Genomic DNA, 57671 nt, shown 5'->3' with positions numbered 1-57671 from the left:
TGTTTATGGGGCTAATCGGTATTCTTCTCGCCTCTCTGGTTAACTTCTGGCTGAAAAGTGAAACGCTGATGTGGGTGGTGACCTATATCGGAGTGGTTATTTTTGTCGGCCTTACCGCCTATGACACGCAAAAGCTGAAAAACATCGGTACCCAGCTTGATGTGAATGATAAAGCGCACCTGCGGAAATATTCGATTTTAGGGGCGTTAACGCTCTATCTCGACTTTATCAACCTGTTCCTGATGTTGCTGCGTATTTTCGGTAACCGTCGTTAATGTTATCCCGGCCGGGGGACGTCAGATAGCCAGTGAAAAGTATAAGCCGCATCCGGACATAACCGGATGCGGCTTGTTCACCTCAGGGAGAAGAGATGAAACCATTTGGTTGGCTTTCGCCGCCGCAAATTAAGCCCACGGAACTCATCGTCAATATCTGCCTGTGGCTGGCTGCGGGCATGGTGCTGGGTATCGGTGTCGCCTGGCTTGCGCTGCGTCTTCCCGTTGTACGGGAGTGGTTTATTCCCGGTCCTGTCATCGTGATATTAATGGTGGCCTTATTTGTCAGCGGGCTTATTCTTCACTGCCTGTTTGCGCGCTTTAGTACGCCGGTAGCGCTTTTCTGGCTTATCTTGATGAACGTGCTGACCGGGCTACTTTTCGCCTGCATCTTCTCACTGGCGGGAACAGCCTTAGCGCTTGGCGTGACTGGCGCGATGTTCGCCATAAGCGCGGTAGTCGCCCATTACGCGGGCAGCAATATCAGTGGCGGCGGCTACTCTTTGTTGATGTTGCTGGTGGGACTTAGCCTGACGGCGCTGGTTAATCTCGGGCTGCACAATGGCCCATTGGAATGGATTGGCTGCCTGGTGATGGTATTGCTGTTCGGATTAACAACGGCGGGCAGCCGTTCGCGGATCCAGATATCTGCCCGCGAACTCTACATGAAAGAATTTACCACGGTACAGGCCTGCGCCATCCATGGCGCATTGCGGGTCTGGCTGAATATGGCAAACCTGGTGTTTGAATTGCTACGCCTGGCAACCTGGGTAATTGATGCCATACGTTCCCGTTAATCAGCCTTTTGCCATCGCTTTCTCATTTTTGGCGCGCAGCTTCTTCGCCCGACTTTCCAGTATCAGATAGGCAATCAGCGCCAGCAGAAGCGGGATAAAATAGTAGAGCACGCGGTAGGCCAGCAGGGCGGCGATAATGACGCCTTGTGACGTATGCTCCCCGGCCAGTAGCGCCAGAAATACGGCTTCCAGTACGCCAATGCCTGCTGGAATATGGACAATCACGCCAGCGATACTGCTGACCAGCAACACGCCCAGTACGAAGAAGAAATTGGTCTGATGGCCCATCAGAAGCCAGATAATCACGCCCATAGCTATCCAGTTGGCGCTGGAAATGGCCATCTGGGCAAGGGCAAATTTCCACGATGGGATCACTAACTTCTGCCCTCTAATCGTGAAATGGCGTCGTTTCGCAAAACCACATGCCCACAGATAGAAGGCGATAAAAAGCAGCAGCACAACGCCAATGATGCGCAGTGTCGTATCGGAAATGTACCAGTGGGCCGGGATGTCCACCACGCCGAACGTGAAGATGATGCCGCCGAGTAAAATATAACCCAGCCAGTTGGTCGTGATGCTAAGCGAAAAAATCCGCGTGATAGTACTGCTCGGTAACCCGAGGCGGGAGTAAAGCCGGTAACGCATACCGATTCCGCCTACCCAGGTGCTGAGCGTCAGGTTGAAGGCATAACAGATAAACGAGACCAGCATCACCTGGCGTTTAGCCAGTTTGTGCCCGCAATACGCGCGACCTAACAGGTCGTAGCAGCCATAGATCAAATAACTGACCACCACCAGCGCGGCAGCCCCCAACAACACGAGGCGGTTATAGTCGTGTATGACCTTCCATACATCATCCCAGTTCACCTTTTGCGCATACAGCACTAACAGAACGGCAACGGCAATAAAAAAGAGCCAGGTAAGGACTTTTTTAGCCAGCCGCCAGCGAGGATGTGATTTCGCCATCAGGATTTCCCCCCTGAATTTTCAGAAGCGATGCGATCCTGAGTCTCTATTTCCGGCTGGATTGGCGGCTTCACCTGAGCCAGCCTTGGCGTATGTGCGGGCAGCCAGCCAACAAGCGCAGGGAAATGGCGCAAGAAGTGGAACACCACCACACTCTTGGCGAGGTTCCACCAGGTACGTTTCGGAGCCATCGACTCGTCCACGCGCAGGCAATCCTTAGCGATAATCGCGTTGAGGTTGTCGCGCAGCGTCTGGTTGAATTCCCGGTCGTGAATGATCAGGTTGGCCTCCAGATTCAGCGACAGGCTTAATGGGTCAAGGTTGCTCGAGCCGACGGTAGCCCAGTGATCGTCCATTAACGCGACTTTGCCATGCAGCGGACGACGACGGTATTCGTAGACCTGCACGCCGCCTTTCAGGAGATAGTTATAGAGCAGCTCGGCACCGACTTTGACGATCGGCATATCCGGCTCGCCCTGTACGATAAGTTTCACACGTACTCCGCGACGGGCTGCGTTTTTCATTGCATGCAGCAGGCGATAGCCGGGAAAGAAGTAGGCGTTGGCGATAATGACTTCGCGCTTCGCATTGGCGAGCATTTTCAGATAGTGCCGTTCAATATCATCGCGGTGATCGTCGTTATCGCGCCAGACGAACAGCGCCTGGGCTTCACCGGGCGTACGGTTATCTTCCGCCTGATGGCGACGTCGTTGCCACCAGCGTCTGACCGGCGCATTTTCAGGCAGATTTTCCACTTCGAATTGCAAAATGTCGGCCACCACCGGGCCTTCAACCCGCACGGCATAGTCCTGTTTGGCTTCGGGGCCGTAGCTGGTGACATGTTCAGCGGAAAAATTAATGCCGCCGACAAACGCCACCGTATTATCGATCACCACGATTTTACGGTGCATGCGGCGAAAGACATTGGTTCGCATGCCCAACAGCCGCGGGCGTGGATCGTAGTAGCGAAAGACGACGCCTGCAGAAGTCAGTGCGTTGACGAACTCATCACTGAGATCCGGCGAACCATAGCCGTCGAGTAAAACTTCGATATTTACGCCGCGACGGGCGGCTTTGAGTAAAACCGCATGCAGCTCACACCCCACTTCATCTTCAAACCAGATAAAGGTTTCGAGAATAACTTTCTGCTGTGCCTGCTCTATAGCGGCATAGACCGCCGGGTAAAAGTTTTCGCCATTTTCGAGAAGCTGGATGCGATTACCCTCTTTCCATGTGCATTTCATAGGTGGATCTCCGCACTGAGAGGGGCATGGTCGGATAAATGGCGCCAGTTGCGCAGCGGTAGCGCGGTGGGCGAACTGGCTCCGGCATTTTTCACATAGATACGGTCCAGACGTAACAGCGGCAGGCTGACAGGAAACGTGCGGGCAGGGCGGCCGTGGGCGCGGGTAAAAATCTCTTCCAGTCCGGCCTGCACTTTTAACGGATGGTTCGCCCGCTGCCGCCAGTCGTTAAAATCGCCGGCCACCACCACCGGTTCGTTTTCCGGCAGCGAATTCACCCACTCCGCCAGCATCGTGAGCTGCGCCTGACGATGGGCTTCGCGCAAACCCAGATGCACACATATCACATGCACAGGCCGATCAATGTCAGGCGGCACGATACGACAATAAAGCAGTCCGCGTTTTTCACTGCCGTCAACCGACACGTCGCGGTTCTCATAGTGTTCGATAGGAAAACGAGAAAGTACGGCGTTACCGTGATGGCCTTCCGGATAGACAGCATTACGCCCATAGGCGTAATCGCTCCACATCGCATCGGCAAGAAATTCATAGTGGGTGGTATCCGGCCAGTTTTCCACGTGCAGTGGATGAACCTCGTGCGCGCCCATCACTTCTTGCAAACAAACGATATCGGCGCTGACGGTGCGCACCGCATCGCGAAGTTCCGGTAAAATGAAACGCCGGTTGAAGGCAGTAAAGCCTTTATGGGTATTAATGGTGAGTACTTTCAATGAAAATTGACGAGTTTGTTGGGTCATAATTCTCCTGCCAGCCTCACTATCCTGATGAAAATAAATTGTAGTCTCTGTCACAAAAAGATGCGGGGTTACGGAATTTTCTGTAAATATCAGTACTCTTTGTTAAGAGAAAAATTCTTCAGGAGAGATGCCATGAAGTGGCAACAACGTGTTCGTGTCGCAACCGGCCTGAGTTGCTGGCAGATTATGTTGCATATGCTGGTTGTGGCGGTATTAGTAACAGCCTGGATGAGCGGCGCGCTGGTGCGGGTCGGTCTGGGTCTGTGCGTCCTTTATAGCGTTACAGTGCTGCTGATGCTGTTTTTGCAGCGCCATCACGAAGAGCGCTGGCGCGGCATTGGCGATGTCCTGGAAGAGCTGACAACGACCTGGTATTTTGGTGTCGCAATGATCGTGCTGTGGCTGCTGTCACGCGTGATGCAAAACAACCTGTTACTGGCCCTGGTCGGGCTGGTTATCCTCGCCGGCCCCGCCGTCGTCTCCCTGCTGGCAAAAGAAAAACGCATCCAGCCTAAATCCTTCAAAGTGCATTAAGGTTTGAGCGGCGTAAGGTTACATGACCTTACGCCGGAACATCGCATAGGCCACTGAACCCGTGGTGACCGTTATTACCAGCAGCGGCCACACGCTTTGCCAGATAATCGCGAAACTCGCATCCTTCAGATAGATCTGTTTGGTGATGTCCGTAAAGTGGCGGATAGGGTTAATCCATGTCAGATCCTGCAGCCAAACCGGCATATTCTCGACAGGCGAGACATATCCCGAGAGCAAAATAGCGGGCATCATAAAGACAAACACTCCAATAAACGCCTGCTGCTGTGTCGAACACAGGGACGAGATCAGCAGGCCGAACCCCACCAGCGACAAGCCGTAGATCAGCATCGTGAAATAGAACAGCAGTAGCGATCCGGCAAAGGGAATTTTATAGGCGAGGATCCCGGCGAGCAGCACAATGGTGGCCTGGAAGGTGGCGACCACCAGCGCAGGTATCGCTTTACCGACAAAAATCTGCCATGTCGCCAGCGGTGAAACCAGCAGTTGATCCAGCGTGCCCTGTTCACGTTCACGGGCAACCGAGAGTGAGGTGACGATCATTACGCCGATGGTGGTGATCATGGCGATAAGCGATGGCACCACGAACCACTTATAGTCCAGGTTTGGGTTGTACCAGTTGCGGATCACCAGTTCGCTGTTGTTCGGCTTCGTTTTCCCCTCCATCAGCTCCTGTTGATACTCTTTAACGATCTCTTGCAGGTAATTGGCGGCAATCTGGGCGCTGTTAGAGTTTCGGCCATCGAGAATCAGCTGTAGCGGCGCCTGGGTGAAGGTATCGAGCTTGCGGGAAAAGTCAGCCGGAAAACGCACCAGCAGCAGCGCTTTTTGCTCGTCAATTGTCGGGCGAATCTCCTGCGGGCTTTTCAGCATGAGCACATGGGTAAAGGCTTTGGCCCGGGCAAAGCGTTGGGTCAGCTCCACCGCATGCTTGCCATTATCTTCGTTGTAGACGGCGATGGTGGCGTTAGTGACCTCCAGCGTCGCGGCAAACGGGAACAGCAGCACCTGGATGACAACCGGCAGAATCAGAATGGCCCGGGTCTGCGGTTCACGCAGCAGCGACTGCAGCTCTTTGCGAATCAGTGTCCATAAGCGATGAAACATGGTGCCTCCCTAATCCAGCCGCCGTTTGGTTTTTACCCACGTCAGGCCAATAAACATGATTGCCGAAGCCAGCAGAAACAGCACGTTGATGACCAGTACCACCGGAATATTGCCCGCCAGAAACAGGCTTTGCAGGGTGCTGACGAAGTAGCGCGCCGGGATGACGTAGGTCACTGCCCGAATCACCGCAGGCATACTGTCAATCTGGAAGATAAACCCGGACAGCATAATTGACGGCAAAAAGGCGGCGTTCAGCGCCACCTGCGCGGCGTTAAACTGATTGCGCGTAATCGTCGAAATCAGTAACCCCATCCCCAACGTACTCAGCAGAAACAGGCTGGTGATAAAAAACAGGATCACCAGCGAGCCGCGATACGGCACCCCAAGAATAAATACCGACACCAGCATGCACAGCAGCATGGCCAGCATACCAAGGAAGTAATAGGGAATAAGCTTGCACAGCAGGAGCTCCGTACGGGTCACTTCGGTCGAGAGCAACGCCTCCATGGTGCCGCGCTCCCATTCGCGCGCCACCACCAGCGAGGTGAGGATCGCGCCGATCACTGTCATGATAATCGTCACCGCGCCGGGGATAATAAAATGCTGGCTGATGGCCGCCGGGTTAAACCAGTAGCGCATCTGTACGTCAATCAGCGGTTCGAAGCTTTCGCCCCGATCTTCGGCCCGCTGCTGTTGCCAGATCTGCCAGATCCCCTGCACATAGCCCTGGACGAAGTTGGCAGTATTGGGCTCGCTGCCATCGGTTATCACCTGCAGCGGGGCATCTTCACCAGGGCGCGCCATCTGTTCCGCAAAATTTACCGGAATGACCACCAGCCCGCGAATGCGCCCGGCCTGCATCATCTGAATAAGCTGCTGGCGATTATCGCTGACCGTCGCGTCAAACCAAGGAGAGCCGGTCATGGTATGGGCGAAGTCCAGCGCCTCTTCGCTGTGCTGTTCCAGTAAAATGCCCACCCGCAGTTTGCTGGAATCCAGGTTAATGCCATAGCCGAAAATAAACAGCAGCATTAACGGGATCACCACGGCAATCAGCCAGCTACTGGGATCGCGCACAATCTGGCGCGTCTCTTTGACGCAGAGCGCGCGCACGCGGCGCAGGGAGAGGGGGCTATGCATCGTGATGCTCCTTATCCCAGTTGTGAATGAGCGTGATAAACGCATGCTCCATTGTCGGGTCGGTATGCTCTGCATCAGCCGTCTGGGCTTTCAGGGCATCCGGCGTCCCGCTGGCGATAAGCTTGCCGCGATAGACCAGCCCGATGCGGTCACAGTATTCGGCTTCGTCCATAAAGTGGGTGGTGACCATCACCGTCACCCCTTTCTCCACCATGCTGTTGATGTGCAGCCAAAACTCGCGGCGGGTCAGCGGGTCGACGCCGGATGTCGGCTCATCAAGAAACAGAATGTCCGGTTCATGCATTAGCGCGCAGGCCAGCGCCAGGCGCTGTTTAAAGCCCAGCGGCAGGGCGTCGGTCGCCTGGTCGGCAATAGCCTTAAGGCCAAAGGCGTCAACCATCCGCGTGATCTTATCCTGCTGCGCCCGTCCACGCAGGCCATAGACGCCGGAGAAAAAACGCAGGTTTTGCGCCACCGTGAGGTTGCCGTAAAGCGAGAATTTTTGCGCCATATAACCCAGATGCTGGCGCGCCTGGCCGGAGCTGGTTTTTAAATCCATATTCAGCACCAGCGCTTTGCCGGAGCTGGGAACCAGTAACCCGCACATCATCTTAAAAGTGGTGGATTTACCGGCGCCATTTGGCCCAAGCAGGCCGAAAATTTCGCCGCGCTTCACGGTAAAGTTGACATGATCGGTGGCGGCGAAATCGCCGAATTTCTTCGTCAGTTGCCGGGCTTCGATCACCGTCTCATCCGGTGTGCCGTCCACCGTATGTAAAATGGCCCCCAGCGGCGATTGGGTAAAAGCGGCGCCACCCAACAGGTCGATAAAGGCGTCTTCAAAGCGCGGTGCGGTTTCTTCAATATCGAGTTGCGTTAACGCTGAGGCGCTGCGCAGGTCATCAATGCTCGACCCTTTCGCCAGAATCATCCGCACGGAGCGCCCCTGGATCATCCCGTCGCTGACCTGCGGCAGTTTCAGCAGACGTTGCAATAGTTGACGGTTGTTTTCCTGTTCACTGTGGGCGAGAAAACTGCGCCCGGCCATGGTTTGTGTCAGGGCGCGTGGTTCCCCCTGATAGAGCAATTCCCCTTCGTTCATCAGCAGCACATCGCGACATTGTTCCGCTTCGTCCAGATAAGAGGTGCTCCATAATATCAACATGCCGTCCCCGGCAAGGGTGTGCACCATCTGCCACAATTCCCGGCGTGATATCGGGTCCACGCCGACGCCAGGTTCGTCCAGCAACAGCACTTTAGGCTGGCCTACCAGGGTGCAGGCAAGCCCCAGTTTCTGCTTCATGCCACCGGATAATTTACCTGCCAGCCGCCCGGTAAAGGGGGCGAGGGCGGTGAACTCCAGCAGTCGGGCAAAGGTCTCTTTGCGTGCCTCGCCGGTGACGCTGCGCAGATCGGCGTACAGATTGAGGTTTTCCAGCACCGTGAGGTCTTCATACAGGCCGAATTTTTGCGGCATATAACCAAGCGATGCATGCAGTTCGCTGTTGCTGGCGATGGGGTCGAGGCCAATAACCTCAGCGCTACCTTCATCGGGTTTCATTAGTCCGGCAAGCATGCGCATCAGGGTGGTTTTCCCGGCGCCATCCGGCCCAACGAGCCCCGTGACGTACCCGGCTTTCACGGTGCAGTCCAGGCGAGCGACGGCGGGTTTCTCCATCCCGGCGAAGCGCTTGACCAGGCCGTTCAGGCGGATCGTTGCCTCACTCATTCCGTGCTCCATTATCGAAGCTTACGGTGACCGGCATTCCCTGGCGCAATGCGTCATCGGCGTCGGTGACGATAATGCGCAGCCGATAGACTAAATCGGTACGCAAATCCGGCGTTTCCACGGTTTTCGGGGTGAATTCAGCCGTCGGGGAGACGAAGCCGATTTTGCCGTGATAGGGCTTATTGGGGCGACCATCAACGTAGAGCAATACGGTCTGACCTGGCTGGGCCTGATGCAAATTGACTTCGCTGATGTAGGCGCGAACCCAAACCGGGCGGGTCAGGGAGAGCGTCAGAACGGTGCTGCCAGCATTTAACATGCTACCTGGCTCCACGGCGCGGGTAAGCAGGGTACCGTTAGAGGGCGAAACCAGTTGTGTATCCTGCAAATCCAGCGCTGATTGCGCCAGTTGTGCCTGCGCCTGTTCGAGGCTGGCTTTTGCCTGCGCTATCTCCTGCGGGCGATTACCTGTACGGTACTGGCTCAGTTTATCCTGCGCCGATTTCAGCGTGGCGTACGCCTGGTCGCGAGAGGAACGTGCATTTTCCAGGTCATTGGCGGAAATGGTCCGGCTTTTCCATAGCCCCTGCTGGCGCTGATAAAAGTTTTGCGCGTAATCGTAGGCCGCCTGCGCCTGGTTAACCGCTGCTGCCGCCTGGGAAATTTCTTCATCGCGATAGCCTGCAGTGACCAGGTCGTATTTTGCCTTTGCCGTCAAGACATTAGCCTTCGCCTGCAAAAGGGCGTTCTCGTAAGGCGCTTTATCGATTTGGCCAAGCACCTGCCCGGCGGTAATCGTATCCCCTTCATCCACCGCCAGCGAGGCGAGTCGCCCCCCGACCCGGAAACTCAGATTAACGGTGCGAATATCGACATTTCCATACAACGTGAGGGATGCAGCCTGTCGGCTTTGATACCACATCCAGCCTCCGCCAAGCGCGGCGAGTATAAAAACGACAATCAACACGATGACGACAGGCTTTTTCATAACCCGGAACTCCTTGTTAATCCCTGCAGGATAAGATCGATATGACACGTGATGACCTGGCAAATCAGGTCGGTTTTCTCATCGTCGAATTGCGCCCATCCGGTGCGCAGCAAAATGGTTTCCCGACCCAGGCGGAAGGCAAGGATCTCGCCGATCAGCGCATGGGTATGCAAAATGGTTTGCGTATCATTGGCGTCTCTGCCGGTGTAAGCCGCAATCAGCCGGGTAAGGTGACTGTGCAACGGGGCGATCACCTGGTCATGTACTAACTGATAGGCGCGGGTAGGGGAGAGCTGTTCACGTGAAATAAATTTACTCAGATTAAGCGTGTCATCGTGGGTGAGCAGCACAATCATATTTTTGCAGGCCCGATGTATCAGTTCCCGTATTGCCGCTTTATCGGGTTGCGCATGAGTGAACAGCCGTTCGGCGGCTTCGGCGTGGGGACGAAAATTGGCGCCAATAAAATCGGCGATCCACTGGGCGCAGGCGAGGTAGAGATCCTCTTTTGATCCGAAGTAGTAAGGGATCGCGGCAATATTCTGTCCCGCCAGCGCAGCGATATCGCGCGTGGTGGCATGCAACCCATATTCGCCAAACTGCGCAAGGGCGGCAGCAATCAACTGGTTTCTGGCCTGTTCACCTTTACTGGTCGTCGAGTTCATATTCATCGGCAGAATAAAGTTAATCAATCGATTGATTAACTTTATGGCGATTTTTTCGCCGTGTCCAGTCGCAAAACATCCCATTTTAGGGCTTAAAACAGGGGGCGATTGCCCAGGCTCCCGGGCCATCCGGGCTGGGAGAATCGGAGAAATATTTCTTCAATGATTAGCAGAGCGATATTTTATGCGCTGTGTCACAAAAGCTGTTACACTCCGCCCCTTCATGACATTGTGGTTTTTGTCATCTGTCATATTATTATCTCCTCGAAAACTACACCTGTTATGGTCGGGGCGGTGCGGAGTTGTTATGTCTTTTGATTCCCTTGGCCTGAACCCGGAAATTCTGCGTGCTGTCGACGAGCAGGGCTACCGTGAGCCAACCCCTATTCAGCAGCAGGCGATCCCTGCGGTGCTGGAAGGCCGCGACCTGATGGCGAGCGCCCAGACTGGTACCGGCAAAACCGCGGGCTTTACGCTGCCGCTGCTGCAACGTCTGGTGCAAAAAGAGCCGCATGCGAAAGGCCGTCGTCCGGTGCGTGCGCTGATCCTGACGCCAACGCGCGAACTTGCCGCGCAAATCGGCGAAAACGTACGTGATTACAGCAAATATCTGAACCTGCGCTCGCTGGTGGTTTTCGGCGGCGTGAGCATTAACCCGCAGATGATGAAGCTGCGTAGCGGTGTCGATATCCTCGTCGCTACACCGGGTCGTCTGCTGGACCTCGAACACCAGAATGCCGTCAAACTGGACAGCGTTGAGATCCTGGTTCTGGACGAAGCCGACCGCATGCTGGACATGGGCTTTATCCATGATATTCGCCGCGTATTGGCTAAACTGCCTGCGCGTCGTCAGAATCTGCTGTTTTCCGCGACTTTCTCGGACGACATCAAAAGCCTGGCCGAAAAGCTGCTGCGTAACCCGCTGGAAATCGAAGTGGCGCGCCGTAACACCGCCTCCGAGCAGGTGACGCAACATGTTCATATGGTCGACAAGAAACGTAAGCGCGAGCTGCTCTCCCAGATGATTGGCGAAGGCAACTGGCAGCAGGTGCTGGTCTTCACCCGCACCAAACACGGTGCGAACCATCTGGCTGAACAACTTAACAAAGACGGTATTCGCAGCGCGGCTATCCACGGAAATAAAAGCCAGGGCGCGCGTACCCGTGCGCTGGCAGACTTTAAATCGGGCGATATCCGCGTACTGGTCGCCACTGACATTGCGGCCCGTGGTCTGGATATCGAAGAACTGCCGCACGTCGTCAACTACGAGCTGCCGAACGTGCCGGAAGATTATGTACACCGCATTGGCCGTACCGGCCGCGCTGCGGCAACCGGTGAAGCGCTGTCGCTGGTGTGTGTTGATGAACATAAATTGCTGCGCGATATCGAACGCCTGCTGAAAAAAGAGATCCCGCGTATTGCCCTGCCGGGTTACGAGCCCGATCCATCTATCAAGGCCGAGCCGATTGTGAATGGTCGTCAGAGCCAGGGTCGCGGTGGCCGTGGTCAGGGCGGTGGCGGTGGTCGCGGACAACAGCAGCCACGCCGTAACGACGGTGGCGCGCCGAAAGCGAAAGCACCTCGTACGCAGGAAGGCAGTAAACCAGCGGGGGAAAAACCGCGCCGTCGTCGCCCGCGTAAACCCGCAGCGAGCGCCTGACGCCTGATGTGATTAAAAAGCCCTGCCAGCGTGCAGGGCTTTTTTCTGGGGTTTTGTCCGGTGCCGTTTGTTACTCTCTTCCCTGAAGCTGAGGGATCCCCACAAAATAATACGAGCACGGAAAGTCCCCTCTCCATGAGGGAGAGGGCCAGGGTGAGGGGGAAACACGCGGCTCTGGTGGTCATTCCGTTCACCTTCTGTTCCTTGCTTTTCTGTAGCGACAAAACCTGTGAACGTGCCAGGGTGGCTCATCGCCACCACCCTGGCGACCCGGGCTCCCGGCCACGAAAATCGCCGCTGGCGCGGTCCATGAGACTTATGTCGTCTGACTGTCGGGTCGGGGACCAGCCTGCGTCCTTGCAGGCTATCCCCTCCGCCCGCTTCCCTGCGGGCGGCCCCGGTCAGCCGTCAACGCCTCATCGATTTTCAGCCGGACCCAGTCATCGCTGTAACGGTTTTATTCTCATTACGCGGAGTTATCGCTGTAAAACGTAATATTACCGGGAATTCCTCAGCCCTCAGGAAGAGTGCCGACGCAGGGGGAAAGCTTATCCCTGCGTCGGCTTAAACTGCGCTATCCATGCCTGCCGCTGTTCCCGCGCCCGTTGCGCTACACGCGCCTGCGGGTCGGAATTAAATCCGTGATACGCGCCAGGCCATACATTCATCTCAACCGCTACGCCCGCGCGAATCAACCCTTGCGCGAAACGAAGGTTTTCATCAAGAAACAGATCCAGCGTGCCCACGCCAAGCCAGGTCGGGGGCAAATGCGTCAGATCCGTTGCCCGTGCCGGCGCGGCATAAACCGACACCCCCTCCGAACCCGGCTCACAGCCCAGCAGGGACGTCCAGCCAAAGCGGTTATATTCACGCGTCCAGACGAACTCACCGGTTACCGGATTCGGATTTTCTTCGGTCACCGTACGATCGTCAAGCATTGGGAACATCAGGTTCTGAAAGGCAATTGAGGGACCATGGCGGTCGCGGGCCAGCAACGCCAGTGAGGCCGCGAGCCCGGCCCCTGCGCTGTCGCCCATTAACCCAATATGGTCAGGATGAATACCCAGCGCGGTAGCCCGTTCGGTCATCCACACCAGCGCGGCGTAACAATCCTCCAGCGATCCGGGAAATACCGTTTCGGGCGCCAGACGATAATCGACAGAGACAATCACGCAGTCATGTTGCAGGGCCGTGGCACCGGTAAGCGACAGGGACTGCTCCGGGCTCCCGAAAAGATGGCCGCCGCCGTGAATATGCAAAATGCCCATTCGGTTCTGCCCCGGCGCGGCGGGAGCGATGACGCAGACTCTGACGGCAGGTTGTGCGGACGCGGAGATAAGGTGTTCTTCCACCGATAACCCGGTCTCCCGGAAACGTTGCACGTTAGCCAGCGCTGCCTGCTGGCGCTGTTGACGAAGGGTGACGAGAGCGTCTTGTGTCAGGGAGAGGGGGCGGCTATCTGCCAGTGCTGGGCGTAACTCAGGGTCGACCAAATTCCATGTGTTCATCATGTAGCCTTGTCTGTCTCGGTAAGGTTTACAGAGCGGGAAATCTCCCGCTCCGTCATTACCTTACAGCGTTTCGCCATTGCTGGCGATAACCTGTTTATACCAGTCAAAGCTGCGCTTTTTGCTGCGTTTGAGCGTACCGTTGCCGTCGTTGTCCTTATCTACATAGATAAAGCCGTAGCGTTTTTTCATCTCGCCGGTCCCGGCGCTGACGATATCAATCGGCCCCCACCAGGTGTAGCCCATGATATCGCAGCCATCGGCCACCGCCTCTGCCATTTCGCGGATATGCTGGCGGCCATAATCGATACGTGCGGTATCGTTGATAACGCCGTTTTCATCTGGCTCATCTACACCGCCATAGCCGTTTTCGACGACAAACAGCGGCTTACGATAGCGGTCAGCCAGTTCATTGCAGACGATACGGAAACCTTTGGCATCAATCGGCCAGCCCCAGGCGGTCTTTTCGAGGTACGGATTGTCCTGACCGACGGTACCGCCGGTGTCGACGCGGAACTCACCGCCTGCCTGATGCAGCACGCTGCGATAGTAGCTAAAGCCCAGGTAATCGGACGAGTAACGGGCGATAAGATCCAGGTCGCCATCCTCCATCGCCAGCGTTATCTTCTGCTCGCGGAACAGGCGCGGCGCCCAGGCCGGATATTCACCCAGCATCATCACATCCGAATAGAACAGCGAACGGCGGCGCAGTTGCAGGGTCGAGAAGATATCTTCCGGGTTGCAGGTGGCCGGATAGACGGTACTCAGCGACAGCATACAACCTATCTTCGCATCCGGGATAATCTCGTGACACAGCTTGTTGGCCAGCGCGTTAGCGACAAACTGGTGATGGTTTGCCTGGTAAAGCTCTTGCGGCGTGGAGTTGGGGTCAACCGCGCCAGTCGCAAAGGGCATACGGTTCATATTGTTCAGCTCGTTGAAGGTCATCCAGTATTTGACTTTTTCGCGGTAACGGGTGAACACCACTTCACAATAGCGGGTGAAAAATGCCACCAGCTTGCGGTTCTTCCAGCCGCCATATTCCTGATACAGCGCCAGCGGCGTTTCGTAGTGGGACAGGGTAATCACCGGCTGAATACCGTATTTCAACAGTTCATCAAACAGGTCGTCGTAAAATTTCAGCCCGGCCTCGTTAGGCGTAGTTTCATCACCACGCGGGAAGATACGCGTCCAGGCGATGGAGGTGCGAAAGCAGGTGAAGCCCATCTCAGCGAACAGCGCCACATCTTGTTTGTAATGGTGATAGAAGTCGATGGCTTCGTGGCTGGCGTAGTATTTATGCGGGTCGACAACCGCATCGTGTCTGCCGGAGGCGATACCGCCGCGTACCACATCAGCAATGGAGGGGCCTTTGCCGTCCACATTCCATGCACCTTCCGCCTGGTTGGCGGCAATGGCGCCGCCCCATAAGAAACCTTTCGGGAAAACAGACATATCCACTCCTTAATCCGCCAAATCTTCGCCGTTGGAGGCGATCACTTTTTTGTACCAGTGGTAGCTCTTTTTCAGGGAGCGCTTCTGCGTCCCGTTACCCATGTCATCCTGATCGACATAGATAAAGCCATAGCGTTTGGAAATTTGCGCGGTGCCCGCGCTCACCACGTCGATTGGCCCCCACCAGGTGTAACCAAACAGATCCACGCCGTCGGCCAGCGCCTCGCGCATCTGCTCTATATGCAGGCGCAGATACTCAATGCGGTAATCATCGTTGACAGAGCCGTCCGGATTCACCGTGTCCACCGCGCCAAGGCCATTTTCGGCAATAAACAGCGGCTTCTGATAGCGGTCATAGAGCTGGTTCAGCGCCAGGCGCAGCCCTTTCGGGTCAATCTGCCAGCCCCACTGGCTGGTGGGCAGGTGCGGGTTACGAACACCACCGGTGATCAGATTACCTTCCGCCCCTTCCAGTTTTTCCGGGTGGGCGCTGACGGTACTGGACATGTAATAACTGAACGACACGAAGTCCACCGGGTGTTGACGCAGGATCTCATCGTCGCCGACCACTTTTTGCAGCGTGACGCCTTTCTCGGCCAACATGCGGTCGGTGTAAGCCGGGTAGTAGCCGCGTGCCTGCACATCGCTAAAGAACAATGACACACGCTGCATCTCTTCGCAGGCCTGTAAATCATCAGGGTGACAGGTGTGCGGGTAGAGCATCTGGTAGCTGATCATGCAGCCCACGCTGGAACCTGGAATGATCGCATGGCAGGCTTTGGTTGCCAGTGCACTGGCCACAAACTGGTGATGCGCGCCCTGGTATTTATCCTGTTCAAGGTGCGGGTTATCCTCTTCAATCACCCCGACGCTGACGTACGGGTGGTGCTTCACGCAGTTAATCTCGTTAAAGGTCATCCAGTACTTCACTTTTTTACGATAACGGGTAAAGCAGGTCGTGGCGAAGCGCACATAGAAATCCACTAACTGGCGGTTCGGCCAGCCACCGTAATCGGTTACCAGCGCAAGCGGCATTTCATAATGGGACAGGGAAACAATCGGCTCGATACCGTGAGAGAGCAGGGTGTCGAACACCTCGTCGTAGAACGTAAGCCCGGCTTCGTTGGGTTCGCTTTCATCACCACGCGGGAAGAGACGCGTCCAGGCAATCGACATGCGAAAGCATTTAAAGCCCATCCCGGCGAAGAGGGCGATGTCTTCTTTGAAGTGATGGTAAAAGTCATTGCCTTTACGTTTCGGGTAATACCTGGTGCTGTTCGGATCCTGCGCTTCACGCACCTGGGCGTGGGTCATTCCCAGCCACTGATCAAGCCAGCGCTCTTTGGGCGTAGCGATGTCAAACGTATACACATCAGACACGGACAGTCCTTTGCCGTCCACGTTCCACGCCCCTTCAAGCTGATTTGCCGCCGTCGCGCCACCCCATAAAAATCCTTCCGGAAATGATTTAGAAAATGTCATGTGCCTGCTCCTCATGCCGCTGATGCGGTCAGTGTCAGAAATTCGTCGCGGCTGGCGACGTCGCCATTCGCTTTAACCGGGCTGATATCGCCGTAGCGTTCACTGTTGGTCACCACCAGGATGACGCTCGGATCAATGCCTTCGGCCTGTAACGCGTCGAGATCAAAGGTGACCAGCAGGTCGCCCACTTCGATAAACTGTCCGGCTTCGATATGACTGGTGAAGTGCCTGCCGCCGAGTTTGACGGTGTCGATACCGATATGAATCAGGATTTCCGCTCCGGTATCGCTTTGCAGCGCCAGCGCATGATGGGTCTCAAAGACCGATACCACCTTGCCATTGACAGGGGAACGTAACTCACCGGTGGCGGGGTAAATTGCCAGTCCTTTGCCGAAAATCTCGTCGGCAAAAACCGGGTCGCTCAGGGTATTAAGCGCTTTGAGCTCACCGCTTACCGGCGCAAACAGCTTCTCTTCTGATTGGGCGATGGGCATGGGGCTTATGCCGGCCACGACCGGCTGGGTTGCCTCTTCAAAACCGAGAATCACTGTGAGGGTGGCGGCACAGACAAAGGAGATAGCGATACTGACCAACGCCCACAGGAAAGTTGGCCCCACCAGCGCCGGAAGACCGGGCAGGCCGCTTAAGGCGAAAGCGTAGGTTTTCACCCCCATCGCCATGGCGAATGCGCCGCCGCAAGCCCCGCCGGTCAGCGCTGCGGCAAACGGCCGTTTATAGCGAATGTTGACCCCGTACATCGCCGGTTCGGTGATCCCCATCATGGCGCTAAAGCTGGTGGTCAGCGCCAGTGATTTGAGCTTCTTGTCGCGAGCGCGCAAGAAGACGCCGAAGGCGGCACCGGCCTGCCCGAGGTTGGCAATGTAAAAGAGGATCTTAATGGGGTCGAAACCCATGGTACTGATGTTATTGATCATGATCGGCACGATCACATAGTGCATGCCGGTGATGATGATCAGTGACAATGTGCCGCCCACGACTACCCCCGCCACGATACCCATGTTCTCCACCAGCCAGATAATGCCGCCAGAGAGGGCATTCCCGGTATAGATCCCCACCGGGCCGATGACGATAAGGGTAACAGGCGTGACAATAAGCAGGCACAGCAGCGGTACAAACATGGTTTTCAGCGGGCCGGGCATAACGCGGTCAATGAGGCGTTCAACATGGCTGAGCAACCACACGGCAAGCAGAATAGGGATGACCGTTGAGGCATAATTCACGGTTGGAACCGGTAAACCGATAAAATTCACCGGCGCACCTGCTTTAAACAAGGTCTGGATAGCCGGGTGAAAGAGAACGGCGGCAAGCGCGACTGCAACGTAAGGGTTAGCGCCGAATTTTTTCGCCGCGCTAAAGGAGAGCGCTAATGGCATGAAGTAAAAGACGCCATCGCTGATTGCCAGCAGGATTTGATAGGTCTGGTTGGTGGTTTCCACCCACTGCATGGCCACCATCAGCGCGAGCAGCCCTTTCAGAATACCGGCCCCGGCGATGGCCGGAATAATCGGCGAAAAAATACTCGATAGACCCTCCAGTATGACCGAAACCGGGTTACGTCGTTTGATGGGCCGGGCGGCATTATCGAGTTCGGGAAGTTCAGCGAGAAGGGCTTTGCATAACGGTTCGACATCGTTGCCAATAATGAGCTGGAACTGGTCGCCGGAGATATTGACACCCATGATGCCCTCCAGGGCTTCGAGGGCAGCGCGATCGGCTTTGTCGTTGTCTTTAAGTAGAAAACGCAGACGGGTGATGCAGTGAAACAGCGAGAGTACGTTGTCTTTGCCGCCCGTCATGCTGATGATCTGGCGAGCCGTGTCCTGATAATTCATAAAATTCCTCCAGACTGAAGCCGAAAGCTGGCCTCATCCACAATGACCGGTGTTAGCCGGGACCTTGTTTCCTCTGGGGTTTGCCTGAATTTACCCGTCATACTGCGGGTATCAACAGTAACAAGCCTGGATGGAATAAATACGCTTGATACCTCAGGTGATATTTTTTTCCCTGACGTTATCTGCGTATTTTCGCCTGCGCACTAAACCTTTTCCGCGTTTGGCGATATGCGCTGCACAATATTCTCGATGTGCACCGCAAGATAGAGCTTTTCCGAGTTGCTCATGGTGTGGTGATAATTTTTGCTGACAAACTCATTCATTGCTTCGACACATTTTAACGTGGCCTGATAGCGACGTTGCACCAGAGCAAAAAATTCCTCGTCATCATTATTTAACACCACCCCATCAATCACCCGCTGGGCAAAGAACTTTAGATGGGTAATAAACCGCTGGTAATTCAGACTATGCTCATCAAGCGGAATATTAAAAAAATACTTCACAATATTTTGTAACTGATAAATAAGCCGCGTAATTTGCGTGGTATTTCCCAGCGTATCATTAAGACCAGCATTCACAATATGCAGAGCGATACTGCAGGCCTCGCTGTCGGGCAATAGCGTGCCGGTGCGTACGACGATCATTCCGAGCGCCTGGCGGCCAATAGCATACTCTGCGGTGTAAAAATGGCGGACTTCCCACTCCAGCGGATTGGGTAAAATTTCATTATTTTTTTGTCGTTGCAGTGCAAAATGCAGGTGATCGGCGAGGGTCACATAGAGCCCATCGCTGAGTTTGTGCGTCAACACACTGCGGGCGTGGGTGATGATATCAGCAGTTAACTGCAAAATATCCATCGGCACTTCACTGACCAGATCTTTAAATCGGGCAGAAACGTGTGAATCTTCCAGACGGAATATTTTATCGATGGCGTCGCGATTGATTCTGGCGCCGTTGTGAGTATTAAACCCCAGCCCACGGCCGGTTAAAATAACCTCCAGACCATCCTCATCCACTGCGCTGACAACATTATTATTTAATATTTGTTTGACCAGCATCGCCAACTCCTGAAAACAAAAACGGGCAAGACGTAAATACAGATATGTGCGGATTGGCCCCGCAGTCTGCATTTAGGTTTTGCCCGATAGTCGGTAACAAGCGTAATGCAGTTAAAACCTAGCACCGTGACGAAAAATATTCAATGTGACAAAAGGGCTTAAGGTTATTCGTATGCCAAATTGTGATCCGGTCTGCGAAAACGGGCGCGGCGACGGAAAACGTCCGTCAGGTTGTAACCCGGTACAACCATTGACCTGGTCTCAGTCACGTCATCGTGAAGTGTGCTTTTATCCCGGCGCATGTCAGTAAAGTAGCCGGTTACCTGTGGGCTCCTTTTTTCGAGCCACTTTCCAGAATACGAAAAAGCGTTACCCCTGAAACGTGAAAAATGCCACAATAGTGGCTGTTTATACAGTGTTTCAGGTTTGCCGATGGCCCTCACCACCGCGCTAAAAGCGCAAATTGCCGCCTGGTATAAGGCGTTGCAACAACAGATTCCGGACTTTATTCCTCGCGCGCCGCAGCGGCAGATGATCGCTGATGTGGCGAAAACGCTCGCCGGGGAAGAGGGACGGCATCTGGCAATAGAAGCGCCGACCGGGGTCGGTAAGACGCTGTCGTACCTTATTCCCGGCATTGCCATCGCTCGTGAAGAACAAAAAACGCTGGTGGTCAGCACCGCCAACGTCGCCTTGCAGGATCAGATTTTCAGCAAAGATTTGCCGCTACTGCGCAAAATTATCCCCGACTTACGCTTTACCGCCGCCTTTGGGCGCGGGCGTTACGTCTGCCCGCGTAATCTGACCGCGCTGGCGAGCACCGAGCCTTCACAACAGGATTTACTGGCCTTTCTGGATGACGAGTTAACCCCTAATAATCAGGAAGAGCAGAAGCGTTGCGCGAAGCTGAAAGCCGACCTCGATAGCTACAAGTGGGACGGCTTACGCGATCATACCGATCAGGCTATCGAAGACTCGCTCTGGCGGCGACTCAGTACCGACAAAGCCAGCTGTCTCAATCGTAATTGTCACTACTACCGTGAATGCCCCTTTTTTGTCGCCCGGCGTGAAATCCAGGAGGCCGAAGTGGTGGTGGCCAACCATGCGCTGGTGATGGCGGCAATGGAAAGCGAGGCGGTGCTGCCGGAGCCGAAAAACCTGCTGCTGGTGCTGGATGAAGGCCACCATTTGCCGGATGTGGCGCGTGATGCGCTGGAAATGAGCGCGGAGATCACTGCCCCCTGGTTTCGCCTGCAACTCGACCTTTTCTGCAAACTGGTGGCAACCTGCCTTGAGCAATTTCGTCCGAAAACCACACCGCCGCTGGCGACGCCCGAGCGTCTGAATGCCCACTGCGAAGAGCTTTACGAGCTGATTGCTTCGCTTAATAACATCCTCACTTTGTATATGCCTGCCGCTCAGGAGGCGGAGCATCGGTTTGCGATGGGTGAGTTGCCTGACGAAGTCATGGCTATATGCCAGCGGCTGGCAAAACTCACCGAAATGCTGCGCGGGCTGGCTGAGTTGTTTCTCAACGACCTGAGCGAAAAAACCGGAAGCCACGATATTGTGCGTCTGCACCGGGTGCTGCTGCAAATGAACCGGGCGCTGGGGATGTTTGAAGCGCAAAGCAAATTATGGCGGCTGGCGGCAATGGCGCAGGCCTCTGGCGCGCCGGTCACGAAATGGGCGACCCGTGAAATGCGCGACGGGCAACTGCATATGTACTTCCACTGTGTCGGCATTCGCGTTAGCGATCAGCTGGAAAAACTGCTCTGGCGTAGCGTACCGCATATTGTCGTGACTTCTGCCACTCTGCGTTCACTGAACAGTTTTTCACGCCTGCAGGAGATGAGCGGCCTGAAAGAGAAAGCAGGGGACCGCTTCGTCACCCTGGATTCGCCGTTTAATCATGTTGAGCAGGGTAAAATCGTCATTCCGCAAATGCGCTATGCGCCGCTGGTCGACAACGAAGCGGAACATCTCGCCGAAATGGCGGCCTATTTCCGCGAACAGGTAGAAAGCAAAACCCACAAAGGGATGCTGGTCTTGTTTGCCAGCCAGCGGGCAATGCTGCTTTTTTTGACGTTTGTTACCGACCTGCGTCTGTTATTACTGGTGCAGGGCGATCAGCCGCGCTACCGTCTGGTGGAGCTACACCGTAAACGTATCGACGGCGGTGAGCGCAGCGTGCTGGTAGGGCTGCAATCCTTTGCGGAAGGGCTTGATTTAAAAGGCGACTATCTGACTCAGGTGCATATCCATAAAATTGCCTTCCCGCCTGTCGACAGCCCCGTGGTGATTACCGAAGGTGAATGGCTTAAAAGTCTTAATCGCTATCCTTTCGAGGTGCAAAGCCTTCCCAGCGCCTCCTTTACGTTGATTCAACAGGTGGGGCGTTTAATCCGTAGCCATAGCTGCCACGGGGAAGTGGTGATTTATGACAACCGTCTGCTGAGCAAAAGTTACGGCAAACGTCTGCTGGACGCGCTGCCGGTTTTTCCTATTTCCCAACCTGATGTACCAGACGTTATAGTGAAGAAACCGAAACAAAGCCGCCGTAAGCGCCGCTGACATTGTGAGCCTTTGAGGAGTTCTGATGGATTACCGCAAAATCATTAAAGAGATTGGCCGGGGGAAAAATCATGCCCGCGATCTGGATTTTGATACCGCCCGGGGGCTTTACGCCCGGATGCTGGATGGCGATGTGCCCGATCTTGAACTGGGGGGCATTCTGATAGCGCTGCGTATTAAAGGCGAAGGCGAAGCGGAAATGCTCGGTTTTTACGAGGCAATGCAGCAACGTACAATGCGCCTTACGCCGCCGGTTGCGAAACCCATGCCGATTGTCATCCCGAGCTATAACGGCGCGCGCAAGCAGGCAAATTTGACACCATTACTGGCTATCTTATTACACAAACTGGGTTTCCCGGTGGTGGTCCACGGTGTGAGCGAGGATCCGACGCGGGTGGTCAGCGAAACCATTTTCACATTGCTTGGTATCGAAGCGACCCGCCATGCTGGTCAGGCCCAGGCACGGCTTGATGGACATCAGCCGGTTTATATTCCGGTAAGCGCGCTGTGCCCACCGCTGGAAAAACAGCTGGCGCTGCGCTGGATAATGGGCGTGCGTAACAGCGCGCATACGCTGGCGAAACTGGCCACGCCGTTTGAGAAAGACGCCGCGCTACGCCTCTCCAGCGTGTCACATCCCGAGTATGTCACGCGTGTGGGTAAATTCTTTAGTGACATCGGTGGGCGAGGTTTGCTGATGCACGGAACAGAAGGAGAGGTTTACGCCAACCCGCAACGCTGCCCGCAAATTAATCTGATTGATGCGCAGGGGGCTCGTGTTATCTATGAACGTCAGGAGGAACTGGCGGATGTGGTTCTGCCTGCGGCTAAAGATGCCGAAACCACCGCTAAATGGATTGAACGTTGCCTTGCCGGCAGCGAGCCTGTTCCCCGGTCGTTAAAAATCGAGATGGCGTGCTGTTTGGTGGCAACCGGAGAGGCGGAGACGCTTGAGAACGCATTAGCCCGTATTGAAGAGAGTTTTTAAACGCGTTTCAAACGAAAAAAAGCCCGTCTCATCACTGGACGGGCCAAAAAGGGTAACAACAACAGGGTCAATGAGGGTTGGAGCAGTGCCCGCCGGAGGGTCACCGACGGGGTAAGACATTCTTATTTGTAAATAACAGCAGTACCGCTCATTTTATTATTGCCGTTAGCGGAGGTGATGCTGTAACCCGTTGCACCAGCGGCAGCGGCTTTCTCAGCCAGCTGTGCTTCCAGGCCGTCCAGCGTGGTCGCGCCGTCTGCAGAAACCACACCGACTTTATTCATGCTTTGTGCCTGAGCAGGGCTGATAGCCTGTGCAGCGAAAGCACCGAAAGAAAGGGTGGAAAGAGCGATGGCGGCGACAGCATATTTGATGGTTTTCATGGTCATTATCTCGCAGGTTATTCTGTTAAGGTGACGTTGTTCCGTCGATGTGATAAGTATCACGGTTTTTTGCGAGAGAGAAAATCTAAGAGAATTGACGACCTTGTTCTAAAAAATTGAACAATCAGCAGGCTGTTGAAATCATTGTGATTTATTCATGTGGATTATGCGTTTTACCGTTTCGGTGGCTGTGGGAATATTTTTCGGCACAGAATGCTACTTTATCTGCCAAATTTTGTGCGCAATGAAGCAACCGCTTGCGCTGTCAGAAACGGTAAAGAACAGTCAGCGAAGCTGGCTATCCTTCGAACCTCTGCGATTATATCCTGCATGTGTCGAGTTTTGTAAATCTTTCTGTTGCTGGCATTGCAGGCAGAAACGCACGCCCGGAATTGCCTTGCGACGCGCTTCCGGAATGGGTTCACCGCACTCTGCACACTCTTTAAGGCTTTCGCCTTTCGGCAGGTCATGGCGCGCACGCGCCACCGCATCTTCAATGGTGCTGTCGATTTGGTCCTGTACCGCCCCGTCATTTGCCCAACCTGACGCCATGGTATTTTCTCCTCAGTAATTGCAGACGTAGTAATACACTATTTGCGCAAATATTCGCCATTTCAATGTGTGAGGAATAAAAATCTATACAGCGACTGATTTGTAACTGAATAACATCGGGCTAAACGCGACGGGGTTGAGTCCCCGCTGAAATCGGTGAGCCGGAAACCTGATGACAAGGTCAGTCCACCATGGAGGGTGGACTGAGGTTTGTCGAGACAGGACGTCGAGTCAAACCGACCGCAGTCAGAAGGTTGGGAGGCGAACGTTGTGCAACGCACCGATTTCCGGGCGGGGCCGCGGGGATTGTAAAGGGGGCCGCGGTGGCCCCCTTTACACGTTCACGTGCGCAAATGTTATATTTGACACAGGAAGTTTGGTGAACGGAACATTGTCCACCTGACACATATATAACTTAACGATCGTCCGGACGACGCATATCGAAACGCTGCGCATCGGTAATGGTGTAATAGGCGGTCGGGCCGCCCGCGCGCAGAATTGGCTGTGCTTTAGCCGTCTGGTAAATGCCATTTTCCAGTAAAGATTCATCGATATGAATGGCTACCGCCTCACCCAGTACCAGCCAGCTATCCAGCGCTTCACCGTTTGCTTTGGTTAGTTGAATACATTGGGATAAGCGACACTCAAAATGTACCGGGCTTTCTGCAACACGCGGCGCTTTAACGATGCGGCTGGCAAGCGGCGTCAGGCCGCTAAACGCGAACTCATCTTCATCATGCGCAAGTGAGGCGGATGTCTCGTTCATGCGTTCTGCCAGCGCACGGGTCGTCAGATTCCAGACGAATTCTTTGGTCTCACAAATATTGCGCACGCTGTCTTTCCAGCCGCTGCTGGCAAAGCCGATGATAGGCGGACGGTAATTGAAACAGTTAAAGAAGCTGTAGGGGGCGAGATTCTGTCGCCCTTCACCATCCAGCGAGGAAATCCAGCCGATAGGTCGCGGGCCGATAATCGCATTGAGCGGGTCGTGGGGCAGGCCATGGCCTTGAGACGGTTCGTAAAAATACATTGCGAGTCCCTGTGGAAAGCGAGTTTCTTTAGCCTCACTTATTTACCCTGCCGCCGTCAACGGGTATCTTACGCCGCTGCCAACAGGAGAATGCCATGAAAGCCCAGAAGCCGGGGTTGCACCCGCGTAACCGTCACCACAGCCGCTACGATCTTGACGCCCTTTGCGCCACGATGCCCCTATTACGTGAATTTATCATTACCAGCCCGGCGGGCGAACCGACGGTTAATTTTGCCGATCCCCTGGCAGTGAAGGCGTTGAATAAAGCGCTACTGGCGCACTTTTATGATGTAAAAGAGTGGGATATCCCGCCGGGCTTTCTTTGCCCACCTGTTCCAGGCCGCGCTGACTATATTCACCATCTTGCCGATTTGCTCGCCCAGGATACTGACGGGGTCGTCCCGTCGCAGGCCAGCGTGCTGGATATCGGCACCGGGGCAAATTGTATCTACCCGCTGATTGGCGCCCATGAATATGGCTGGCGCTTCACTGGCAGCGAAGTCGACAATGCCGCATTCGTCAGCGCACAGGCGATCATCAATGCCAATCCGGGCCTCAGTCGCTCAGTGCGTTTACGTCGGCAAAAAGATCCGTCGGCGATCCTGGCGGGCATTATTCATAAAAATGAGCAGTATGATGCCACGCTGTGTAACCCCCCTTTTCACGACAGCGCGCAGGCCGCACAGGCGGGCAGTGAGCGTAAGCGCCGCAATCTTGGGCTGGATAATGACGCGGCGCTTAACTTCGGCGGTCAGCAGCAGGAACTCTGGTGCGAGGGCGGGGAAGTGGCGTTTATCAGTAAAATGATTGATGAGAGCAAACAGTTCGCGCGTCAGGTGCTATGGTTTTCGTCGCTGGTTTCCCGTGGTGATAATTTACCGCTGCTTTATCGCGTACTGACGCAGGCCGGTGCCGTGAACGTGGTGAAAAAAGAGATGGCGCAGGGGCAGAAGCAGAGCCGCTTCATCGCCTGGACATTTCAGGATGAGGCCCAGCGCAAACGCTGGGCGCAAACCCGTTTTAAGGCGCAGGCTCAACGGGCGGCTGCGGCGCGTTAACCGCTTGTGGCGCAGGGGTACTGCCCGGCATGGGCAGTATCTGGTAAGTTTGTACCGGTGCGCGAACGTCGGCTAAATCGAAGTGTTTTTTCACCATGCTGTCCAGCGCAAAGCGTACCGTCCACTGTTTGAGCGGCAGTGTGGTACATGTCACCCGCAGTGTAAACGCGGTATTGGTTAACCCGACCAGCCCGGCAAACGTCGGTTCGCCAATAATCAGCCCACGAATGTCCTCCATCTCCATCATTTCCGCGACAGCATCTTTCAACGCCTGATTCGCTTTTTCCGTGTTCTCGTGGCGATCTACATCATAGTTGGCGACGACCGAACCAATCCCGCGCACGAAGTTGGCAAAGGTGGTTATCGATGACCACGGAATAATATGATACGCCCCGGTATCCTGGCGTACGCCAACGGAACGAATGGACATCCGTTCAACCGTGCCGGTGAGCGGGCCAATGGTGACGAGATCCCCGGTATTCATCCCATTTTCAAACTGAATAAAGATGCCGGTAATAATATCTTTCACCAGGGTTTGCGAACCGAACGAAATCGCCAGACCCAGCGCCCCGGCGCCGGCCAGCAGCGGCGCGATATTAACGCCTATCTCCGAGAGCACAATCATCACGGTGATCGTACTGATTACCACTGCCAGCGCGTTACGGAACAGGGTTAACAGGGTCCGGGTGCGCGCGCTGGGAAGCGGCCTGCCGTGGATATCCGAGGCAAGACGGTTTTCGATAATGCTTGCCAGCAGCGTCCAGCCCACGGCGGAGAAAAACAAAATCAGTGCAATGCGAATAATAATGTCGACTGCTTTTTCACCTGCGCCATAAGTCAGCCAGTACCAGAAATCGAACAGCCCCCACGCGTTGAGTAACAGCAGTACGGTGGCGCAAACAATGAGGATTCGAGCTGCTTTCATCGACGCAGAAAGCCAGCCGTTAAGCCGCTTTTGCAGTTCCGGGTAGTTACGCTGCACCTGCGGTGAGAGGGTGATGGTCTTATTTATCCAGCGCGAAAGCATACCGGAAAGGAAAGCCGCGATGCTTAAAATCGCCAGGCTGCTTAATGATGCTCCCATCATAAATTTCAGGCTATTGCCCGGATCGAAGAGCGAGAAGAAAAACAGCACGATAAAGTAAGCGCTGGCGAGCCAGTGCCAGATAAGCGCGAAGGCGCGAATAAACAGGCTAAAAAAAGCCAGTGAGTGATCCGCCAGATGGGTTAGGTTGTGCTGGATAATGCGTTTATTGCGAAAGATCAGATACAGCGCCCAGACGGTAATACAGAGCATGATGGTCACGTTAGCCAGCGCGCCCACCTGCACATTTACCTGATTGGAGATAATCGGGACGGCGACCAACAAACCGTAGCCAATCAGGCTGCTCAGCGCACTGAGGCGCAGATGCCAGTACCTGGCGGTGTCGTTCTCGATACGAAACGGGCGCAGTTCCGCGATACGCGGGCAGAAGATAAGCCGCAGGATGGCCTTAAAGAATTCAATCAGGGCAAACGCATTTAAAAACAGGCTTTGCTGGAAGGCGATGGTCCGGTTTCCGTTATTCAGATTAGCGCTAAGTATCTGGCCGACAAACAGCGTCAGCGCCAGCAACATCAGGTCGATAATAAACGCGCCGATAATCATCGCCGGAAGCTGTAGCCAGTTATTCCGCTCGCGGTTTTTATTGCGCCCCCAGTAGCCCATCTTGCGATACAGCGGCATTACGCTAAGGCGCACCAGTAGCCAGAAGGCGAATACCAGCACGGCGAGCAGTAAAAAATGCCCGGCGGCACTGGTAAAGGTTTCCGGATTAAACGCTTTGTGCGGGGAACTGGTAATGTTGCGATAGAGTTGAGCAAACCGTGACGCAAACTCTTCACCGTAGTGGCTGCTGACTTCCGTGACGTTCTCCAGTACCGTTTTCTGTTCAACGAGTTGGGGAGGCGTAATAACGGGAACAGGTTCCTGCGGCGGTGTCGCAGCGACTTTACGCAGTTGGTCGATAAGCTCCTGGCGCGATTGCTGGTTATCCAGCACATCTGCCAGTGCGGCATAGGCGGCTTTTTTTTGCTCGATATCCGGGGCTGGGGTTTCGGCAATGGGCGGTGTGCTCGTGGCCCCGGTTGTCACACCAGGAATGCCAGCCGCCTGAGCGGGTAGCCAAAACAGACTGATGAGTAACAGGATCCACGGCATGGGTGCCTCCGGCGAGAAAGTCCAGCAAAATGATAAGTATAGATGCCGGGCAACGCGTCGAAGGAAATGAGATAAATCCGGGGAGAAGGGGAGATTACCCTCTTCCCGACGGGAAGAGGGTAGAGATGACTCAGGAGACGTGCTGTAAGAATTCCTGCAAGCGCGGGCTTGGTGGATTCTCGATAAGCGTCTGTGGGTTGCCATCTTCGGCAATCCGGCCTTTATCAATAAAGATCAGACGAGAGGCCACTTTCTCAGCAAAGCCGATTTCGTGCGTCACGATAACCATCGTCATCCCTTCTTCAGCCAGATCCTGCATGACTTTCAGCACCTCATGGCGCAGTTCCGGGTCGAGTGCGGAAGTCGGCTCATCAAACAGCATCATCTTCGGTTTTACCGCCAGCGCGCGGGCGATAGCCACACGTTGTTGTTGGCCACCGGACAGCTCAGACGGATAGTGATGCGCACGTTCGGCAAGGCCTACTTTTGCCAGCAGTTCTTTTGCCAGTTTCTCGGCTTCGTCCTTTTTCGCACCGCGCACGCGTAGTGGGCCAAACATAACGTTTTCCAGCGCAGTCAGGTGTGGAAACAGATAAAACTGCTGGAACACCATGCCTGCTTCCTGGCGGATCAGACGTTCGTCAACTTTTGGATCGTTCACTTTCAGGCCATCAACAATCAACTCACCAGAGGTTATCTCTTCGAGTTTGTTGATGCAGCGCAGCAGGGTGGATTTCCCGGAACCCGATGGCCCGATAATCACCACCACTTCGCCCTGGGTAATGTTCAGGTCGATATTATGCAGCACCTGGGTTTGGCCGAAGTGCTTGGAGACGTTTTTAAATTCAATCACAGGATTTTCATCCTTCTTTCAAGACGACGCAAAATAAAGCTCAGCACCAGAGTGATGATCAGATAGACAACCGCAACGGCGCTCCAGATTTCCAGGGCGCGGAAGTTGCCGGCGATGATCTCCTGGCCCTGACGGGTCAGCTCGGCGACGCCAATAACAATAAACAGCGAGGTGTCTTTAATGCTGATGATCCATTGGTTACCTAACGGCGGCAGCATACGACGCAGCGCTAATGGCAGGATAACGTGGCGGATGGTTTCGCCCTTAGACAGCCCCAGTGCCAGGCCTGCTTCACGAAAACCTTTATGGATGGACAGTACCGCACCGCGCGTAATTTCCGCGATGTACGCGCCCGAGTTAATCATGATGGTGATAACGGCGGCGCTAAAGGGGTCGATACGCAAATCGTTGAATGCCATTGGCAGGGCGAAGTAGATAAACATCACCTGAACAACAATCGGGGTACCGCGAATAATCTCAATAAAAACGAGTGCGATGTGGTTGGCGATCCAGCCGCCAAAGGTGCGCGCAAAACCTGCCGCCAGTCCAATAATCAAGCCGCCAATTAAGCCGAGGACCGAGATCCAAAGCGTCATTTTTGCGCCTTCAATCAGAAGCGGAATGGCAGGCCAGATGGCACTCCAGTCAAACTGCATGATGAGTTCCTGTAAACCGTGGTGGAAATATACAAACACCCGTAGTACCGGTTTCCCGACCTACGGGTGATAAGTCTGTTTAAGTAGCCCCGGAAAGCTCAACGCTGCCGGGGAACACTACTGCACAGAACAAATTATTATTTAGGCTCGGTACCGAACCATTTTTTATAGATTTCGTTATAAGTACCGTTATCGCGCAGGGTTTTCAGTGCACCGTTAACTTTTTCACGCAGCTCGTCGCTACCTTTCGGGAACGCGATACCGTACTGCTGGGCTTCCAGTGAATCGCCTACCGCTTTGAACTGACCGTTACCTGCGGTTTTGATGAAATAGAGAATGTTCGGGGTATCGTGGATAACCGCATCAGCACGGTTGGTGCCCAGTTCCATATACGCGTTGTCGATGTTCGGGAACTGACGCAGGTCTTTGGTTTTGATGTTCGCTTTCGCGTAATCAACAGAACCGGTACCGCTCTTCACTGCGACCACTTTACCGTCGAGGTCTTTAACGCTTTTCACGTCGTTGTTGTTGGCTTTAACCATCACCATCAGGCCGCTTTTGTAGTAGCCATCAGAGAATTCAACCGCTTTTTTACGTTCTTCGGTAATGGTGATACCAGCCAGCGCCAGATCAACGTTTTTAGTTTGCAGAGCCGGGATGATGCCGCTGAAATCCATCGGCTTTAACTCGTAATCCAGTTTCAGTTCTTTCGCGATGGCGGCCCACAGATCAACGTCGAAGCCGACGTATTTGTCACCCTGCTTGAATTCGAAAGGAACGAATGCGGTATCGGTTGCGACAACCAGTTTATTTGCGGCCTGAGAAGAAACAGCAAAGGCGAGAGCGAGTGTAGCCAGGGAAAGTTTGAATACAGACTTCATAGTTTTTCCTTTTATATCCACGGGGCGATCCCCTGCGAGAACGTACGCAGTATGAAAAAATCATGCCAGGTTTACAACCCGTTGTTTTGTAAAGAGGCGATATTCTAAATCCGTGCTTATAACGAAGCGCGAACAGTGCCATGCACTATTTTGGGGCTTTATATTGGTGCGGAAAAGGATTTCGCACAGAAATCATCTTTATTTAGCGCAGGAATGCACCATTAAACAATCTTTTCTTAACAATTTTGTGAAGTGATGATAACAGTCTGGCGGAGTTTCAGGCGGGAAAGAACAAAATAACGCACCATAAAAGTGCAACCCCTTTGCCGGGCGGCAAAGGGGTCATCTGAAGTCCATATGTTAGCGATCGGGCTTATTCAATATTGGATTCGATAAACCACAGGAATTTGTCCAGGTCGCGTGAAGCGGCAGTAAAGATATCCGCAGTATCTTCATCTTTTGCTTCGTCGATGGCTTTACGCACATCATTCGCTACGATGGCATAACGGTCAGCCAGCTCTTTCAGGTGATCCTGTACGCTGTGGATGTCAAGTGGGTAACTTTTCAGTGCGGTTTTGCTATTGATAACCTGCGTAGTGCCCAGTGCGACGCCACCCAACTGCACGGCACGCTCTGCCATGGTATCCAGATGATCAACGAGCGCAGTACGGAAGCCGTCGAGCATTTCATGAACGGCGATGAAGTTAGCACCGCGCATATTCCAGTGGGCCTGTTTCGTGATCAGTGACAGGTCAATGAACTGGATCACCTGGCGATTAAGCAACTCGATAGTCGCTTTTTTATCGCTGTCTGATACATCGTTACGGGTATAAAGCAGATTAGACGCTTTCGTTTTAACCAGTTTAGCGGTACTCATAATCTCATATCCTCTTGATGTTTGTGTCCCAGGTAATTGTCGAAAGTAAGTATAGCACCAGATTTTTGATTGCTGTTTTTGAATATACCTATCGGTTCAATAGCAACGATAAAAAAGAAAATTCCTGGATCCTGCATCATTAAAATAATATCGCGTCAGTTTATCCGTAGCGGGCGGGTATTTAAGGTCAAGGAGGGGATGAGAATGTAAGTATATATATTGAAATGTGAGTTTTTATGGCATTCAGCGATGTACTATAAAAAAGAGATTAATTCAGCATGGCAGATCATCCATGCTGAATAATAATTATTATCCTATATCAACTTTTTCGACTTTGACTTCCCTGCGTAACGTCATTGTTGAGCCAATGGAGGCAATCACAATACATGTCAGTCCGCCAACTTGTTGAAGATTCAACGTTTCACTCAAAAAAATCATACCGGATATTGCAGCCAGGGCGGGTTCCATACTCATCAACGTTCCGAACGTACGTGTCGGTAAACGGGTGAGCGCAATCATTTCCAGGGAGTAAGGCAGGGCGGTGGATAATATGGCAACCGCAACGCCCAAAGGCAGCACTGACCATTGCCATAATGCTACGCTGGCCTGGAAAGTTCCTAAAGGTACAAAAACCAGTGCCGCTATTAATGAACCCAGGGCAACGGTCGCCGGGCCATGTTCTTCTCCGGCTTTATGGCCAGAAATAATATATACAGCCCAGCATGCGCCTGCGCCCAGTGCATATGCCGCACCGGCTAAATCCACATGGGAAACATTGTCACCAAGCGGTAATAAATACCACAGGCCCAGCACCGCCAGAATGACCCACAAAAAATCAATAGGGCGACGGGAGCCAAAAAGGGCAACGGAGAGGGGGCCGACGAATTCCAGCGCAACCGCAATACCCAGAGGTATTGTCTGAATAGAGAGATAAAACATATAGTTCATCGCACCCAGCGACAAACCATATGCCAGCAGCGGCATGCGCTGTTCTCGGGTAAAGCGCAGACGCCAGGGCTTAAAGACCACCACCAGAATCAACGTCCCCAACGCCAGACGTAGCGCCGTCATTCCCGGCGCGCCCACGACCGGAAACAGCGATTTAGCCAGGGATGCGCCTCCCTGTATCGAACACATCGCAACAAGTAACACCAATACTGATAACCACACCGGTATCTTACGAGACGACCCAGGCATCCTTTCTCCTGTCAAATTATGTCAATCATGGTAAAGCCTTGCAGTCTACTTGAAATAGCCCCGGCTGGTTGAGACTTTGTTGAAAAACAGCGGCTAAAAATACGTAAAATAGATGACATCTGATGGTTAATTAACCATGCCGATTAGGAATAATCTGGATGAACATGCCGGATAGTAAGCTTCATAATGGCACGTTCTGCGGAAAAACATCCGTTTAATGAAAGAGTTAGTAAGCATGTGAAATGTTCTGTTACATGAAATGGCTCTTTAGACATCGTTTATCCCAAAGAGTTTCTTAACAAATTTTGATATATTTAAAACTTAGGATTTACTTGAAGCACATTTGAGGTGGTTATGAAAAAAATTGCATGTCTTTCAGCACTGGCCGCTGTTCTGGCGGTATCCGCAGGTTCCGCTTTTGCAGCAACTTCCACTGTTACCGGTGGTTACGCACAGAGCGACGCTCAGGGTGTAGCAAACAAAGCAAACGGCTTCAACCTGAAATACCGCTACGAGCAGGACAACAACCCGCTGGGCGTTATTGGCTCCTTCACGTACACTGAAAAAGATCGCACTGAAGATGGCGTCTATAACAAAGGCCAGTACTACGGTATCACTGCAGGTCCGGCTTACCGTCTGAACGACTGGGCAAGCATCTACGGCGTTGTGGGTGTTGGCTACGGTAAATTCCAGCAGACCGTTGACACTGCTAAAGCATCAGACACCAGCGACTACGGTTTCTCCTATGGCGCGGGTCTGCAGTTCAACCCGATGGAAAACGTTGCACTGGACTTCTCCTACGAGCAGTCTCGTATTCGTAGCGTTGACGTAGGCACCTGGATCGCAGGCGTCGGCTACCGTTTCTAATACGGCTGGCAATAAAAAATCCGCCTCAAGGGGCGGATTTTTTTTGCCTGTTGTTCAGGAATAGCGCTTAGCGGTGCGTATCGAAAACATCTGTCGCCAGGCGGTTATAGTCAATTTTCTGTAACTTAAAGTTGGTAATGTAGACTGGCCCGGCCTTTTGCTCGGACATGAACGGGTAAGCATTTTTAATCTCCTGGGTGGTAATCCCCGTCCACTGTGAGAAGAAGCTCAGGAAATCGTTCGCGGAACGGCGCGCTTTTATCTCCCGATGCTTTGTGTCATCGCTCGACAGCACCATAAACGGCACCTGGAAGTTTTGTTGGAACAGGTCGTCATGTGCCAGATACTGTACGTCCGTCCCACGCTCTCTGAATGTCAGCCCGTGGTCAGAGAAATAGACCATAGAGAAACTGTCATTCGTGGCAACGAGTTGCGAGTAGAGTTTACCCAACAGTTCATCTGTCGCGGTGATGGAATAGAGATAGCAAGAGGTCTCTTTTGACTGCACGAACTCGCTGTATTTACCGCCGGAGCGCTCGCAGGTGGACGGGTGTGAACCCATCAGATGTAGCACAATCAACTGCGGCTGATTGCGTTTGGTGGCCAGAACCTGATTGGTCAGCTTAAGCAAATCTTCATCACGGGTATTTTTATCCGCTTCGAAATCACCGCTTTTCAGGAACTGCACTTCATCCGCGCGCTTCGCGATACTGGCAATGGCAGTGTCATACTCGCCAATCTGGCCCTGGTTAGAGAACCACCAGGTCTGGAAGCCTGCGCGGTTTGCGAGGGTGACAAAATTATCCTGATACTGCGGTTTATCATCAACCACACGGTTGAGCGTCAGGCCCAGCGATTTCTGCGTCGAGCCGCTGGCAGAGATGTAATCCATAAAGAAAGTGCCATTGGCCTGGCTTTCGAACGGTGTATTATTCCAGTGGCCGCCAAAGGCGCCCGCCGCGTCACGGCGTACGCTCTCGCCAATCACCACCACGTAGGTGTGATACTTCGGTTTGACGCCAAGGACAGTCCAGGTGTCCTTCATGCTGGCGAGCTGCGCCATGTTTTCCTGCTCTTTCACCACTTCATAGTTGTTCACCGCAACATCGCGGACGAAGCGCAGTACCGGAACACCGGTATCAATCAGTCTGAACTCAAAGCCGCGGAAGTGGTTTTGCACCGGGCCAATAAAATAGGACGCGACGCAGAATACCACCCCGAGCGTATCCCATTTGAGCCACGGGGTTGACGGCTGCGTTACCCGACGACGCAGCGACACAATGCCCAGCGCAAAAATAAACGCGCCGATAGCATAGTGATGCCATGGGAAAATCGTCAGAATTTCCGTCGACTCTTCCATATTGGTCGAGTGCAGGGCCAGCAAAGTATTAAAGTTCGGTGCGCCATAGGCCTGGCCAAACGGGAAATAGCAGGCGGCGACAAGCGAGGTAATTCCAATAACGATTTTTTGCGCCCGGGGGGCATGCCGCCACAGTACGCACAGAGCACAGGTAAAGACGACGGCGTACAGGACACTAAATTCATAACCAAGAGCAAAATTAATCAACATTGACTGGAGAAAATAGAAACCTGTCCACGGATTGATTGTCTGGCTGCGGAAGGCAACGGATTCTTTAAGGATTATGCTCATAGATTACTTCACGAAAACGCCATGTGCTCACCCTGGCGAAAGGGTCAAAACCTGCCGGACAGTGCGTGGAGAGGGGGAGAGGTCCGCTTCTGCGAGCCGCAATTTGTGCAGGGCTGCGCAAAGATAAAGTTAGCCGTGCAGAAGGTCAACACCTGCTACCGTGTCGTTTTGGGAGGGCGGTTGCAAATCAAACAAATAAGTGAAAATTATGGGCGGGCGATCCGAATATAGCGGGTGAATGTGACGGAAAAATGAAGCGGCGTACCGCGACGCCGCATTAATGAGAAGTTTTATCGTCTTTCTGTGGCTTGCCGTTGAACATATCACACAGCATATTCAGCAGCAGCAGACGAACTTTAAACGGGGAGTGAGTAAACACGCTCATGCACCTCTGAAATTCGTTCATATTGACCTCCTTACTGACTTGTTCGCTCCCGACCATCCATGTTGGGTTGAACGTATTACATACAGATATAGCACAGGCTATATTTTATAGCTATGGCTAAGACGTTAATTTTTTGTGCTGGTTCACCTATGGTTTACAATGTGCCTTCTCTTATATGATGCGGGTATCGCGTCACACCTCAGAGGAAGCACAATGAACCGTCGCGCAGGTAAGCACACAATAAAAAAAGTGACGCTGGTAAATGTTGAAGAGCATGTCGAAGGCTTTCGTCAGGTGCGCGAAGCGCATCGCCGCGAGCTGATCGACGATTATGTTGAATTGATTTCAGATTTAATCCACGAAGTGGGCGAAGCCCGCCAGGTGGATATGGCAGCGCGGCTGGGTGTTTCACAACCAACAGTGGCAAAGATGTTAAAACGACTGGCGACGGTAGGGCTGATCGAGCAAATTCCCTGGCGCGGGGTATTTTTGACGCCGGAAGGGGAGAGGCTCGCGCAGGCCAGCCGCGAACGTCATCAAATTGTGGAAAGTTTTTTACTGGTACTGGGCGTCAGCCCGGAAATTGCCCGCCGTGACGCGGAAGGAATGGAACACCACGTCAGTGAAGAAACGCTTGAGCGTTTTCGTCAGTTCACTTTGCAACAAGGGTTGCCGTCTGAATGAATCTTCCATTCTTTCGCGCGTTGCTGCGCGATCGCTTTTTGCACCTCCTGCTGATTATTGGTTTGGGTCTCTGTTTTGCCGTTCCTTTTGCGCCTGCCGCCTGGCCGGGTGCTATTGACTGGCACACCATTATTACCCTCAGCGGTTTGATGCTGCTGACCAAAGGCGTAGAACTGAGCGGCTATTTTGATGTGCTGGGGCGTCGCATGGTGCGGCGTTTTCGCACCGAGCGGCAACTGGCCATGTTTATGGTCCTTGCTGCAGCGCTGCTTTCAACCTTCCTGACCAACGACGTGGCACTGTTTATTGTGGTGCCGCTTACCATCACCTTAAAGAAATTGTGTGAAATCCCGGTCAATCGGCTGATCATTTTTGAGGCGCTGGCGGTGAACGCGGGTTCGTTGTTAACCCCCATTGGCAACCCGCAAAATATCCTGATTTGGGGACGTTCCGGGATGTCATTCCCGGCCTTTATCTGGCAGATGACGCCGCTGGCACTGGCAATGATGGCAACGCTTCTGGCGTTATGCTGGTTCTGTTTTTCCAGCAAGACGCTTAACTACCATAGCGGTGTTAAAAATCCGGACTGGCAGCCCAGGCTGGTCTGGAGCTGCCTGGGCTTTTACCTGGTTTTTATTACGGCGCTCGAGCTAAAACAGGAACTGTGGGGACTGGTCGTGGTGGCTGTGGGCTTCTTATTGCTCGCGCGACGTGTTGTGCTGAGCGTAGACTGGACATTGCTGTTGGTATTTATCGCCATGTTTATCGACGTGCATTTGCTGATCCAGTTGCCCGCGTTGCATCATCTTTTGACCGGCGCCAGCCAGCTTTCGCCGTCGGGTCTGTGGTTAACCGCCATTGGCCTGTCGCAGTTTATCAGTAATGTGCCCGCGACCATTTTGCTGCTCAATTATGTGCCGCCTGATACGCTGCTGGCCTGGGCGGTCAATGTCGGTGGATTTGGCCTGTTGCCCGGCTCGCTGGCCAATTTGATTGCGTTGCGAATGGCGAACGATCGTCGCATCTGGTGGCGCTTCCATGTTTATTCCCTCCCCATGCTGCTATGGGCCGCGCTGGTTGGCTACGGACTATTCCTGGTCAGATAGTGCTGATTTGTCAGTTTATCCTGGCAAATGTATAGCTACCGCCTAAGTTTAGTGAACGGCGTAATTGTGACGCCGTTCACTGACAGGACTGTTGCGTACTATGGCAGAACATTCAACCGCCCCTGAGAACGGGCAGGAAACTCAAACAGAAGAGACGCAAAACCGCAAACGCCCCGGTAAAAAGCCCCTCATTATCCTCGGCGTTGTGGTGATAGTAATGGTTGTTGTTGCGCTGGTGTGGTGGCTACTTACCCGCAATGAAGAGACGACAGACGATGCGTTTACCGACGGCGATGCGGTCACCATTGCGCCGAAAGTGGCGGGTTACGTCACTGAATTGCGGGTAAAGGATAACCAGCAGGTGAAAAAGGGCGATCTGCTGGTCGTCATCGATCCCCGTGATGCCACGGCGCAGCGCGATCAGGCGCAGGCGCAACTTGGGCTGGCGACGGCGCAGCTCCACCAGGCGCAGGCGCAACTGGATCTGTCGAAAGTACAATATCCGGCTCAGCGCGATGAAGCGCGGGCACAGGTGCTGAAAGCGCAGGCGGATTTAGCCAATGCGCAGGCGGCTTATAAACGCCAACGCGGTGTCGACCCTCGCGCCACCACGCAACAAAATATCGACAGCGCCAATGCCCAGTTACGCAGCGCGCAGGCACAACTGGCGAGCGCGCAGGCGCAACTGGAAGTGGCGGATCAGGTGCAGTTGCAGATTCGCCAGCAGGAGACCAATGTTGAGGCCCGTCAGCGCCAGGTGGATCAGGCGAAAGCACAGCTTGAAACTGCCGAGCTGAATCTCTCCTGGACCGAGGTTCGCGCGCCGTTCGACGGTTTTGTCACCAAGCGTAATGTGCAAACCGGCACGCTGGTCCAGGCGGGCACGGCGTTGTTTTCCCTGGTCTCACCGCAAATCTGGGTGACGGCGAATTTTAAAGAATCTCAGCTTGAACGCATGCGTCCGGGCAATAAAGTCACAGTGAAGGTCGATGCCTGGCCGGATCTGGAACTGGAAGGGCATGTTGACAGTATTCAACAGGGGAGCGGCTCGAAGTTTTCAGCCTTCCCGTCTGAGAATGCCACCGGTAACTTCGTCAAAATCGTTCAGCGCGTACCGGTGAAAATCGTCATTGATAAAGGGCTGGATACGAATCGTCCGTTGCCGCTTGGCCTGTCAGTTGAACCGAAGGTAACCGTTGAATGACTGACGTTAGCCATGAAAACTGGCGACCAGCCAGTAATCCATGGGCCGTTGCCTGGGTGGTGACGCTGGCGGTCTTTATGGAGATCCTCGATACCACCATCGTCAACGTTGCCCTGCCGCATGTTGCCGGTTCGCTTTCCGCCAGTTACGACGAATCCACCTGGGTGCTGACCAGTTATCTGGTGGCCAATGGTATCGTGCTGCCCATTTCGGCGTTTCTCAGCCGCGTGTTCGGTCGCAAGCAGTTTTTCCTGATTTGCATAGTGATGTTCACCGTTTGCTCCTTCTTGTGCGGCATCGCGACGGAGTTGTGGCAAATCATCCTGTTTCGCGTGTTGCAGGGCTTTTTTGGCGGCGGCTTACAGCCAACGCAGCAGTCGGTGTTGCTGGATTACTTCAAGCCTGAGGATCGTGGTAAGGCGTTTGGGCTCTCTTCGATTGCGATCATTGTTGCCCCCGTAATGGGGCCGACGCTGGGCGGCTGGATCACCGATAACTACTCCTGGCGCTGGGTCTTTTTTATCAATATTCCGGTCGGTATTGTTACGGTGCTCGCGATTTATCAGTTACTGGAAGACCCGCCGTGGGAGCGCAAGTCGGACAAAAAATTGACCATCGACTGGCCTGGGATCGGCCTTATCGCCCTCGGACTCGGTTGCCTTCAGGTGATGCTGGACCGTGGGGAGGACGAGGACTGGTTTGCCTCTGATTTTACGCGTATTTTTGCCGTGCTGACGGCAGTCGGCATTGTCGGGGCGATTTACTGGCTGCTGTACGCCAAAAAGCCGGTCGTTGATCTGCGCTGTATGGCAGATAAAAACTTTGCTGTCTCCAGTCTGCTGATGGCAGGTATGGCGATGATCCTGTATGGCAGTTCGGTGGTGATCCCACAACTGGCGCAGCAGGATCTGGGCTACACCGCCACCTGGTCAGGGCTGGTGCTGTCGCCGGGGGCGGTATTGATTGTGCTGACTATCCCGCTGGTGCTCAAATTGATGCCTGTCGTGCAGACGCGCTGGATTATCGCCTTTGGTTTTTTCTGCCTTGCGGCTTCGTTCTGGTGGTCGCGAACGCTGACGCCGGATATTGATTTCGAAACCCTGATGCTGTTTCGCAGCGCGCAGTCCATTGGTCTGGGTTTTCTGTTTGTGCCACTGACCACCATCGCGTTTATCACCATTCCGCGTCAGCTTAATGCCGATGCGGCCGCGTTGTTCACGATGTTCCGTAATGTCGCGGGATCGGTGGGTATTTCACTTTCCACGGCGGCGATAACCGAACGCTCGCAGGCGCACAGCGCGCATCTGGCATATAACATGTCGCCGCTTAATGAACCCTTCCAGCTGGCGGTGCGCGAATCGGCGCAAGCGATCCGCAATTTCACTGCCCTGGTGGGTGATCCGATGAATACAGCAATGGGGCAGATGTATAAAACGATGATCGCGCAGTCGCGTTTTCTGGCTTATATCGACGTGTTCACGCTGCTCAGCATTGTCGCACTGTTATTGATTCCTTTTTGTTTACTGCTTTCGCCCATTAAGAGCGAAGGCAGCGCAGGAGCACATTAATATGTCCAGGCGTGGTGTTTCATTGACATTTTTCTCTCTTTGGCTGGCAGGCTGCAGCGTGGGTCCGGATTACCAGCAGCCATCGCCGCAAACCCCAACGCACTGGAACGATCCGGGCGATAAAACCGTGGCTTCGCAAGCGGTGTCGCAGGCGGTTAATCCGCGCTGGTGGACCAGCTTTCAGTCACCGCAACTCAATAGTCTGATTGAGCGTGCGATCGCCGGGAATCTCTCATTGCAACAAACAGTGCTGCGTATCGCAGGCGCGCGCGAACAGATTAATCAGGCTGGCGGCGCATTTTTACCGGCGGTCAACGGCAGCGTAAAAGCCACGCGTCAGCAACTGGGGCTGGAAGGGGAGCTTAAATCTCATGATGTTTACGGCCAGCTGGACAATGTTGATCCGCAAATCGCCGGCGCGTTGGGGGCATTAACCCAGCCGGTGAACCTCTATCAGGGGAGTTTCGACGCGCAGTGGGAGTTGGATCTCTGGGGCAAAGTGCGCCGTCAGGTTGAAGGAGCGCAGGCACAGCAGCAACAGGCGATTGAGCAGCGCAACGATGCGCTGGTGTCACTGGAGGCGGAAGTGGCGCGCGCGTGGCTGCAACTGCGCGGCGCACAAAGCGTAATCTCCACGTTGCAGACGCAAATCGAGACCGCGCAGCAAACTTTTGCCCTGACGGATAACCGCCAGCGTAGCGGGCTGTCGCCGCAAATGGACGTGGAAAATGCCCGGGCTCAGGTGGGGAGCCTGGAGGCGCAACTGCCGCAGTATCAGGCCCAGGAGCGTCAGGCGATGAATGCGCTGGCGATTTTGTTGGGCAAACCGCCAGGTGCGCTGGACGGGGAGCTCAGGAATGTGCAGCCATTGCCGAAGCTGCCTGCGCTGGTTTCAACCGGCATTCCCTCGACGCTGGCCCGCAGACGCCCGGATATTCGTGAGGCGGAAGCCTCATTACATGCCGCCACGGCACAAATTGGCGTCTCCGTCGCGCAGCTTTTCCCAAGCCTGACGCTGAGTGGGCAGTTTGGTTTGCGTAACAGTGAGACCGACTGGCTCACCGACTGGAGCAGCCATTTCTACAGTTTCGGTCCGCAGATTTCTATTCCTATCTTTCAGGGCGGGCGGCTGGTCTCCAGCGTGAAACTGGCCCGCGCGCAGCAGGGCGCGGCGGTGCTCAATTATCGCCAGACGGTGCTGGAAGCGTTGGGTGATGTGGAAAATGCGCTGGTTAGCTATCGCGCCGATCAGCAGCGCGAGGCCGGGCTGGATAAAACCCTCGATGCGCTGCATAACGCGTTTACCCTGGCCAGCGACAGTTACCGGCAAGGTATTGCCAGTTTTATCGATGTGCTTGATGCCCAACGTCAACTTGCGCAGGCGGAGCAGCAGCGTGCACAGGCGCGTGTACAGAGCAGTCTGGACTTAGTGGCGTTGTATAAAGCCCTTGGCGGCGGCTGGGAGCCTTATCAGCAGGTGCGTTTGCCGGAGTATTCGGTGTTTGGCGACGCCCCGCGCGGATAAGGTTTAGAGGATTGGGCAAGAAACAGACAGGATCGCCACATTCCACAGCACGCCGTATTGCGTATAACTATCTGCGTCAACCAACAGTGTGAGGAGACGCCAAATGCGTTATCAAAAACTCGGCAATACCGGTCTGTTTGTTTCTGAACTGTGCCTCGGGACCATGACGTTCGGCGGTGAGGGCGGCATGTGGGGCAAAATTGGGCAACTGGACCAGGCGCAGGCGGACAAGCTGGTCGGCAGCGCGCTGGACGCAGGCATCAATTTTATTGATACCGCCAACGTCTATTCCGAAGGCCGCTCCGAGCAAATTACCGGCCAGGCACTGAAAAATCTTAAAGTGCCGCGTGAAAATGTGGTGGTGGCGACTAAAGTGTTCGGCGAAACCGGCACGGCGGGCGTGAACTCGCGCGGCAGCTCCCGCTATCACATTATTGGCAGCGTAAAAGAGAGCCTGCGACGAATGCAACTGGATCATATCGATCTCTATCAGTTGCATGGCTTTGACCCGGCGACCCCCATGGAAGAGATGCTCTACGCGTTGGATAATCTCGTACAGCATGGGCATGTTCGTTATATCGGTGTTTCTAACTGGGCGGCATGGCAAATCGCCAAAGCGCTGGGTATCTCTGAACGCCTGGGGCTGGCACGTTTCGCCTCGTTGCAGGCTTATTACACTATCGCCGGGCGTGACCTGGAGCGTGAACTGGCGCCGATGCTGCAAAGCGAAAACGTTGGCCTGATGGTCTGGAGCCCGCTGGCGGGCGGCCTGCTGAGCGGTAAATACAGCCGCGATGGCAAAGGCGAAGAGGGCAGTCGTCGCCTGGAGTTTGACTTCCCGCCGGTAAACAAAGACCGTGCATTTGACTGCATCGACGTGATGCGCGTTATCGCCGAAGCAAAAGGCGTCTCTGTCGCACAGATAGCGCTGGCCTGGCTGCTGCATCAGCCGGTGGTGAGCAGCGTGATCATTGGCGCTAAACGCCCCGATCAGCTTGATGACAATATCGCCGCCACCCATATTCGCTTCACCGACGACGAACTCCGCCAGCTTGATGCGGTGAGTGCGTTGCCGCGCGAATATCCCGGCTGGATGCTGGAACGCCAGGGGGAATACCGCCGTAACCAGCTAGCCCACAAGTAAACCCGCTTTTGATCTTCCCCGGCGGCATCTCGCTGACCGGGGATTTTTCTTCCCGTCTAATTTCTCAAGCTTGCTCACAAAAACGATCCTTTCGTTTTGCCTGACTTTTCACCTTTGGCTATATGACTAGTCATATAAATTAAATGACTAGTCATATGATGAAGGAGATGTCCAGATGAGTAAAACGCTGCCGTCAGGCTTTTTATGGGGAAATTCCGTTTCCAGTATGCAGACCGAAGGGGCGTGGAATGAGGGCGGAAAAGGGCCCTCGGTTTACGATATCCGCGAAGCCAGCGAGTTTGCTTCCGACTGGAAAGTGGCGACCGATTCCTACCATCGTTATCAGGAAGACTTTGATTACATGCGCGATTTAGGCATGAACTGCTACCGCTTTCAGATAGCCTGGAGTCGCGTCTGCCCGGACGGCGACGGCGCGTTCAATGAGGAGGGCATCGCCTTCTATGACCGTTTTATCAACGATCTGATCGCCCGCGGCATTGCGCCGATGATCTGCCTGTACCATTTCGACATGCCGCTGGCGCTGGCGGAAAAATATAACGGTTTTACCGATCGTCGTGTGCTGGAGGCGTTTGTCCGTTACGGACAGAAGATGATCGACTGTTTTGGCGATCGCGTCACCTGGTGGCTGACCTTTAACGAGCAGAATATCTACCATATGCCGGAAGCGTTTCGGGTTAGCGGCTATCTGCGTGGCGACAAAACATTGCGCGAACTGTATCAAATCCAGCATCACGTGATGATGGCTCATGTACAGCTCACTCACTACCTGCATGAGACTAAACCCGGCAAGCTGATGGGCGGTATGCTGGCGCATCAACTTGTCTATCCCGCGACCTGTAAACCGCGCGATGTTTTTTGCGCCCAGCAATATGATGAGTTCCTCAATCAAAATCTCCTTCGCGTGTTTGCCGGCCAGGGCTATAGCCCGGCGGTAATGGCGGTCGTTGAGCGTGAATGCTTTAACGATATCTATCGTGCTGATGACCTGGCGCTGATTGCGCGGGTGAAAAGCGACTATATGGCCTTTAGCTATTACGCCAGTAAGACGCTTAACAGCGATGCGATCGCAGCAGACACGCCGGTTAACGACTTCCTGCAAGAGGGCGATGTGCCCAACCCGTATCTGCAGGCCACCGAGTGGAGCTGGCAAATTGATCCTCTCGGTTTTCGCGCCATTATCACCCGCTACTATAACGACTGGCGTTTACCTGTTTTCCCCATTGAAAACGGTATCGGCGTGATTGAAACGTGGGATGGGGTGAATCCGATTAATGACGATTACCGCATTGCCTATCACCGGGATCACCTGCAGGCGATGAAAGACGCCATTTTTGAAGATGGCGCGCAGGTCGTGGGCTATCTCGGCTGGGGGCTTATCGACATTCTGAGCTCACAGGGCGATATGCGTAAGCGTTATGGCGTGGTCTACGTCAATCGCGAAAACCATGACCTTAAAGATCTCAAACGCGTGCCAAAACGTAGCTATGCCTGGTTAAAACAGGTGATTCACAGCAATGGCCGCGAACTGTAAAGAGCCGCGTACCGTTTGATGCCGAACGAAGGGAGACCATGATGCCTGAAACAAATACAACAGCGAACATGCAGTCTTTTGTGGATAAGTTCGTCGATTTTTCCGCTCGCCTGGCTAACCAGGTCCATCTGCGTTCCTTAAGGGACGCGTTTGCCGCCGTCATGCCGATTTTTATCCTTGCCGGTCTGGCGGTTCTGGTCAATAACGTGGTGTTCCCGTGGGTACTGGAGGGCGAGACGTTAGTGCGCTTTAAGGTCTGGGGGGAAGCGGTCATCAACGGTACGTTGAATATTGCTGCTCTATTGATTGCGCCCATGACCGCCTGGTCTCTGGCGCGCAATCGCAATTTTGATAACCCGGTCTCGGCGGTGGTTATCGCGCTCTCCAGCTACATAATGATGATGCCGATGCATCTGGAAGTGGTGCCGGACGGGGCGAAAACGACGGTTACCGTCAGCCAGCTGCTCTCTTTTGCCAATATCGGCTCCACCGGCATTTTCGCCGGGGTGATTATTGGCTTGTTGTCGACAGAGCTGTTTATTCGCATCGCAGGCATCGAAAAGCTGAATATTTCGCTGGGTGAAAATGTACCGCCAGCGGTGGGTAAATCCTTTTCCGCGCTGATTCCGACCATTATCACCCTGTCGACATTCGCGGTGATCGCCGCCGTACTGGCGAATGTGCTGCATACCGATTTAATTCATCTGATCACCACACTTATCCAGCAACCGCTGCGGCTGATTAACACCAGCCTGCCAGGGACGATTTTTATTTATAGTTTCGGCAACTTCTTGTTTACGCTGGGTATTCATCAGTCGGTGGTGAATGGGGTGATTCTGGAACCGTTCCTGCTTATCAACACCAATGAAAATATGCTGGCCTTTGCCAATGGTCAGCCGATTCCACATATCATTAATAATATCTTTGTGCCGACCTTCGGCATGATTGGCGGGACGGGGAGTACGATTTCCCTGTTGCTGGCGATATTCATTTTCTCCCGGCAGAAATCGGCGAAACAGGTGGCACGGCTGTCGATTTCACCGGGGCTGTTTAACATTAACGAACCGGTTATCTTCGGCCTGCCGATCGTCTTTAACCTGCCGCTGATGATCCCCTTTGTTCTGCTACCGGCCATCGGTATTTACTTTGCCTGGCTGTGTACCACGCTGGGGTGGATGTCGCGTTGCGTGGTAATGATCCCGTGGACGACACCGCCTATTCTAAGCGCCTGGCTGGCGACAGCGGGAGACTGGCGAGCGGTAGTGGTTCAGTTGATAATCATCGTCTTTGGTGTATTCTTCTACCTGCCTTTCCTCAAAATAGCCGAGAGAGTGGCCTTAAGAAACAATGGGATAGCTGAATAATAAGAAGGAAAGGCAATGGCGTCGAAATACATTTCTATTGCGCGCGAAATTAAACATCGGATCCTGAGTCAGCAGTATTCGGCCAGTGAGCCATTGCCCGATCAGTTTGCCCTTGCGGCGGAATTCAGGACCAGCCGCATGACCATCCAGCAGGCGATGCGTCAGCTGATTGTCGAAGGGCTGGTCTATACCCGCAAAGGATTGGGCACCTTTGTGCGCAAGAATTTTATGCAACTCTCCCGCTGGGATTTACCGGGCAGTGACTATTACGGCGCAACCAAGACCTGGGAAAATGTGGGGCAGGTCACCAGCAAAATCATCAAATTTGAACTGCGTTTCCCGACGGAGAAAGAACAGGACTCGTTACTGCTAGGCCCTGACGAGCCGGTCTATGACTTTAATCGCTTACGCCTGCTGGAAGGGGAGCCGGTGTCGCTGGAATTTACCCTGATGCCGGTAAATCTGGTGCCGGGTCTTAACCGTGGACATCTGGAAAGTTCGGTGTTTCGTTATGTGCAGGACGATCTGGCGCTTAAAATCATGGGTTCTTACCGCATCGTGCGCGCACTGAAACCTGGCGTTGAGGACAGGGAATACCTGAACTGTGACGAGACGGATCCGGTGCTGGAAGTAGAGCAGGTGATTTATCTGGAGGACGGCACACCGCTGGAGTACGCCCATTGCCGCTACCGCTACGATCATGGCGGCATCATTGTGGTGAATAACGGATAAAAAAAAGCGGGTTTTAAACCCGCTTTTTTCATGCCTGCATAGGGATCAGTTTATACGAACCGGCATACCGGAACGGTTCTGCACTGCCTGGTCGACGATATTCTGGTCAACGTCAGACTGGCTGGTCACGCTCTGGACACTTTTCGTCAGCGCGATCGGTACGATTTCGCCGCCATTGAACTGCGCTTCGGTGGTGGACAGCGGGTTGTGTACTTCGATGTAACGGCTGCCATCCGGCTCGGTGGTGGCTTTTACCGGCTCATCGATAAACTGTACGCGCGTGCCGACTGGTACGTTCTGGAACAGGAATTTGATGTCGTCGTTACGCAGACGCACACAGCCGTGGCTTACGCGCAGGCCGATACCGAAGTTGGCGTTGGTGCCGTGGATAGCGTACAGACGGCCAATGTACAGTGCGTACAGACCCATCGGGTTATCCGGGCCTGCCGGAACCACTGGCGGCAGCGGTTGACCTGCGGCAGCATATTCAGCGTGCATTTTCGCCGTCGGGGTCCAGGTCGGACCGGCTTTCTTACGTTCTACTTTGGTGGTCCAGGCAATCGGGGTGTCTTTACCCAACTGGCCGATACCGATCGGCAGAACGATAACGGTTTTGGTGCCTGCCGGGTAATAGTACAAACGCATTTCGGCGCTGTTGATAACGATACCTTCATGGACGGTATCCGGCAGAATCAGCTGCTGAGGTACGTTCATCACCGTACCGCCTTTCGGCAGGTAGGCATCAATACCCGGGTTCGCTTCCAGCATGTTGGAAAGACCCATCTGATATTGCGCGGCAAAGTACTCCAGCGGCTGGCTGTTGTTCTCTGGAATGGTTACGACCTGGTTTTGACCGATCACTCGGCTGCCATCGGTCGGAAGCGGATAAGTTACAGCAGACGCGGTTTTGCAAAAGCCCACGACGGCAAACGCCGCCGCTAAAAGCGTTGTTAATTTCATATTCATGGTGTGCGAGATTCGTGCCACAGGCCGTTAGGTTAATGGTTCTTTCTAATAGATGGGAGCGCATTATATGTGCATTCCCGCGCACAGGGAATTGAGATGTGTACGAAATCACACTTTTTTCCCTTTGGTTTCATTTTAGCCCTTCGTTTCCGGGCAGGAATCTAATTCGGAATTGTGGCATAATAGGGTGTTTGTCACACATTTCAGGATAATTCCGTGTTAGTCACCAGCAACGTCACCATGCAGTTCGGCAGCAAGCCGCTGTTTGAAAACATTTCCGTCAAATTTGGCGGCGGCAACCGTTACGGCCTGATCGGCGCCAACGGGAGCGGTAAATCCACCTTTATGAAAATCCTCGGCGGCGATTTAGAGCCGACGCTGGGGAATGTCTCGCTCGATCCCAATGAACGCATCGGTAAGCTGCGCCAGGATCAGTTCGCCTTTGAAGAGTTCACCGTCCTCGACACCGTGATCATGGGCCACGGTGAATTGTGGGAAGTGAAGCAGGAGCGTGACCGTATCTACGGTCTGGCCGAAATGAGCGAAGAGGACGGCTATAAAGTCGCCGATCTCGAAACACAGTATGGCGAGATGGACGGTTACTCCGCCGAAGCGCGCGCAGGCGAACTGCTGCTCGGCGTCGGGATCCCGGTTGAGCAACATTACGGTCCGATGAGCGAAGTGGCGCCAGGCTGGAAACTGCGTGTACTGTTGGCACAGGCGCTGTTTTCCAATCCTGACATCCTGCTGCTCGACGAACCGACGAACAACCTGGACATCGATACCATTCGCTGGCTGGAGCAGGTGCTCAACGAGCGTAACAGCACCATGATCATCATTTCGCACGACCGTCACTTCCTGAATATGGTCTGTACCCACATGGCTGACCTGGATTACGGCGAGCTGCGCGTTTATCCGGGCAACTACGACGAATATATGACGGCGGCAACCCAGGCGCGCGAACGTCTGCTGGCGGATAACGCCAAGAAGAAAGCGCAGATTGCCGATCTGCAGTCGTTTGTTAGCCGCTTTAGCGCTAACGCGTCTAAATCTCGTCAGGCGACATCCCGTGCGCGCCAGATTGATAAAATCAAACTGGAAGAAGTTAAAGCCTCCAGCCGTCAGAACCCGTTCATCCGGTTTGAGCAGGATAAGAAACTGTTCCGTAACGCGCTGGAAGTGGAAGCCCTCGCCAAAGGGTTTGATGAAGGTCCGCTGTTTAAAGGCGTTAATCTGCTGCTGGAAGTGGGTGAGAAGCTCGCTATCCTCGGTGCGAACGGCGTGGGTAAATCTACCATGCTGAAAACGCTGGTGGGTGAACTGGAAGCGGACAAAGGGAGCGTGAAATGGTCAGAAAATGCGCAGATTGGTTATTATGCGCAGGACCATGAGTACGAGTTTGAAAACGACCTCACCGTGTTTGACTGGATGAGCCAGTGGAAACAAGAGGGGGATGACGAGCAGGCGGTGCGCAGCATTCTGGGGCGTCTGCTGTTCAGCCAGGACGATATTAAAAAGCCCGCGAAGGTGCTGTCCGGTGGCGAGAAAGGCCGCATGTTGTTCGGCAAGCTGATGATGGAAAAACCCAATATTCTGGTGATGGACGAACCGACCAACCACCTGGATATGGAATCGATCGAATCGCTGAACATGGCACTGGAGATGTATCAGGGCACCCTGATTTTCGTCTCTCACGACCGTGAATTTGTGAGCTCGCTGGCGACCCGTGTGATTGAGATTACGCCGGAGAAAGTCATCGACTTTACGGGTAATTACGAAGATTACCTGCGCAGTAAAGGTATCGAGTAAGGCGATAACCCCTTCCCCCATAGGGTGAGGAATCCCCACAAAAATGCGAGCACGAACGATCCCCTCTCCCTGAGGGAGAGGGTCAGGGTGAGGGGGAAATGCGGCTCTGATGGTCGTTCCGTTCACCTTATGTTCCTTGCTTTTCTGTCGCGACAGAACCCGTGAACGTGCCAGGGTGGCTCACCGCCGCCACCCTGGCGACCCGGGCTCCCGGCCAGGAAAATCGCCGCTTCGCGTTCCATGAGGCTTATGTCGTCTGACTGTCGGGTCGGGGACCGGCCTGTGTCCTTGTAGGCTATCCCCTCCGCCCGCTTCCCTGCGGGCGGCCCCGGTCAGCCGCCAGCGCCTCATCGATTTTCAGCCGGACCCTGTCATCGCTGTCACTGTTTTATTCTTATTACGCAGTGTTATCGCTGTAAAACGTAAGATTACCGGGGATTCCTCAGCCCTTTTGGGAGAGGGCCGGGGCGAGGGGACTACCGCACCCACTCGCTCCGCTCTTCGCCGTTGATCAAAAGCTTACGTCCTTCGCCCGCCGGTAACGACACCTTCAGCGCCTTCCACGCCGGACGATAATCCCCGCGCGCGCTGATCTTCAGGTTGACGGTTGTCGCGTCGCACACCATTTCCCATTCCAGCCACAGGGCATTCCCGTTCTGATAACCCCAGCTCTCACCGTCATCCTCAAACAGCAACCCGGCTGAGCGCCCCGTCCCTTTCACCGGGAACAGTTTCAGCTCACGGGTATCATCCGCCGTCGCGCTAACGTGTCTGATTCGCTCGCTGAGCGGCAACCCCGCCCCCGCGCGGACCAGCAATGGCAGTTTTTCCAGCGGCGCGTCGCGCACAATCCACTGCCCGGCGCAGAACCATTCATGGGTATAAAAATCATACCAGCCGGTCTCATTCGCAGGCAGCCAGACACGGCGTTGGCGCTGGCCTTCTTCGACCACGCTGGCCACCAGAATATCGCGGCCGAGCAGGAAGTCGTCGCACTCTTCAAATGTCTGTGTGTCATTCTCATGATCGAGAAAGGTCGGTCGCAGCATCGGTTCGTCATCCGCATGCGCCTGCCACAGCAGGGTATAAAAATAGGGCAACAGGCGATAACGCAGTTCAATCGCGCTGCGAATGGCAGGCGTCACACCCGGATACATCCACGGCTCGTTCACCGTGTGATCGTCATTCCACGAATGGATGGTGAAACGCGGGTGCATCACGCCGTTTTGTACCCAGCGAACAAACAGCTCAGCATCCGGTTTATCACCGGAGAAGCCGCCCACATCGTGCCCCACGTTATACAGCCCGGACAAGCTCATCCCCAGCCCCATTCGGGTGTTGAAACGCAATGTTTCCCAACTGGTCCGGTTATCGCCGCTCCAGGTTTGTACATAACGTTGCATCCCGGCGCAGCCGGAACGGGAAATCAGGTACGGACGTTTATCCGGGGCAAACCGTTGCTGTGCTTCCAGCGAGGCTCGCATCATCAGCAGCGGCATCACCGGGCGAATATGTTTGATGGCAATCTCGCGGCCAAAACCGTAGCAGCGTGCTTCACCGTCCCACACTTCAAACTCGTTGTTGTCATTCCACGTTGAGTCGATACCCATCTCCAGCAGTTGCGTGGTGACGCCTTCTTGCCACCATTTGACGGTCTGTGGATTGGTAAAGTCGAGGTGAGAACCTTCATCGTCCCAGAAGCTTGAACGTTCAGGCACATCGGTTTCTGAATCGCGAATAAACAGACCTTTCTCTGCCACTTCCGGATAGCGCGGATGGTCCTGCAACAGGCACGGCTTAATATTGGCCGCCAGTTTCAGGCCCGCATCGTGGAAGGCCTGACTCATGACGTTGGGTTGCGGCACTTTGTCGTAGTTCCAGTTAAAGACATAGCGCTTGCCATTAATCGAGGTATAGCCCGAAGAGAGCTGGAACGAATCGCAGGGAATCGCGTGTTCTTCACACAGACGGATAAAGTTCATCAGCTGGTTTTGCGCATCCGGCGCATCGGTGTAATGCATGGTGGAACCGCTGTAGCCCAGACTCCACTTCGGCCCGAACAGGGTCTTTCCGGTCAGGCGGACAAACGCTTTGGTGACATCCAGCGCCCGCGCGCCGGTAAACAGGTAATAATCGATATCGCCCGCTTCGGCCTGCCAGCGGCGATAGGCGGTATGGTAATTATCGATTTCATTACCTAAATCCAGCCAGCAACTGCTCAGGTTGTCATAAAACAGACCGTAGCTGATGTCGTCCCGGCGGGTGAGGGTAAACGGAATATGTTTATAAAGTGGATCGGTACTGGCCGCGTTATAGCCCATCGCATCCAGATTGCGCATCTCAAAACGCTTGCCGTTACGCTGCAAATTGCCAGCCTTCTCGCCCAGACCGTAAAACCGCTCATCTTTTTTACGGCTGAGGTAATGCGCGACGCCGTCGCCATGCGCATTAAGTTGATAGGCGCTGGTGGGGCGATCGCCTGCCAGCCATTGCCACTCTCCGGCCTCATTACGGTAGTGCCATTCCAGCCACAAAGGCTGGTGTACGGTGACTCGTAGCGCTTCGGTGGCGATAACCAATTGCTGATCCTGTTGCTCAAGCGTCCAGTCCGGGCAACTGAAACCGCTGATATCTTCACGGTTACGGCCTTCCCATGGTACATCCTGCCCGGGCGCAATGCTCCAGGTCCTGTCCAGCGCCAGTTCACCTTTACGTTTTAACAGCACGCGAAACAGCGTCGGTTCCAGCACATACAGGCATAGCGTATGTTGCCCATCCACCAACAGTTCAATATGGTGAGCCGCCTGTTTTTGTAAGGTCCAGTTTTTCAAAATTTTCATATCAGACATCCATAATCAGACGCGTTTTGCGCGACGTTCAGCAATAAATGACACCAGGAAAATGGCCCCAATCAGGTCAAAAAAGCCCATGGCGATAAACAGCGGATTGAAACCTATTTTGTCAGCGGTAACGCCAATGAGCAGAGAGAAGAGGAAGCTGGCTATCCATGCCGCGGAACCGCGCATGCCGTTAACGGTTGCCATCTGGCCTTTATCAAAGGACTCCACGACCAGCGCGCTCAGCATGCAGGAGATGATTTGGTGGCCGAAGCCGCCGATAGAGATCAGCACGATAGTGATATAGGGATCGCGGGTTATCGCGACGATGCCCAGCGAGATCATCAGAAATGCGCCGGTGACGGAGCTTGCCACTACCGAGTTTACCCGTGAGCAGCCGAACCAGCGGGTATACAGTTTGGTGAGATAACCGCTCGCCACGCTGCCCAGATCGGCGGCAAGGAAGGGGAGCCAGGCAAACATGGCGATTTGCTTAAGGTCCATTCCGTGTTCTTTCGCCAGATACAGGGGGACCCAAAAGCTCAGCACGGCCCAGGCCGGTTCAGCCATAAACGCCGGGATGGCGATACCGTAAAAACGTCTGTTTTTGGCGACGGTTTTCAGCGCCGTAAAGAAAGGAAGTTTGACCGCAGGCGCTTCGTTGTCCTGCTTAATGTAGGCCAGTTCTTCCTTGCTCAGGTTCGGGTGTTTTTCCGGGTTAGAGTAAAACGCCCACCACAGCAGCACCCACACCAGCGCCAGAACACCGGTAAACATAAAGGCGCCCTGCCAGCCAAAAGAGGCGTGGGCGAAATAGATAATTGGCGGCGCCAGCATGGCGCCAATCGAGAAACCGACGCCAGCCCAGCCTGCAGCAACCGGGCGCTCTGATTTCGGGAACCATTCACCCAGCGTTTTGGCGTTCGCCGGCGTAGCGGCCGCTTCGGATGCCCCCATCGTGAAGCGCAAAATAGCCAGTTGCAACCAGCTTCCGGCTCCGGCATGGGCGATACAGGCGATGGCCCAGATAATGGCGCAGATCATAAAGCCCACTTTCAGGCCAATGACGTCAATCAGCCAACCGCATAGCGGCTGAAAAAGGGTATAGGCCAGTTGAAAAGCACCCACAATCCAGGAGTACTGTTCGGTCGTGATCCCCATACTGGTTTTCAGTTCGGGGGCAAGAATACCGAGTGAGTTACGGGTGATGTAGTTTACCGTGACGCCCAGTAAAAACAGGACCAGCACCCACCAGCGTAACTTTTTAACTATCCGGCGGCTTTTGCTTGCCACCACTTCATTATTGTTGATTCCCTGGCTCATTTTTTTCTCCACGCACCGTTCTGTAGGGAAGTCGTTGCGGGCCATTCGAAATTTGTTATACCGATCTGGACCGCATGGGGATTTTTTTCTGCTTTAGCCTGAAATACACCGACAACTAGTATGGAAGTTGTACGACATCTTTACGTTAGGGGAGAAAAAGGGGCAGCCAAAGTGGATTTTGTGCAAGGATTCTCATCAATTCGCCAAAGAAAAGGGCACTATGCTTCCCGGACCAGTATTCATGAGACTTATGTTTCATGAAAATTTTCCCATCGCGGAAACGGAGCAAGATCACAGAATGGATAAAAAGCTAAAAATCACTGAAATCGCCCGGCGCACCAACCTGTCGACCAGCACCGTTTCCCGGGTGCTGGCAGGGAAGGCCAATACCAGCGAAACGGCCCGACGCCTGGTACTGGAATGTGCGCGTGAATTAGGGGTAATGGACGGGATTGCCGCCGGGCGGTTGCTGCTCAATAACCTGGTGATCTTCGCGCCACAGAGGGCATTCGATGAGCGCTCCGATATCTTTTATTACCGGGTAATTCAGAGCATTAGCAAGGCACTGGATTCCCACGAGGTGCGGTTGCGTTATTGCCCGCTGGAAGAGCTGGACAGCGATGCGAATGCCTTTATTGCACGAATGAATGAGCCGGAAACCCAGGCGGCAATTTTATTGGGGATTGACGATCCGCACATTCACGAACTGGCAGCAGACTTTGCCAAACCTTGCGTACTGATTAACTGCCGCGATAAGCGGATGCGTTTGCCGACGGTCGCTCCGGATCACCGGGCGATTGGTGAGTTTGCCGCTGACTATCTGTTCGATTCCGGCCATCGCGATATGGTGGTCGTTATGTGCCTGCGCCGCTATACCATGGATCTGCGTCTGGCGGGCATTAAAGACGCCTGGCAGCAGCGAAATTTGCGCTTTCAAAGCAAGCGCGATCTGATAACGGTGCCGAGTTTTAGCGCAAGAGAAGCGCAGTCGCGGGTTGCGGAGTGGCTCGATGGCGCCGCACATAAAAATCCGCCGACCGCCTTTTTAGTCGGGGGAGATTTTATGGCAGAAGGGACCGTACGGGCGTTGCAGCAGCGCGGTTTACGCGTTCCGCAGGATGTCTCGGTGATGAGCATTGACGCCTTCAACCTGGCGGCGATTCAGGACGTGCCGCTGACGGCGGTTCATGTGCCGCGTGATGAACTCGGCACTGAGGCGGTTTATATGCTGCAGCAACGGCTGATTCGCCCGCAGGCGGCAATTGGCTCACTGTTGATTAATGGCATGCTGGTGGTGAGAGAGTCGGTTCGGCGGATACGTCCGGGGCAACGACGTACCGCCGTGGAGCGGGAAGGGCTTTATGACGTTTAGTTCATCCCCAGCGCCCGTTTTCCATACTCGTTCAAATCAGCCAGCGTGAAGCGCCCTTCCCAGTTCGCTTCATAATCTTCGCGCGGAAAATCACCTGGCGAAGCGCCATTTTCCAGCGCGACTTTTGCTTTACGCGCCCAGGCGAGGTTTTTCTCGCACAGGGGGGCGGCGGGAATATACATCACGTTACCCCAGCCCTTTTGATCGTTTACCGGAGCGACGGAGTGAATCACATCGCAATGCCACCAGACGGAGTCTCCCGCTTCCAGCGCCGGGATAGAGGTTAACGCCTCTATCAGCAGCGGATGCCATTTCTCAGAGATGGGTAGCACCTTGCCCGGTGCCACACCGCACAATTCATCTTCCGGCACATCGTCAAGCAGTGGGCGAAGCAGTACATACGCCATCGCTTCCGGGATCGGCACGACATGCAACAACCCCTGGCCGGGGATCATATCGGACAGCGCCGTCCAGCCCTGGAAGGTGCGAAATACCGAACATTTGGTGGTGTTCTCGACGGTGTACTCTTCCACCTCGGTACGATGCGCGGCATCCCACGGATCGTATTCGTCCAGCCGACCGTTAAAGACGTTAGCAAATACCCGTTGATATGCCGGCAGCAGCCAGCGTTCCAGTGCGCCTGAATCGGTATGAGCGCCTAAACCTTTTGATGTCGTTCCCGGTGGACGGCGCCGAATACGGTCCGGATAAATCACGCTGACATCAGGGTCAAACCATGTTGTCCCTTCGCTTTCAAAGCGCCACAGGCGGTTGAGGAATGACTGCACGGCGGCCATTTCGTCGCTCTGGCGCGCCTGCATTTGTGACTGTGACCAATAGATAGGGTAAATTTCCGGCCGGGAAGCATCGAGAGAGCCGAAGAAGTTATCACCCGGCCCTTTGTAAACATCGTCAAAATGGTTTTGCTCAAGATAGGCCATCATATCGCGGTCCCAGCCGAGCGCTCGCTCGCGAGGGAAATGCCCTTTGATCACCGCACAGCCGCGTTGTTTAATCAGCGCGCGCTGTTGCTCGCTTACCCGTCCCTGTTTCACATCTTCAAAGGGAATGACCGGCCAGACATCCTCGCCCTGTGCCTTTAACGCGTTGATCTCTGCGACACGCTGGCTAATCCGCGCGTGGAGTTGATTGAATACGGCTTTCACGTCCCCCATTTGCTGGCGCAATTCCTGCTTCATTTGCCGGATAGCCGCTTTATGGTCGACGGGTAAAGTTTCGCTGGTGAACGTCATAACGACCTCGCAATCTTTCATTCGAAAGTAATTAAGCTTACAATTGATAATTTAAGTTAAAAATAAGTTAATGCAAGTTTAAAAACTTGATGCAGAGCACAAAGCTGAAAGAAGGGCAGGAAAGCGAGAAGGGAAGGGGCCGGAGCGATTGCTCCGGCAGACAATATCACTGGAACGGCGGGGTGCCGTCCAGAACCGCCTGAATCACATTCAGTGCGCCCTGGTGGTTGTTGTCATCGGTGCGATGACGGGCAATGGCTTTAATGGCATCGCTGGCATTCCCCATCGCGAAGGAAAAATCGGTCATGCGCAGCATTTCGGCGTCGTTGCCGCTGTCACCTATCGTCACGCACGCCTGCGGGGAGACGTGCCAGCGTTTGAGCAAACGGGTAATGCCGTTGGCTTTGTGCAAACCGGGGATAATCAGGTCGACAAAACCAAAGCCGCTGGTCACAGGTTTCATGATGCCATCGAGCGAAACATGTAACTTATCAATTAATTGCGGAATATCGCTGTCTGGTAAATTGAGCGAGAATTTAAACAGGGTATCGTTAATCTGGTGGTAGTCGCTGATGCGTTGCAGGCGGTGATAGTGCTTTGCCATCAGGTCGATAAAGCTATCCGGCGCGTTTTCGCTGACCCACGCGCTTTCCAGCCCACAGGCGACAAAATTCAGCGCTTTGTCTTTGAGTAATTCGCCGATAACCACCTGTGCTTCGTGACGGGTAAGCTCACCGTGAAAGAGTTGCTGGCCGTGTTCGAAGACCAGCGCGCCGTTTTCGGCGACAAACGAGATCTGATCTTTCAGCTCCGGGAAAAAGGAAATGAGCTGGTAATACTGGTTGCCGCTGGCGACGACAAATTCAATATCACGCTGCCTGAGTTGGGCAAACTGCGCCATAAAACGATCGCGGTCGTATTGTTTGGCGTCGTCAAGAAAAGTTCCGTCCATATCAGTGACGATAACTTTTACAGTCATACATAAGCTCCTGGTCTGGGTACCACTCGTAACATTGTAATAACAGTGTGACCTGAAGCACAAATTTATTTCATTCGAAAGTCAAAGCAAAACGGCAACCTCCTGGTTGCCGTTTTTGCTGTTTGCGCCCTCTCCCTTGAGGGAGAGGTGATCGATCGAGCGCAGTAGGAAGTGAGGTAGCCCGGCTAAGCGCAGCGCCAGCCGGGAGGGAACGTTAAAGCGTATGCTCGGTACGCGCGATAATGTCATCCTGGGCATCCGGCGACAGGGCGGTGAAGAAGGCGGAATACCCTGCAACACGTACCACCAAATCGCGATACTGATCCGGGTGTTTTTTCGCCTCCAGCAGTGTCTCACGCGACACAATGTTGTACTGAATATGCCAGCCTTTATGATCCTCAAAGAAGGTCCGCAGCAGCATCATCAGTTTCTGCCTGTCGCTGTCGTTCTCCAGCGTCGCCGGGTTCAGCTTCTGGTTAAGCAGCACGCCGCCGAGGATCGCCGCCGTCGGCAGTTTGCCCACGGAACCAATCACCGCCGTTGGGCCGAGGTGGTCAGTACCCGATGCCGGGCTTGCCCCTTCGGCGAGCGGCGTTCTGGCTTTACGCCCGTCCGGTGTCGCCATGGTGGCCGCGCCAAAGGGCACATTCGCGGAGATAGAGGAGGTCCCGGCGTAATAATTGCCGCCAATCGGGCCGCGCCCATAACGCGGGTTGTGGTAATTTTTCAGCTCGTCAATATAGGTCTGATAAGCGCGTACCAGCAACGCATCCACGCTGTCATCATCATTGCCATACTTAGGTGCGCTGTTAATCAAACGCTGGCGTAACTGCTCATGCGTCAGACCGTCAAAATCGGCGGCCA

The 57671-nt window shown here is 54.1% G+C and carries 49 protein-coding genes (2 of these 49 cut by a window edge); 19 read left to right on the top strand and 30 right to left on the bottom strand.

The features are described 5' to 3' along the window. Positions 1–275 carry the 3' portion of a Bax inhibitor-1/YccA family protein gene (locus L2097_RS11565; protein ID WP_047371186.1) on the top strand. 433 nt of this gene lie to the left of the window's left edge, so only the last 275 of its 708 coding nucleotides appear in the window; the start codon falls outside the window, past its left edge; its stop codon occupies positions 273–275. Positions 276–370: 95 nt separating this feature from the next. Next, positions 371–1072, top strand: coding sequence for a Bax inhibitor-1/YccA family protein (locus L2097_RS11560; RefSeq protein ID WP_047371185.1), 702 nt, complete (start codon positions 371–373; stop codon positions 1070–1072). Here L2097_RS11560 and L2097_RS11555 read toward each other — a convergent pair whose 3' ends face one another. Genes L2097_RS11555 through L2097_RS11545 form a run of 3 tightly spaced genes read right to left on the bottom strand, consistent with a single transcriptional unit; the run spans position 1073 to position 4040 of the window. Further along, positions 1073–2038, bottom strand: a complete 966-nt coding sequence (locus tag L2097_RS11555; RefSeq protein WP_047371184.1) for a lysylphosphatidylglycerol synthase domain-containing protein — start codon at positions 2036–2038, stop codon at positions 1073–1075. Beyond that, entirely contained in the window at positions 2038–3282 is a 1245-nt protein-coding gene (gene clsB / locus L2097_RS11550; RefSeq protein WP_047371183.1) for a cardiolipin synthase ClsB, read from the bottom strand. Before clsB ends, L2097_RS11555 begins: the two co-directional genes overlap by 1 nt. After that, entirely contained in the window at positions 3279–4040 is a 762-nt protein-coding gene (locus L2097_RS11545) for an endonuclease/exonuclease/phosphatase family protein (protein WP_047371182.1), read from the bottom strand. Before L2097_RS11545 ends, clsB begins: the two co-directional genes overlap by 4 nt. Positions 4041–4172: 132 nt before the next feature. Here L2097_RS11545 and L2097_RS11540 point away from each other — a divergent pair, with 132 nt between their 5' ends. Continuing rightward, complete coding sequence (locus tag L2097_RS11540; RefSeq protein ID WP_103279899.1) at positions 4173–4574, top strand: YbhQ family protein; 402 nt, start codon at positions 4173–4175, stop codon at positions 4572–4574. A gap of 18 nt (positions 4575–4592) precedes the next feature. Here the strand turns inward: L2097_RS11540 and L2097_RS11535 are convergent, their stop codons facing one another. The 5 genes from L2097_RS11535 to cecR are packed head-to-tail and all read right to left on the bottom strand — an operon-like array spanning position 4593 to position 10227. Then, the gene (locus L2097_RS11535) at positions 4593–5699 is read right to left on the bottom strand and encodes an ABC transporter permease (protein WP_047371180.1); all 1107 of its coding nucleotides are present in this window, start codon (positions 5697–5699) and stop codon (positions 4593–4595) included. 9 nt (positions 5700–5708) lie between these two features. Next, positions 5709–6839 (bottom strand): ABC transporter permease, encoded by a 1131-nt coding sequence (locus tag L2097_RS11530; RefSeq protein WP_047371179.1) that lies wholly within the window; start codon positions 6837–6839, stop codon positions 5709–5711. Then, entirely contained in the window at positions 6832–8568 is a 1737-nt protein-coding gene (locus L2097_RS11525) for an ATP-binding cassette domain-containing protein (RefSeq protein WP_047371178.1), read from the bottom strand. The genes L2097_RS11530 and L2097_RS11525 overlap by 8 nt, the downstream gene beginning before the upstream one ends. Further along, complete coding sequence (gene hlyD / locus L2097_RS11520; protein ID WP_250352865.1) at positions 8561–9556, bottom strand: secretion protein HlyD; 996 nt, start codon at positions 9554–9556, stop codon at positions 8561–8563. Before hlyD ends, L2097_RS11525 begins: the two co-directional genes overlap by 8 nt. Further along, the gene (gene cecR, locus L2097_RS11515) at positions 9553–10227 is read right to left on the bottom strand and encodes a transcriptional regulator CecR (protein WP_142519380.1); all 675 of its coding nucleotides are present in this window, start codon (positions 10225–10227) and stop codon (positions 9553–9555) included. The genes hlyD and cecR overlap by 4 nt, the downstream gene beginning before the upstream one ends. A gap of 301 nt (positions 10228–10528) precedes the next feature. On the opposite strand from cecR, the gene rhlE reads away from it, so the two are divergent. Continuing rightward, positions 10529–11881 carry an ATP-dependent RNA helicase RhlE gene (gene rhlE / locus L2097_RS11510; protein WP_047371176.1) on the top strand — a complete coding sequence of 451 codons (1353 nt, stop codon included), beginning with the start codon at positions 10529–10531 and terminating at the stop codon, positions 11879–11881. A gap of 548 nt (positions 11882–12429) precedes the next feature. Here the strand turns inward: rhlE and L2097_RS11505 are convergent. The 5 genes from L2097_RS11505 to licT form a co-directional block, all read right to left on the bottom strand. Further along, positions 12430–13389 (bottom strand): alpha/beta hydrolase, encoded by a 960-nt coding sequence (locus L2097_RS11505; protein ID WP_250353162.1) that lies wholly within the window; start codon positions 13387–13389, stop codon positions 12430–12432. Positions 13390–13452: 63 nt separating this feature from the next. Further along, positions 13453–14844 carry a glycoside hydrolase family 1 protein gene (locus L2097_RS11500; protein WP_250352864.1) on the bottom strand — a complete coding sequence of 464 codons (1392 nt, stop codon included), beginning with the start codon at positions 14842–14844 and terminating at the stop codon, positions 13453–13455. Between the two features lie 9 nt (positions 14845–14853). After that, the gene (locus L2097_RS11495; protein WP_142519173.1) at positions 14854–16326 is read right to left on the bottom strand and encodes a glycoside hydrolase family 1 protein; all 1473 of its coding nucleotides are present in this window, start codon (positions 16324–16326) and stop codon (positions 14854–14856) included. Between the two features lie 11 nt (positions 16327–16337). Further along, positions 16338–18179 carry a beta-glucoside-specific PTS transporter subunit IIABC gene (locus L2097_RS11490; protein ID WP_250352863.1) on the bottom strand — a complete coding sequence of 614 codons (1842 nt, stop codon included), beginning with the start codon at positions 18177–18179 and terminating at the stop codon, positions 16338–16340. Positions 18180–18382: 203 nt separating this feature from the next. Continuing rightward, entirely contained in the window at positions 18383–19237 is an 855-nt protein-coding gene (gene licT, locus L2097_RS11485; protein WP_250352862.1) for a BglG family transcription antiterminator LicT, read from the bottom strand. A gap of 432 nt (positions 19238–19669) precedes the next feature. On the opposite strand from licT, the gene dinG reads away from it, so the two are divergent. Both dinG and ybiB read left to right on the top strand, forming a co-directional pair. Then, complete coding sequence (gene dinG, locus L2097_RS11480; RefSeq protein WP_250352861.1) at positions 19670–21811, top strand: ATP-dependent DNA helicase DinG; 2142 nt, start codon at positions 19670–19672, stop codon at positions 21809–21811. A gap of 25 nt (positions 21812–21836) precedes the next feature. Further along, positions 21837–22799 carry a DNA-binding protein YbiB gene (gene ybiB / locus L2097_RS11475; protein ID WP_085006869.1) on the top strand — a complete coding sequence of 321 codons (963 nt, stop codon included), beginning with the start codon at positions 21837–21839 and terminating at the stop codon, positions 22797–22799. A 122-nt stretch (positions 22800–22921) separates the two neighbouring features. Here the strand turns inward: ybiB and ybiJ are convergent, their stop codons facing one another. The 3 genes from ybiJ to L2097_RS11460 form a co-directional block, all read right to left on the bottom strand. Further along, complete coding sequence (ybiJ, locus tag L2097_RS11470; protein WP_047373339.1) at positions 22922–23182, bottom strand: DUF1471 family protein YbiJ; 261 nt, start codon at positions 23180–23182, stop codon at positions 22922–22924. Between the two features lie 285 nt (positions 23183–23467). Continuing rightward, positions 23468–23734, bottom strand: a complete 267-nt coding sequence (locus L2097_RS11465; RefSeq protein ID WP_047371168.1) for a DksA/TraR family C4-type zinc finger protein — start codon at positions 23732–23734, stop codon at positions 23468–23470. Positions 23735–24149: 415 nt separating this feature from the next. Then, positions 24150–24764, bottom strand: coding sequence for a flavin reductase family protein (locus L2097_RS11460; protein WP_047371167.1), 615 nt, complete (start codon positions 24762–24764; stop codon positions 24150–24152). Between the two features lie 95 nt (positions 24765–24859). Here L2097_RS11460 and rlmF point away from each other — a divergent pair, with 95 nt between their 5' ends. Then, on the top strand, positions 24860–25822 hold the full coding sequence (gene rlmF, locus L2097_RS11455) for a 23S rRNA (adenine(1618)-N(6))-methyltransferase RlmF (RefSeq protein WP_250352860.1): 963 nt from the start codon (positions 24860–24862) through the stop codon (positions 25820–25822). Here the strand turns inward: rlmF and ybiO are convergent. The 6 genes from ybiO to rhtA all read right to left on the bottom strand — a co-directional run bounded on the left by ybiO (position 25785) and on the right by rhtA (position 32486). Then, positions 25785–28022 carry a mechanosensitive channel protein gene (gene ybiO / locus L2097_RS11450; RefSeq protein ID WP_250352859.1) on the bottom strand — a complete coding sequence of 746 codons (2238 nt, stop codon included), beginning with the start codon at positions 28020–28022 and terminating at the stop codon, positions 25785–25787. The genes rlmF and ybiO overlap by 38 nt on opposite strands. Positions 28023–28152: 130 nt before the next feature. Then, positions 28153–28875: a glutamine ABC transporter ATP-binding protein GlnQ gene (gene glnQ, locus L2097_RS11445; RefSeq protein WP_039077206.1), complete on the bottom strand. Its 723-nt coding sequence runs from the start codon at positions 28873–28875 to the stop codon at positions 28153–28155. Next, positions 28872–29531 carry a glutamine ABC transporter permease GlnP gene (glnP, locus tag L2097_RS11440; protein ID WP_047371164.1) on the bottom strand — a complete coding sequence of 220 codons (660 nt, stop codon included), beginning with the start codon at positions 29529–29531 and terminating at the stop codon, positions 28872–28874. The genes glnQ and glnP overlap by 4 nt, the downstream gene beginning before the upstream one ends. 137 nt (positions 29532–29668) lie before the next feature. Then, the gene (gene glnH / locus L2097_RS11435; RefSeq protein ID WP_047371163.1) at positions 29669–30412 is read right to left on the bottom strand and encodes a glutamine ABC transporter substrate-binding protein GlnH; all 744 of its coding nucleotides are present in this window, start codon (positions 30410–30412) and stop codon (positions 29669–29671) included. Positions 30413–30785: 373 nt separating this feature from the next. Next, the gene (gene dps, locus L2097_RS11430; protein ID WP_047371162.1) at positions 30786–31289 is read right to left on the bottom strand and encodes a DNA starvation/stationary phase protection protein Dps; all 504 of its coding nucleotides are present in this window, start codon (positions 31287–31289) and stop codon (positions 30786–30788) included. 309 nt (positions 31290–31598) lie between these two features. Beyond that, positions 31599–32486 (bottom strand): threonine/homoserine exporter RhtA, encoded by an 888-nt coding sequence (gene rhtA, locus L2097_RS11425; RefSeq protein ID WP_250352858.1) that lies wholly within the window; start codon positions 32484–32486, stop codon positions 31599–31601. A 354-nt stretch (positions 32487–32840) separates the two neighbouring features. Here rhtA and ompX point away from each other — a divergent pair, with 354 nt between their 5' ends. After that, a complete protein-coding gene (gene ompX, locus L2097_RS11420) occupies positions 32841–33353 on the top strand; it encodes an outer membrane protein OmpX (protein ID WP_047371160.1) in 513 nt (170 codons plus the stop codon). A 67-nt stretch (positions 33354–33420) separates the two neighbouring features. Here ompX and L2097_RS11415 read toward each other — a convergent pair whose 3' ends face one another. Together L2097_RS11415 and mntS are read right to left on the bottom strand one after the other, a co-directional pair. Then, positions 33421–35004, bottom strand: a complete 1584-nt coding sequence (locus L2097_RS11415; protein WP_085006865.1) for a phosphoethanolamine transferase — start codon at positions 35002–35004, stop codon at positions 33421–33423. A gap of 277 nt (positions 35005–35281) precedes the next feature. Beyond that, entirely contained in the window at positions 35282–35410 is a 129-nt protein-coding gene (mntS, locus tag L2097_RS11410) for a manganase accumulation protein MntS (protein ID WP_039077199.1), read from the bottom strand. Between the two features lie 192 nt (positions 35411–35602). Here mntS and mntR point away from each other — a divergent pair, with 192 nt between their 5' ends. The 9 genes from mntR to L2097_RS11365 all read left to right on the top strand — a co-directional run bounded on the left by mntR (position 35603) and on the right by L2097_RS11365 (position 46268). Further along, positions 35603–36073, top strand: a complete 471-nt coding sequence (mntR, locus tag L2097_RS11405) for a manganese-binding transcriptional regulator MntR (RefSeq protein ID WP_047371157.1) — start codon at positions 35603–35605, stop codon at positions 36071–36073. Then, a complete protein-coding gene (locus L2097_RS11400) occupies positions 36070–37179 on the top strand; it encodes an anion transporter (protein ID WP_085006864.1) in 1110 nt (369 codons plus the stop codon). Before mntR ends, L2097_RS11400 begins: the two co-directional genes overlap by 4 nt. A gap of 100 nt (positions 37180–37279) precedes the next feature. Further along, entirely contained in the window at positions 37280–38383 is a 1104-nt protein-coding gene (locus tag L2097_RS11395) for an HlyD family secretion protein (RefSeq protein ID WP_142519158.1), read from the top strand. Next, positions 38380–39951, top strand: coding sequence for a DHA2 family efflux MFS transporter permease subunit (locus L2097_RS11390; protein WP_142519157.1), 1572 nt, complete (start codon positions 38380–38382; stop codon positions 39949–39951). Before L2097_RS11395 ends, L2097_RS11390 begins: the two co-directional genes overlap by 4 nt. 1 nt (position 39952) lies before the next feature. Beyond that, a complete protein-coding gene (locus L2097_RS11385) occupies positions 39953–41476 on the top strand; it encodes an efflux transporter outer membrane subunit (RefSeq protein ID WP_085006861.1) in 1524 nt (507 codons plus the stop codon). Between the two features lie 103 nt (positions 41477–41579). Further along, complete coding sequence (locus L2097_RS11380; RefSeq protein ID WP_085006860.1) at positions 41580–42620, top strand: aldo/keto reductase; 1041 nt, start codon at positions 41580–41582, stop codon at positions 42618–42620. A gap of 175 nt (positions 42621–42795) precedes the next feature. Further along, positions 42796–44172 (top strand): glycoside hydrolase family 1 protein, encoded by a 1377-nt coding sequence (locus L2097_RS11375; protein WP_250352857.1) that lies wholly within the window; start codon positions 42796–42798, stop codon positions 44170–44172. Between the two features lie 41 nt (positions 44173–44213). Next, a complete protein-coding gene (locus tag L2097_RS11370; RefSeq protein ID WP_250353161.1) occupies positions 44214–45536 on the top strand; it encodes a PTS sugar transporter subunit IIC in 1323 nt (440 codons plus the stop codon). Positions 45537–45551: 15 nt separating this feature from the next. After that, entirely contained in the window at positions 45552–46268 is a 717-nt protein-coding gene (locus L2097_RS11365) for a GntR family transcriptional regulator (RefSeq protein WP_047371149.1), read from the top strand. Between the two features lie 45 nt (positions 46269–46313). Here the strand turns inward: L2097_RS11365 and ldtB are convergent, their stop codons facing one another. After that, positions 46314–47234 carry a L,D-transpeptidase gene (ldtB, locus tag L2097_RS11360; RefSeq protein ID WP_047371148.1) on the bottom strand — a complete coding sequence of 307 codons (921 nt, stop codon included), beginning with the start codon at positions 47232–47234 and terminating at the stop codon, positions 46314–46316. 216 nt (positions 47235–47450) lie between these two features. Between ldtB and L2097_RS11355 the strand changes: the two genes are divergently transcribed. After that, complete coding sequence (locus L2097_RS11355) at positions 47451–49043, top strand: ABC-F family ATPase (protein WP_047371147.1); 1593 nt, start codon at positions 47451–47453, stop codon at positions 49041–49043. 476 nt (positions 49044–49519) lie between these two features. Here L2097_RS11355 and L2097_RS11350 read toward each other — a convergent pair whose 3' ends face one another. Both L2097_RS11350 and L2097_RS11345 read right to left on the bottom strand, forming a co-directional pair. After that, on the bottom strand, positions 49520–51883 hold the full coding sequence (locus tag L2097_RS11350) for a glycoside hydrolase family 31 protein (protein WP_250352856.1): 2364 nt from the start codon (positions 51881–51883) through the stop codon (positions 49520–49522). A 15-nt stretch (positions 51884–51898) separates the two neighbouring features. Continuing rightward, entirely contained in the window at positions 51899–53203 is a 1305-nt protein-coding gene (locus L2097_RS11345) for an MFS transporter (protein ID WP_229220967.1), read from the bottom strand. Between the two features lie 298 nt (positions 53204–53501). Here L2097_RS11345 and L2097_RS11340 point away from each other — a divergent pair, with 298 nt between their 5' ends. After that, complete coding sequence (locus L2097_RS11340; protein WP_047373338.1) at positions 53502–54575, top strand: LacI family DNA-binding transcriptional regulator; 1074 nt, start codon at positions 53502–53504, stop codon at positions 54573–54575. On the opposite strand, the gene L2097_RS11335 is transcribed toward L2097_RS11340, so the two are convergent. The 3 genes from L2097_RS11335 to L2097_RS11325 form a co-directional block, all read right to left on the bottom strand. Then, positions 54572–55828, bottom strand: coding sequence for a DUF1479 domain-containing protein (locus tag L2097_RS11335; RefSeq protein ID WP_142519150.1), 1257 nt, complete (start codon positions 55826–55828; stop codon positions 54572–54574). The genes L2097_RS11340 and L2097_RS11335 overlap by 4 nt on opposite strands. Before the next feature lie 166 nt (positions 55829–55994). Beyond that, the gene (locus L2097_RS11330; protein ID WP_047371144.1) at positions 55995–56807 is read right to left on the bottom strand and encodes a Cof-type HAD-IIB family hydrolase; all 813 of its coding nucleotides are present in this window, start codon (positions 56805–56807) and stop codon (positions 55995–55997) included. Between the two features lie 214 nt (positions 56808–57021). Further along, on the bottom strand, positions 57022–57671 hold the end of the coding sequence (locus tag L2097_RS11325) for a formate C-acetyltransferase/glycerol dehydratase family glycyl radical enzyme (RefSeq protein ID WP_250352855.1). Its footprint extends 1783 nt past the window's final position; 650 of the gene's 2433 nt are visible here — the last part of the coding sequence; the start codon falls outside the window, past its right edge; its stop codon occupies positions 57022–57024.

This window comes from Citrobacter sp. MNAZ 1397, from assembly GCF_023613995.1.
Taxonomy (GTDB): domain Bacteria; phylum Pseudomonadota; class Gammaproteobacteria; order Enterobacterales; family Enterobacteriaceae; genus Phytobacter; species Phytobacter ursingii.
Note: the sequence above shows the minus strand (reverse complement) of the source record. Positions and strands in the feature narration are given on the sequence as shown.

What these genes read in the sequence shown, in the direction of transcription:
- L2097_RS11560 (WP_047371185.1), top strand. Translation starts at nt 371, where the DNA reads ATGAAACCATTTGGTTGGCTTTCGCCGCCGCAAATTAAGCCCACGGAA.
- L2097_RS11555 (WP_047371184.1), bottom strand. Translation starts at nt 2,038, where the DNA reads ATGGCGAAATCACATCCTCGCTGGCGGCTGGCTAAAAAAGTCCTTACC.
- clsB (WP_047371183.1), bottom strand. Translation starts at nt 3,282, where the DNA reads ATGAAATGCACATGGAAAGAGGGTAATCGCATCCAGCTTCTCGAAAAT.
- L2097_RS11545 (WP_047371182.1), bottom strand. Translation starts at nt 4,040, where the DNA reads ATGACCCAACAAACTCGTCAATTTTCATTGAAAGTACTCACCATTAAT.
- L2097_RS11540 (WP_103279899.1), top strand. Translation starts at nt 4,173, where the DNA reads ATGAAGTGGCAACAACGTGTTCGTGTCGCAACCGGCCTGAGTTGCTGG.
- L2097_RS11535 (WP_047371180.1), bottom strand. Translation starts at nt 5,699, where the DNA reads ATGTTTCATCGCTTATGGACACTGATTCGCAAAGAGCTGCAGTCGCTG.
- L2097_RS11530 (WP_047371179.1), bottom strand. Translation starts at nt 6,839, where the DNA reads ATGCATAGCCCCCTCTCCCTGCGCCGCGTGCGCGCGCTCTGCGTCAAA.
- L2097_RS11525 (WP_047371178.1), bottom strand. Translation starts at nt 8,568, where the DNA reads ATGAGTGAGGCAACGATCCGCCTGAACGGCCTGGTCAAGCGCTTCGCC.
- hlyD (WP_250352865.1), bottom strand. Translation starts at nt 9,556, where the DNA reads ATGAAAAAGCCTGTCGTCATCGTGTTGATTGTCGTTTTTATACTCGCC.
- cecR (WP_142519380.1), bottom strand. Translation starts at nt 10,227, where the DNA reads ATGAATATGAACTCGACGACCAGTAAAGGTGAACAGGCCAGAAACCAG.
- rhlE (WP_047371176.1), top strand. Translation starts at nt 10,529, where the DNA reads ATGTCTTTTGATTCCCTTGGCCTGAACCCGGAAATTCTGCGTGCTGTC.
- L2097_RS11505 (WP_250353162.1), bottom strand. Translation starts at nt 13,389, where the DNA reads ATGAACACATGGAATTTGGTCGACCCTGAGTTACGCCCAGCACTGGCA.
- L2097_RS11500 (WP_250352864.1), bottom strand. Translation starts at nt 14,844, where the DNA reads ATGTCTGTTTTCCCGAAAGGTTTCTTATGGGGCGGCGCCATTGCCGCC.
- L2097_RS11495 (WP_142519173.1), bottom strand. Translation starts at nt 16,326, where the DNA reads ATGACATTTTCTAAATCATTTCCGGAAGGATTTTTATGGGGTGGCGCG.
- L2097_RS11490 (WP_250352863.1), bottom strand. Translation starts at nt 18,179, where the DNA reads ATGAATTATCAGGACACGGCTCGCCAGATCATCAGCATGACGGGCGGC.
- licT (WP_250352862.1), bottom strand. Translation starts at nt 19,237, where the DNA reads ATGCTGGTCAAACAAATATTAAATAATAATGTTGTCAGCGCAGTGGAT.
- dinG (WP_250352861.1), top strand. Translation starts at nt 19,670, where the DNA reads ATGGCCCTCACCACCGCGCTAAAAGCGCAAATTGCCGCCTGGTATAAG.
- ybiB (WP_085006869.1), top strand. Translation starts at nt 21,837, where the DNA reads ATGGATTACCGCAAAATCATTAAAGAGATTGGCCGGGGGAAAAATCAT.
- ybiJ (WP_047373339.1), bottom strand. Translation starts at nt 23,182, where the DNA reads ATGAAAACCATCAAATATGCTGTCGCCGCCATCGCTCTTTCCACCCTT.
- L2097_RS11465 (WP_047371168.1), bottom strand. Translation starts at nt 23,734, where the DNA reads ATGGCGTCAGGTTGGGCAAATGACGGGGCGGTACAGGACCAAATCGAC.
- L2097_RS11460 (WP_047371167.1), bottom strand. Translation starts at nt 24,764, where the DNA reads ATGTATTTTTACGAACCGTCTCAAGGCCATGGCCTGCCCCACGACCCG.
- rlmF (WP_250352860.1), top strand. Translation starts at nt 24,860, where the DNA reads ATGAAAGCCCAGAAGCCGGGGTTGCACCCGCGTAACCGTCACCACAGC.
- ybiO (WP_250352859.1), bottom strand. Translation starts at nt 28,022, where the DNA reads ATGCCGTGGATCCTGTTACTCATCAGTCTGTTTTGGCTACCCGCTCAG.
- glnP (WP_047371164.1), bottom strand. Translation starts at nt 29,531, where the DNA reads ATGCAGTTTGACTGGAGTGCCATCTGGCCTGCCATTCCGCTTCTGATT.
- glnH (WP_047371163.1), bottom strand. Translation starts at nt 30,412, where the DNA reads ATGAAGTCTGTATTCAAACTTTCCCTGGCTACACTCGCTCTCGCCTTT.
- dps (WP_047371162.1), bottom strand. Translation starts at nt 31,289, where the DNA reads ATGAGTACCGCTAAACTGGTTAAAACGAAAGCGTCTAATCTGCTTTAT.
- rhtA (WP_250352858.1), bottom strand. Translation starts at nt 32,486, where the DNA reads ATGCCTGGGTCGTCTCGTAAGATACCGGTGTGGTTATCAGTATTGGTG.
- ompX (WP_047371160.1), top strand. Translation starts at nt 32,841, where the DNA reads ATGAAAAAAATTGCATGTCTTTCAGCACTGGCCGCTGTTCTGGCGGTA.
- L2097_RS11415 (WP_085006865.1), bottom strand. Translation starts at nt 35,004, where the DNA reads ATGAGCATAATCCTTAAAGAATCCGTTGCCTTCCGCAGCCAGACAATC.
- mntS (WP_039077199.1), bottom strand. Translation starts at nt 35,410, where the DNA reads ATGAACGAATTTCAGAGGTGCATGAGCGTGTTTACTCACTCCCCGTTT.
- mntR (WP_047371157.1), top strand. Translation starts at nt 35,603, where the DNA reads ATGAACCGTCGCGCAGGTAAGCACACAATAAAAAAAGTGACGCTGGTA.
- L2097_RS11400 (WP_085006864.1), top strand. Translation starts at nt 36,070, where the DNA reads ATGAATCTTCCATTCTTTCGCGCGTTGCTGCGCGATCGCTTTTTGCAC.
- L2097_RS11395 (WP_142519158.1), top strand. Translation starts at nt 37,280, where the DNA reads ATGGCAGAACATTCAACCGCCCCTGAGAACGGGCAGGAAACTCAAACA.
- L2097_RS11390 (WP_142519157.1), top strand. Translation starts at nt 38,380, where the DNA reads ATGACTGACGTTAGCCATGAAAACTGGCGACCAGCCAGTAATCCATGG.
- L2097_RS11385 (WP_085006861.1), top strand. Translation starts at nt 39,953, where the DNA reads ATGTCCAGGCGTGGTGTTTCATTGACATTTTTCTCTCTTTGGCTGGCA.
- L2097_RS11380 (WP_085006860.1), top strand. Translation starts at nt 41,580, where the DNA reads ATGCGTTATCAAAAACTCGGCAATACCGGTCTGTTTGTTTCTGAACTG.
- L2097_RS11375 (WP_250352857.1), top strand. Translation starts at nt 42,796, where the DNA reads ATGAGTAAAACGCTGCCGTCAGGCTTTTTATGGGGAAATTCCGTTTCC.
- L2097_RS11370 (WP_250353161.1), top strand. Translation starts at nt 44,214, where the DNA reads ATGCCTGAAACAAATACAACAGCGAACATGCAGTCTTTTGTGGATAAG.
- L2097_RS11365 (WP_047371149.1), top strand. Translation starts at nt 45,552, where the DNA reads ATGGCGTCGAAATACATTTCTATTGCGCGCGAAATTAAACATCGGATC.
- ldtB (WP_047371148.1), bottom strand. Translation starts at nt 47,234, where the DNA reads ATGAATATGAAATTAACAACGCTTTTAGCGGCGGCGTTTGCCGTCGTG.
- L2097_RS11350 (WP_250352856.1), bottom strand. Translation starts at nt 51,883, where the DNA reads ATGAAAATTTTGAAAAACTGGACCTTACAAAAACAGGCGGCTCACCAT.
- L2097_RS11345 (WP_229220967.1), bottom strand. Translation starts at nt 53,203, where the DNA reads ATGAGCCAGGGAATCAACAATAATGAAGTGGTGGCAAGCAAAAGCCGC.
- L2097_RS11340 (WP_047373338.1), top strand. Translation starts at nt 53,502, where the DNA reads ATGGATAAAAAGCTAAAAATCACTGAAATCGCCCGGCGCACCAACCTG.
- L2097_RS11335 (WP_142519150.1), bottom strand. Translation starts at nt 55,828, where the DNA reads ATGACGTTCACCAGCGAAACTTTACCCGTCGACCATAAAGCGGCTATC.
- L2097_RS11330 (WP_047371144.1), bottom strand. Translation starts at nt 56,807, where the DNA reads ATGACTGTAAAAGTTATCGTCACTGATATGGACGGAACTTTTCTTGAC.